This window comes from Rhodococcus sp. PvR044, assembly GCF_040548995.1.
Lineage (GTDB): Bacteria > Actinomycetota > Actinomycetes > Mycobacteriales > Mycobacteriaceae > Rhodococcus_G > Rhodococcus_G oryzae.
The window spans coordinates 1-57,671 of record NZ_JBEPSX010000012.1; the positions used below are offsets into that span (position 1 = coordinate 1).

46 protein-coding genes, 2 tRNA genes and 3 pseudogenes (1 of these 51 running past the window's edge) are annotated in these 57,671 nt (G+C 68.4%); 31 read left to right on the forward strand and 20 right to left on the reverse strand.

Features of this window, described 5'->3' with window-relative positions; genetic code table 11:
* Positions 1-186 precede the first annotated feature (186 nt).
* Entirely contained in the window at positions 187-1,230 is a 1,044-nt protein-coding gene (locus ABIC28_RS22750) for an alpha/beta fold hydrolase (RefSeq protein WP_354581005.1), read from the forward strand.
* A gap of 81 nt (positions 1,231-1,311) precedes the next feature.
* Positions 1,312-2,004 carry a class I SAM-dependent methyltransferase gene (locus ABIC28_RS22755; RefSeq protein WP_269589219.1) on the forward strand — a complete coding sequence of 231 codons (693 nt, stop codon included), beginning with the start codon at positions 1,312-1,314 and terminating at the stop codon, positions 2,002-2,004.
* Between the two features lie 62 nt (positions 2,005-2,066).
* Here the strand turns inward: ABIC28_RS22755 and ABIC28_RS22760 are convergent, their stop codons facing one another.
* Together ABIC28_RS22760 and ABIC28_RS22765 are read right to left on the reverse strand one after the other, a co-directional pair.
* Entirely contained in the window at positions 2,067-2,627 is a 561-nt protein-coding gene (locus ABIC28_RS22760; RefSeq protein WP_209926751.1) for a TetR/AcrR family transcriptional regulator, read from the reverse strand.
* Positions 2,628-2,630: 3 nt separating this feature from the next.
* The gene (locus tag ABIC28_RS22765) at positions 2,631-4,034 is read right to left on the reverse strand and encodes an amidase (protein ID WP_097211366.1); all 1,404 of its coding nucleotides are present in this window, start codon (positions 4,032-4,034) and stop codon (positions 2,631-2,633) included.
* 140 nt (positions 4,035-4,174) lie between these two features.
* Between ABIC28_RS22765 and ABIC28_RS22770 the strand changes: the two genes are divergently transcribed.
* From ABIC28_RS22770 to ABIC28_RS22785, 4 genes are read left to right on the forward strand one after another with little or no spacing between them, the layout of a single operon-like run.
* Entirely contained in the window at positions 4,175-5,041 is an 867-nt protein-coding gene (locus ABIC28_RS22770) for an alpha/beta fold hydrolase (RefSeq protein WP_354581008.1), read from the forward strand.
* A 54-nt stretch (positions 5,042-5,095) separates the two neighbouring features.
* The gene (recO, locus tag ABIC28_RS22775; protein WP_354581010.1) at positions 5,096-5,944 is read left to right on the forward strand and encodes a DNA repair protein RecO; all 849 of its coding nucleotides are present in this window, start codon (positions 5,096-5,098) and stop codon (positions 5,942-5,944) included.
* The gene (locus ABIC28_RS22780; protein WP_097211363.1) at positions 5,901-6,707 is read left to right on the forward strand and encodes an isoprenyl transferase; all 807 of its coding nucleotides are present in this window, start codon (positions 5,901-5,903) and stop codon (positions 6,705-6,707) included. The genes recO and ABIC28_RS22780 overlap by 44 nt, the downstream gene beginning before the upstream one ends.
* Positions 6,704-7,108, forward strand: a complete 405-nt coding sequence (locus tag ABIC28_RS22785) for a hypothetical protein (RefSeq protein WP_354581012.1) — start codon at positions 6,704-6,706, stop codon at positions 7,106-7,108. The genes ABIC28_RS22780 and ABIC28_RS22785 overlap by 4 nt, the downstream gene beginning before the upstream one ends.
* 35 nt (positions 7,109-7,143) lie before the next feature.
* On the opposite strand, the gene ABIC28_RS22790 is transcribed toward ABIC28_RS22785, so the two are convergent.
* Entirely contained in the window at positions 7,144-9,756 is a 2,613-nt protein-coding gene (locus ABIC28_RS22790; RefSeq protein WP_354581014.1) for a hypothetical protein, read from the reverse strand.
* A 126-nt stretch (positions 9,757-9,882) separates the two neighbouring features.
* Between ABIC28_RS22790 and ABIC28_RS22795 the strand changes: the two genes are divergently transcribed.
* Positions 9,883-10,302: an ArsR/SmtB family transcription factor gene (locus ABIC28_RS22795; protein ID WP_097211360.1), complete on the forward strand. Its 420-nt coding sequence runs from the start codon at positions 9,883-9,885 to the stop codon at positions 10,300-10,302.
* Positions 10,299-11,324 (forward strand): cation diffusion facilitator family transporter, encoded by a 1,026-nt coding sequence (locus ABIC28_RS22800; RefSeq protein ID WP_269589222.1) that lies wholly within the window; start codon positions 10,299-10,301, stop codon positions 11,322-11,324. Before ABIC28_RS22795 ends, ABIC28_RS22800 begins: the two co-directional genes overlap by 4 nt.
* Here ABIC28_RS22800 and ABIC28_RS22805 read toward each other — a convergent pair.
* Both ABIC28_RS22805 and ABIC28_RS22810 read right to left on the reverse strand, forming a co-directional pair.
* Positions 11,321-11,740, reverse strand: a complete 420-nt coding sequence (locus tag ABIC28_RS22805) for a Fur family transcriptional regulator (protein WP_072753901.1) — start codon at positions 11,738-11,740, stop codon at positions 11,321-11,323. The two genes, ABIC28_RS22800 and ABIC28_RS22805, sit on opposite strands and share 4 nt — an antisense overlap.
* A complete protein-coding gene (locus ABIC28_RS22810; protein ID WP_257017393.1) occupies positions 11,737-12,105 on the reverse strand; it encodes an ArsR/SmtB family transcription factor in 369 nt (122 codons plus the stop codon). Before ABIC28_RS22810 ends, ABIC28_RS22805 begins: the two co-directional genes overlap by 4 nt.
* A gap of 191 nt (positions 12,106-12,296) precedes the next feature.
* Here ABIC28_RS22810 and ABIC28_RS22815 point away from each other — a divergent pair, with 191 nt between their 5' ends.
* Both ABIC28_RS22815 and ABIC28_RS22820 read left to right on the forward strand, forming a co-directional pair.
* Positions 12,297-13,688 (forward strand): glycine--tRNA ligase, encoded by a 1,392-nt coding sequence (locus tag ABIC28_RS22815; RefSeq protein ID WP_097211357.1) that lies wholly within the window; start codon positions 12,297-12,299, stop codon positions 13,686-13,688.
* A 151-nt stretch (positions 13,689-13,839) separates the two neighbouring features.
* Entirely contained in the window at positions 13,840-16,194 is a 2,355-nt protein-coding gene (locus tag ABIC28_RS22820) for an ATP-binding protein (protein WP_209926745.1), read from the forward strand.
* Positions 16,195-16,357: 163 nt separating this feature from the next.
* Here ABIC28_RS22820 and ABIC28_RS22825 read toward each other — a convergent pair whose 3' ends face one another.
* The 3 genes from ABIC28_RS22825 to ABIC28_RS22835 all read right to left on the reverse strand — a co-directional run bounded on the left by ABIC28_RS22825 (position 16,358) and on the right by ABIC28_RS22835 (position 19,196).
* The gene (locus ABIC28_RS22825) at positions 16,358-17,032 is read right to left on the reverse strand and encodes an MspA family porin (protein WP_354581019.1); all 675 of its coding nucleotides are present in this window, start codon (positions 17,030-17,032) and stop codon (positions 16,358-16,360) included.
* Between the two features lie 47 nt (positions 17,033-17,079).
* Positions 17,080-17,745, reverse strand: a complete 666-nt coding sequence (locus ABIC28_RS22830; RefSeq protein ID WP_354581021.1) for an MspA family porin — start codon at positions 17,743-17,745, stop codon at positions 17,080-17,082.
* A 98-nt stretch (positions 17,746-17,843) separates the two neighbouring features.
* The gene (locus ABIC28_RS22835) at positions 17,844-19,196 is read right to left on the reverse strand and encodes an MFS transporter (RefSeq protein ID WP_245221503.1); all 1,353 of its coding nucleotides are present in this window, start codon (positions 19,194-19,196) and stop codon (positions 17,844-17,846) included.
* Positions 19,197-19,548: 352 nt separating this feature from the next.
* Between ABIC28_RS22835 and ABIC28_RS22840 the strand changes: the two are divergent.
* Positions 19,549-20,264, forward strand: a pseudogene (locus ABIC28_RS22840) (AraC family transcriptional regulator).
* Positions 20,240-20,299, forward strand: a pseudogene (locus ABIC28_RS22845) (hypothetical protein); the annotation flags it as partial. The pseudogenes ABIC28_RS22840 and ABIC28_RS22845, both read left to right, overlap by 25 nt.
* Before the next feature lie 138 nt (positions 20,300-20,437).
* On the opposite strand, the gene ABIC28_RS22850 reads toward ABIC28_RS22845, so the two are convergent.
* The 7 genes from ABIC28_RS22850 to ABIC28_RS22880 form a co-directional block, all read right to left on the reverse strand.
* Positions 20,438-22,390: a carbohydrate-binding protein gene (locus ABIC28_RS22850; protein ID WP_354581023.1), complete on the reverse strand. Its 1,953-nt coding sequence runs from the start codon at positions 22,388-22,390 to the stop codon at positions 20,438-20,440.
* Positions 22,391-22,413: 23 nt separating this feature from the next.
* Positions 22,414-23,907 carry a glycoside hydrolase family 5 protein gene (locus tag ABIC28_RS22855; protein WP_502945066.1) on the reverse strand — a complete coding sequence of 498 codons (1,494 nt, stop codon included), beginning with the start codon at positions 23,905-23,907 and terminating at the stop codon, positions 22,414-22,416.
* A 163-nt stretch (positions 23,908-24,070) separates the two neighbouring features.
* The gene (locus ABIC28_RS22860) at positions 24,071-25,795 is read right to left on the reverse strand and encodes an Ig-like domain repeat protein (RefSeq protein WP_354581025.1); all 1,725 of its coding nucleotides are present in this window, start codon (positions 25,793-25,795) and stop codon (positions 24,071-24,073) included.
* Between the two features lie 151 nt (positions 25,796-25,946).
* Positions 25,947-26,846: an Ig-like domain-containing protein gene (locus ABIC28_RS22865; protein WP_354581027.1), complete on the reverse strand. Its 900-nt coding sequence runs from the start codon at positions 26,844-26,846 to the stop codon at positions 25,947-25,949.
* Positions 26,847-26,965: 119 nt separating this feature from the next.
* Positions 26,966-28,429 carry an Ig-like domain-containing protein gene (locus tag ABIC28_RS22870; RefSeq protein WP_354581029.1) on the reverse strand — a complete coding sequence of 488 codons (1,464 nt, stop codon included), beginning with the start codon at positions 28,427-28,429 and terminating at the stop codon, positions 26,966-26,968.
* A 149-nt stretch (positions 28,430-28,578) separates the two neighbouring features.
* Positions 28,579-29,298 (reverse strand): hypothetical protein, encoded by a 720-nt coding sequence (locus ABIC28_RS22875; RefSeq protein WP_209926734.1) that lies wholly within the window; start codon positions 29,296-29,298, stop codon positions 28,579-28,581.
* 827 nt (positions 29,299-30,125) lie between these two features.
* The gene (locus ABIC28_RS22880) at positions 30,126-30,533 is read right to left on the reverse strand and encodes a Zn-ribbon domain-containing OB-fold protein (RefSeq protein WP_209926732.1); all 408 of its coding nucleotides are present in this window, start codon (positions 30,531-30,533) and stop codon (positions 30,126-30,128) included.
* 263 nt (positions 30,534-30,796) lie between these two features.
* Between ABIC28_RS22880 and ABIC28_RS22885 the strand changes: the two genes are divergently transcribed.
* Together ABIC28_RS22885 and ABIC28_RS22890 are read left to right on the forward strand one after the other, a co-directional pair.
* Positions 30,797-33,133 carry an ATP-binding protein gene (locus ABIC28_RS22885; RefSeq protein ID WP_354581032.1) on the forward strand — a complete coding sequence of 779 codons (2,337 nt, stop codon included), beginning with the start codon at positions 30,797-30,799 and terminating at the stop codon, positions 33,131-33,133.
* 124 nt (positions 33,134-33,257) lie between these two features.
* Positions 33,258-35,615 carry an ATP-binding protein gene (locus tag ABIC28_RS22890; protein WP_209926730.1) on the forward strand — a complete coding sequence of 786 codons (2,358 nt, stop codon included), beginning with the start codon at positions 33,258-33,260 and terminating at the stop codon, positions 35,613-35,615.
* 60 nt (positions 35,616-35,675) lie between these two features.
* Here ABIC28_RS22890 and ABIC28_RS22895 read toward each other — a convergent pair whose 3' ends face one another.
* Positions 35,676-36,251, reverse strand: a complete 576-nt coding sequence (locus tag ABIC28_RS22895; protein WP_209926729.1) for a CAP domain-containing protein — start codon at positions 36,249-36,251, stop codon at positions 35,676-35,678.
* Positions 36,252-36,690: 439 nt separating this feature from the next.
* Positions 36,691-37,251, reverse strand: a complete 561-nt coding sequence (locus ABIC28_RS22900; protein ID WP_354581035.1) for a hypothetical protein — start codon at positions 37,249-37,251, stop codon at positions 36,691-36,693.
* 583 nt (positions 37,252-37,834) lie between these two features.
* On the opposite strand from ABIC28_RS22900, the gene ABIC28_RS22905 reads away from it, so the two are divergent.
* The 7 genes from ABIC28_RS22905 to ABIC28_RS22935 all read left to right on the forward strand — a co-directional run bounded on the left by ABIC28_RS22905 (position 37,835) and on the right by ABIC28_RS22935 (position 44,980).
* A complete protein-coding gene (locus ABIC28_RS22905) occupies positions 37,835-38,350 on the forward strand; it encodes a ClbS/DfsB family four-helix bundle protein (RefSeq protein ID WP_209926728.1) in 516 nt (171 codons plus the stop codon).
* A 264-nt stretch (positions 38,351-38,614) separates the two neighbouring features.
* Positions 38,615-39,238, forward strand: coding sequence for an RNA polymerase sigma factor (locus tag ABIC28_RS22910; protein ID WP_209927816.1), 624 nt, complete (start codon positions 38,615-38,617; stop codon positions 39,236-39,238).
* Positions 39,231-40,169, forward strand: coding sequence for a hypothetical protein (locus ABIC28_RS22915; protein ID WP_354581038.1), 939 nt, complete (start codon positions 39,231-39,233; stop codon positions 40,167-40,169). The genes ABIC28_RS22910 and ABIC28_RS22915 overlap by 8 nt, the downstream gene beginning before the upstream one ends.
* 165 nt (positions 40,170-40,334) lie before the next feature.
* Entirely contained in the window at positions 40,335-41,156 is an 822-nt protein-coding gene (locus ABIC28_RS22920) for a polysaccharide deacetylase family protein (protein WP_209926722.1), read from the forward strand.
* A gap of 753 nt (positions 41,157-41,909) precedes the next feature.
* On the forward strand, positions 41,910-43,334 hold the full coding sequence (locus ABIC28_RS22925; RefSeq protein ID WP_354581040.1) for an Ig-like domain-containing protein: 1,425 nt from the start codon (positions 41,910-41,912) through the stop codon (positions 43,332-43,334).
* Positions 43,335-43,428: 94 nt separating this feature from the next.
* Positions 43,429-44,565: an alpha/beta hydrolase gene (locus ABIC28_RS22930; protein WP_354581042.1), complete on the forward strand. Its 1,137-nt coding sequence runs from the start codon at positions 43,429-43,431 to the stop codon at positions 44,563-44,565.
* 25 nt (positions 44,566-44,590) lie between these two features.
* Positions 44,591-44,980 (forward strand): acyl-CoA-like ligand-binding transcription factor, encoded by a 390-nt coding sequence (locus ABIC28_RS22935; protein WP_097212010.1) that lies wholly within the window; start codon positions 44,591-44,593, stop codon positions 44,978-44,980.
* Here the strand turns inward: ABIC28_RS22935 and ABIC28_RS22940 are convergent.
* On the reverse strand, positions 44,970-45,710 hold the full coding sequence (locus tag ABIC28_RS22940; RefSeq protein ID WP_097212011.1) for an ABC transporter permease: 741 nt from the start codon (positions 45,708-45,710) through the stop codon (positions 44,970-44,972). The genes ABIC28_RS22935 and ABIC28_RS22940 overlap by 11 nt on opposite strands.
* A gap of 39 nt (positions 45,711-45,749) precedes the next feature.
* On the reverse strand, positions 45,750-47,780 hold the full coding sequence (locus ABIC28_RS22945; protein WP_097212012.1) for a TPM domain-containing protein: 2,031 nt from the start codon (positions 47,778-47,780) through the stop codon (positions 45,750-45,752).
* A 489-nt stretch (positions 47,781-48,269) separates the two neighbouring features.
* Here ABIC28_RS22945 and ABIC28_RS22950 point away from each other — a divergent pair, with 489 nt between their 5' ends.
* From ABIC28_RS22950 to dnaG, 7 genes are read left to right on the forward strand one after another with little or no spacing between them, the layout of a single operon-like run.
* On the forward strand, positions 48,270-49,211 hold the full coding sequence (locus tag ABIC28_RS22950) for an ABC transporter ATP-binding protein (protein ID WP_097212201.1): 942 nt from the start codon (positions 48,270-48,272) through the stop codon (positions 49,209-49,211).
* A 2-nt stretch (positions 49,212-49,213) separates the two neighbouring features.
* Positions 49,214-49,999: an ABC transporter permease gene (locus tag ABIC28_RS22955; protein WP_097212013.1), complete on the forward strand. Its 786-nt coding sequence runs from the start codon at positions 49,214-49,216 to the stop codon at positions 49,997-49,999.
* Positions 50,000-50,056: 57 nt separating this feature from the next.
* Complete coding sequence (locus ABIC28_RS22960) at positions 50,057-51,217, forward strand: sensor histidine kinase (protein WP_354581046.1); 1,161 nt, start codon at positions 50,057-50,059, stop codon at positions 51,215-51,217.
* Positions 51,214-51,828, forward strand: coding sequence for a response regulator transcription factor (locus ABIC28_RS22965; protein ID WP_209926714.1), 615 nt, complete (start codon positions 51,214-51,216; stop codon positions 51,826-51,828). The genes ABIC28_RS22960 and ABIC28_RS22965 overlap by 4 nt, the downstream gene beginning before the upstream one ends.
* A gap of 51 nt (positions 51,829-51,879) precedes the next feature.
* Positions 51,880-52,557: a YdcF family protein gene (locus ABIC28_RS22970; RefSeq protein ID WP_097212016.1), complete on the forward strand. Its 678-nt coding sequence runs from the start codon at positions 51,880-51,882 to the stop codon at positions 52,555-52,557.
* Positions 52,557-53,837, forward strand: coding sequence for a deoxyguanosinetriphosphate triphosphohydrolase (locus ABIC28_RS22975; RefSeq protein ID WP_354581048.1), 1,281 nt, complete (start codon positions 52,557-52,559; stop codon positions 53,835-53,837). Before ABIC28_RS22970 ends, ABIC28_RS22975 begins: the two co-directional genes overlap by 1 nt.
* A 16-nt stretch (positions 53,838-53,853) precedes the next feature.
* The gene (gene dnaG / locus ABIC28_RS22980; RefSeq protein ID WP_097212018.1) at positions 53,854-55,764 is read left to right on the forward strand and encodes a DNA primase; all 1,911 of its coding nucleotides are present in this window, start codon (positions 53,854-53,856) and stop codon (positions 55,762-55,764) included.
* 11 nt (positions 55,765-55,775) lie between these two features.
* Here the strand turns inward: dnaG and ABIC28_RS22985 are convergent, their stop codons facing one another.
* Entirely contained in the window at positions 55,776-56,015 is a 240-nt protein-coding gene (locus ABIC28_RS22985; protein ID WP_097212019.1) for a hypothetical protein, read from the reverse strand.
* Between the two features lie 134 nt (positions 56,016-56,149).
* Here ABIC28_RS22985 and ABIC28_RS22990 point away from each other — a divergent pair.
* From ABIC28_RS22990 to ABIC28_RS23000, 3 genes and pseudogenes are all read left to right on the forward strand, one after another.
* Positions 56,150-56,222 (forward strand) — tRNA-Asn (locus ABIC28_RS22990).
* Positions 56,223-56,381: 159 nt separating this feature from the next.
* Positions 56,382-56,455, forward strand: a tRNA-Ile gene (locus ABIC28_RS22995).
* A 144-nt stretch (positions 56,456-56,599) separates the two neighbouring features.
* Positions 56,600-57,671 (forward strand): annotated as a pseudogene (locus ABIC28_RS23000) (low temperature requirement protein A) (it continues 159 nt past the right edge of the window).

The window sequence follows — 57,671 nt, forward strand, 5'->3', positions numbered from 1 at the left end:
CTTCACGACAGGAGACCTTCCCTGTTCAACGACCAGTCACAGCGTGTCGTCGCAATCCCTCAACCAACCTGCCTGGGCAGTACATCTAGGCGGCTGCGCCGGCCAGTCCCACCAGGCGAGGGCGAGCAGTTGCCGGGTGACAACGGATCCCGTGGAGATGATCGCCCCGGGTCGTAGGCTCGTGCCATGCTGGAGAAGTCCGAGATCCGGTTCCTCCCCCTCGGCGCCCGCCGCGTTGCGTACGAGATTCGCGGGGATGGTCCACCACTCGTGGCTCCGGCGTGGTGGGTGAGTCACCTCGAGCTCGACTGGCAGGGTGTGGGTTTTCGGCGATTCTGGGAGGGAGTCGCAGCTGGCTACACGCTGATCCGCTACGACCGGCTCGGCGTCGGCTTGTCGGACCGCACCTTGCACGATTCGGACCTGAGCCTCGATGGGGAAGTTGCGACGTTGTGCGCGCTTCTGGATGAGCTCGAGCTCGAGCGTGTGTCGCTCATCGGCGGCTCATCTGGGAGCTGCACCGCCATCGCGTTTGCCGCAGCGTTTCCGGAGCGCGTCGAGCACCTGGTGCTGTACGGGTCGTACCCCAACGGTGCGGCGCTGACAGCACCGGGCGTGGGGGATGCGATCTTGGCGACGGTGCGCGCGCACTGGGGCCTCGGCTCGCGTCTGCTCGGTGACATCTTCCTCGGTGGCGCCGACCCTGCGGAGCACGAACTCTTTGCGCGGTTGCAGCGGGAGGCGGCGACCGCCGAAACCGCTGCCGCATTGTTGGATCTGGCCTATCACCTCGACGTACGCGCACACCTCCCTCTCGTCCGCCAGCCGGCGTTGGTTGTGCATCGTCGTGGCGACCGCGCGGTACCGTTCCGGCTCGGGCGCGAGGTCGCGGCCGCCATTCCGGGCGCGACCTTCGTCCCGCTGCCGGGAAGCGCGCACTTCCCCTGGCACGATGACACCGATTCCGTGGTCCGCGCGTGCCACCAGACGCTGGCACCGGTGCAGCCGTCGTCGCACCGTGCGAGCGAGCCGGAATCGGTCCTGCTGTCCAGCCGTGAGCGTGAGATCCTCGCCTGCGTCGCTCGCGGTCTCGGCGACCGTGAGATCGCAGAGCAGCTCGTGCTGAGCCCGCATACCGTTCACCGCCACGTTGCGAATATCCGCCGCAAGCTGGGCCGCACCTCACGGACGGCCGCCGTCGCGGAGGCCGCGCGTCTCGGACTCCTGTGAGATGGCCGGAATGGGCCATCTGCAGGAGATGGCCGAACTGAGCGATGTGCGCAACAAGCGGTCGCTCGTACGTTTGACCGCATGACCGAGAACGTAAGCATCGAATCAAGCAACGAACTCCAGGCGAGCCCCCCATCAGCGGCGTGGCTGCGGATCTTCGCGCTGGCGTACGACCCGTTTCTCTGGCTGGGCGAGATCGCAGGCATGCGCCGCCGGCGGAGCTCGCTCCTGGGCGGCGCCCACGGTCGCGTCGTCGAGATCGGCGCCGGGACCGGGCTGAACATCGCGCACTATCCCGACGGGATCGCCGAGCTCGTGCTCGCCGAGCCCGAACCGGGGATGCGCCGAAGACTTGCGCGTCGCCTGCAGCGGCATGCGCCCATCGCGCGGATCGTCGACGCGCCTGCCGAGCGTCTACCGCTCGCCGATGCGTCGGTGGACACCGTCGTCTCGACGCTCGTCCTCTGCACCGTCGACGACCCCGAACTCGCGCTCCGCGAGATCGCGCGCGTGCTCCGCCCGGATGGGCAGTTGTTGTTCATCGAACATGTGCGTGCGAGCTCGCGGTTCCTCGCGGCGTGCCAGGATCTTCTGCTCGATCCGTGGCGACACTTTGCGGGCGGCTGCCGCTGCAACCGCGCGACCGCGGACCTGATGCGCGACAGCGGCTTCACGATCGCAGCCGACGATGCTGTGTGGCGCGGCATGCCGCCGATCGTCCGTCCGCTCGTGTTGGGACGCGCCACCAGGCTCGGCAAGCTGGCGATGGAGTAACACGGTCGATCGGACCGGCCAGTCGACTGCTCCATCTCGGGCGGCCGGTAGCCGGGCCCCGTTCATGGCTGAGCCCCGCCGACCAGCAGCAGGATCGCGGTCGAGACGTCGGTGCCCGCGCCGCCGGTCGCCAGCCGGCGCAGCTGCAGGCCGGTGATGGTCGCGACCAGGGTCGGCGCGATCGCCGCGGCGTCGGGCACGCCAAGCGCCTCGAGGATGGTCACGGTGAGCGTGTCGTACGCCGCGAAGCACTCGTCGGCTGCCGCTTGCAGCTCCGGGTCGCGGCCGGCCTGGATGTACAGCTCGAACGGCGCCATCCGCTCCGCGTCGAACGCCAGGTCCCGCACCACCTGCTCGGTGAGCGAGGCGGCGTCCTGCACGCTCAAGCCGGTGTCCCGGTACTGCTCGGCCAGGTCGGTCAGCCGGGCGGTCTCGGCGGTGACGAAGCCGAGCAGGGCGTCGCGCAAAAGGTCAGTCTGGCTGGGGAAGTGGTAGGTGATCGAGCCGAGCGAGACCTCGGCCTGCGCCGCGATCCTGCGGTTGGTGACGGCGGCGATGCCGTCGGTGCCGATGATGTGCAGGACCGCGGCGAGGATCCGCTCACGAACCGGGGTCTCGCTCACCGGTCACCACCACTGTTCGGGACGTTCACGGTCCCAACGTAGTTCACGTTCGAGCTGGGCCGCGAGCGAGACCAGCAGCGGTTCGGTGTTGTCGTGACCCATCAGCTGCACGCCGAGCGGCAGGCCGTCCGGGGTGAAGCCGGCGGGCACGTTCACGCTCGGCCAGCCCAGGATGTTCCACGGCCAGGTGTACGGGCAGGCGGCGGTGATCACCTTGTCCGTCTCGAAGTGCCCGATGCCGTCGATCGCGTCCACCGGCGGCGGCGGGGTGGCGGTGGTCGGGGCCAGGATGACGTCGAAGTCGTTGAAGATGGTGCCGATCCGCCTGCGCATGCGCGGCTCGGCGGCGCGCGACGCACGCAACGGCAGGCCCCCCAGTAGCCTGCCGGTGCGCGCGTTGGACAGGGTGCGCGGGTCGAGCAGCGTCGGGTCCGGCACCCGCGAGCGCCACTGCTCCAGCCCTGCCATCGACCGCGGCAGGAAATTCGTGCCCAGCAGCAGCCCGTAGGCGGGGTCCGCGACGGTCACCTCGTGGCCGAGGCGGCGCAGCGCGTGCGCGGTGGCACCGATCGCCTCCTTGACCTCGGGGTGCAGGGTCCTTGGCGTGGCCGTGTAGGGAATCTTCAGCGACAGCGCGATCCGCAGCCGGCCGGGCTCGCGGTCAACGGCATCGCGCACGGTCACCGGCGGGGGCTGGTGCATGTCGCCCTCGTGGCTGCCGGAGACCAGGTCGAGCAGGAGCGCCGCGTCCGCCACCGTGCGGGCGAGCGGCCCCATGACGGTGATGCCGTAGAAGGCCTCGGGCTCGGGCCAGGTGGAGATCCGTCCACGCTGCGGCTTGATGCCGACCAGGTTGGTCCACGACGCCGGGATCCTGACCGAACCCGCGCCGTCCGAGCCGAGCGCGGCCGGTACCAGCCCGGCGGCGACCGCGGCCGCGCTGCCGCCGGAGGACCCGCCGGGGGTCCGCTCGCGCGCCCACGGGTTCCTGGTGTGCCCGAAGCTGCCCCCGGTGAACGGCCACTGGCCGAGCTCGGGGCTGTTGGTCTTGCCGACGATGACGGCGCCCGCGGCGCGCAGTCGCCGCACGACCTCGGAGTCCGCGGTCTTGGCGGGGAACTCGCCCGGGCAGCCGAAGGCCGTCGGTTCGCCGGTGATATCGACGTCGTCCTTGACCGCGATCGGCACGCCGAGCAGCGGCAGGCGCTCGCCCGCGGCCAGCCGACGGTCGGCCTCGGCCGCCTCCGCGAGCGCGGCCTCGCGGCGAACCACCCGGAAGGCGTTGAGGCCCGGCTGGCTGGCGTCGATGGCGTCCAGGCTGCGGCGAACCCGGTCGACGGAGGTGGAGGCGCCGGTCGCCAGGGACTGTGCGGTCTCCTCGAGTCCGAGTTCCCTGGTCTCTTCCATGTGCGTGCTCACTCCGTGCCTCCCGATGACTGTTCGTTCGAACGAACAGTACCTCCGGCCGGTGTCGGCCGCCAGGTTTTCGCGTCCGGATTCGGTGCCGGGTGAGTAGCTTTGGGCCCAGCGCGAACATCGGAGGAGTCATGAGCGGTGACTTGAGGGCCTGGGAACGGCGTGGGCGCCACCTCGAGGTCGACGGGAACCGGATCTTCGTCGTCGAGATAGGGGAGGGCACCGGCGCTCCGCTCGTGATGGTGCACGGGTTTCCCGGCTCGTCGCACGACTTCGCCGAGGTGGCGGAGCGGCTCGGATCCGGTCGGCGGGTGGTGCTGCTCGACCTGCTGGGGTTCGGGCTGTCCGACAAGCCGACCTCGGCCCGCTACTCGCTGTTCGAGCAGGCGGACCTGGTGGAGGCCGTGCTCGGCCGGTTGGGTATCGGCCGCTGCGTGCTGATCGCCCACGACATGGGGGACACCGTGGTGGCCGAGCTGATGTACCGCCACAATCTCGGTGTCCTCGGGTTCGTTCCCGAGCAGGTCATCCTGACCAACGGCTCGATCTTCATCGACCTCGCGCAGCTGACGTCCGGCCAGCGCGCGATGCTGCGCCTGCCCGCGCGGGCGCTGCCCTTCTCACCCCCGCATTGGCTGCTGGCCCGCGCGATCGACCGCAGCTTCTCGCCGCGCGCGCCCGCTCCGGCCGGCGCCATCGACGCCCTGATCGAGGCCATCGAGCGCAACGGCGGCGGGCGGCTGCTGCCCCGCCAGAACCGCTACATTCTCGAGCGCCGGGCGCATCAGGATCGGTGGACGGCGGGGCTGGTGGAGTACCCGGAGCCGTTGGCGCTGATCTGGGGCGAGTGCGACCCCATCGCCGTCCCGGAGATGACCGCGCGGTTGCTCGAGCTGCGCCCCGACACCGCGGTGACCGTGCTACCCGGCATCGGGCACTGGCCGCAGCTCGAGGCGCCGGACCGGCTCGCCGAGCTGATCGGGCAACGCCTGGGCTGACCGGGTGAGCGCGGGCGGTCCGGGATTGTCCCCGCATCGTGGGACACTTTCCTGGTGAGGTTGTACCGGGACCACGCGGTGGTGTTGCGCCAGCACAAGCTGGGCGAGGCCGACCGCATCGTCACCCTGCTGACCCGCCAGCACGGGCTGGTGCGGGCGGTGGCCAAGGGTGTGCGCCGCACCAAGTCCAAGTTCGGTGCCCGGCTGGAGCCGTTCGCGCACATCGACGTGCAGCTCTACCCCGGCCGCAACCTCGACATCGTCACCCAGGTGCAGACCCTGGATGCCTTCGCCGGGGACATCGTCGACGACTACGGCCGGTACACCACCGCCTGCGCGGTGCTCGAGACCGCGGAACGGCTCGCGGGCGAGGAGCGGGCCCCGGCCCTGCGGCTGCACCAGCTCACCGTCGGCGCATTGCGCGCGGTGGGGGAGCAGGCCAGGCCACCCGAGCTGATCCTCGACGCGTTCCTGTTGCGGGCCATGGGTTTCGCCGGCTGGGCGCCCGCGCTGGAGGAGTGCGCGCGGTGCGCAGCACCCGGCCCGCATCGGGCCTTCCACGTGGCCGCGGGCGGGGCGGTCTGCGTGCACTGCCGACCGCCTGGCTCGGCGACACCCTCCCCTGGCGTGCTCGACCTGATGGACGCGCTCGCGCGCGGCGAGTGGGCGAACACCGAGACCGTCACGGCCGCGGTCCGCGCGCAGGCCAGCGGGCTGGTCGCCGCGCACCTGCAGTGGCACCTCGAGCGTCAGCTGCGCACCCTGCCGTTGATCGAGCGCTCACGCCCGCACACCGCGGCCGAGGTGGATACCGCGGATCCGCGGGCGGTGGCGGGGCCACCCCGTCCGGTCGGGCAGGATGGTGACCGTGATTCGACGACGCGAACCGCAAGCTCCGCCTAACCGCGTGATCCGGCCCCCGGCCCCCCACCCCTCCGGCGCCAGGGCGCCGATCCTGCAGCCCGAGCTGATCCCGCGGCACGTCGCGTTGGTGATGGACGGCAACGGCCGCTGGGCCCAGGAGCGGGGCCTGCCGCGCACCGCGGGTCACGAGCGCGGCGAGGCGGTGCTGATGGACACCCTCGAGGGCTGCATCGAGATCGGCGTGAAGTGGCTCTCGGCGTACGCGTTCTCCACCGAGAACTGGAAGCGCAGTCCCGAGGAGGTGAAGTTCCTGATGGGCTTCAACCGGGACGTGATCCGGCGTCGGCGCGACGAGATGCACGAGATGGGTGTGCGGGTGCGCTGGGCGGGGCGCAGGCCGAGGCTGTGGGCCAGCGTCATCAAGGAGCTCGAGGTCGCCGAGGAGCTGACCAAGCACAACACCACGATGACCCTGACGATGTGCGTGAACTACGGCGGCCGCGCCGAGATCGCCGACGCGGCACGGGAGATCGCGCGTCGGGTGGCGGCGGGCGAGCTGAACCCGGAGAAGGTGACCGAGGCGACCGTCGCGAAGTATCTCGACGAGCCCGACATGCCGGACGTGGACCTGTTCCTGCGACCTTCGGGTGAGCTGCGCACGTCGAACTTCCTGATCTGGCAGTCCGCCTATGCGGAGATGGTGTTCCAGGAGAAGCTGTTTCCGGACTTCGACCGCCGCGACCTGTGGGCCGCGTGCGTCGAGTATGCGTCGCGCGACCGAAGGTTCGGAGGAGTGAAGTGACGGACGCCGGGACCGCCGAGCAGCTGCAGGTCCGCGCCCGTGACGCGCTCGCGCATTTCGTGGAGGTGCGCGAATCCGACGACGGGTCATTGGGTTTCGAGTACGCGGGGGCGCTGTGCTCGCTGCGGGCGGTGAACCTCGCGCCCGGGCTCGACGTGCTGTCGGTGACCGCCGTGTTGGCCTGGGACCGTCCGGTCAAGCCCGCGCTGCACAAGAAGGTCGCCGAGAAGAACTCGATGATGCAGTTCGGGTCGATCACGGTGATCACCCGCGACAAGCTGGCCGACGTGATCCTGCGCTACACCTTCCCGGCCGCCGGGCTCGAGGACGAGGCACTCACCACGATGCTGCTGCTGGTGCTCTCGGGCGCGGATCAGGGTAGGCAGGGGTTGCTGCCCTAGCCGCCGCGCTCAGGTGCGCGATCGGGATCCACACGTCACCGATGTGCGCGCTTGGATTCACGGGCCGCGTTCTTGGCGGAGCGTGCGATGCTCTTGAGTTCGTCACGGGTGAAACCGAGATGGCGGACGGAGCGCATCCAGGTGTAGAGGTCCGAAGCCGCCCGATGCTGGCCGAGCCGCGAGTAGCAGGCCGCCAGGTCGAAGGCGGACTTGCGGGCTCGCTCGGCGACCTCGGGATCGGGGAAGGCACCCGCGATGTCCAGGATCATCCGGTGGGCGTTGCTCGTCTCGTGCAGGCGGCCGAGACCGGTCAGGAGCAGCGCCTTGTTGCGCAGTGTCTTGACACGGCGGAGCCGGCGTTCCGCGGAGTCGACGGACAGGTCGTGGACTGCGAGGACGTGGTCGTAGGCGGTGATCGCGGCGACCGGGTCGCCCAGATCGTCGATCAGAACGGCGCGGTTGTAGGCGGCCACTTCGCGGGCGCTCACGATGTCGCCGTCGGTCGATCCGTCGGCGAGCCGTCCGAGCGCCTCGTAGGCCTCGATCGCGGCACGCTCCTCGCCGAGTCGGGCGAGCGCGATGCCGAGCCTCAGGTGGCCACGCGCGTGTACCCGCCGTGCGCGGGTGTCGAGGCCGGGGCGGCGCAGGGCGGCACCGCGTGCGACGGCGACGAGTTCCTCCCACCGCCCGGCGTCGACCAACAGACCTCCGAGCACGTCCAGCGCCGCGAGCCCGAGCATGACGATGTTCTCGTCGGGGTCCGCACCGGTGTCGGCCGCAACCGCCGCGAGCAGCGTTTCGGCGTCCGCGCGTCGCCCCTCGTCGACCAGTCTGTCGGCCTCGTACAGCCGTTCGCGAAGATCGCGGTAGCGGGCCTCTCCCGCCGAGGCGGGGGCCGCATCGGTGGGGGAGGAGATCGCGAGGATCCGTTGATTCTCGGTCGCGAGGTCGACGGTGTCGCGGGTGTCCGGGTCGCCGCTGTCCGCGTGGTTCGTGACCAGGCCCCGCAGCAGGGTCGCCGCCAACTCGCGTTCGCCTCGTTCTGCCGCGCGTGTCGACTGAGTGAGGCGGCGCCGGGCGTCCAGGCGGCGGATGCGCACGTCTGGATCGGCGGCAAACAGATCCGCAAAGCGGTGCAGCGCATCATCGATCTCGGTCGGATCGAGCCCGGGTGACTGCCACACGGAGAAGAGTGAGTTGGCCGCCCACAGGCGGACGTCGGCGTCGGCGTCGTGGGCCGAGCGATTCACGGTGTCGCGGATGACACCGCGAGATTCGGCCAGTTCGCCTGCTTCCCGCAGGAGGCGTCCCCGCCAGTACATCGATTGGGCGATCGCGGCCGCGACGCCGGGCACGCCGGCGGCCCTGGCGTACCGGTGCGGCACCTGCTTCAGCACCTCGAGGGCATCGCCACGGCGGCCGATGTCGGCGAGTCGAAGCGCTCGGTCGACCATCGCCAGGGCGAGCGGCACAACAAGACGCTCGTCGGTCTCGTGCCCGGGGAATCGCGCTTCGAGCCGTTCGTAGAGCTGCACGGCCATCTCGGGGTCGCCGAGATGCGCGGTCACCTCGGCGAGTCGTGATGCCACGCGCGCCCGTGCCCCCGCCGTGACCGGGCTGGTATCGGTGCCGAACGCGCGGTCGGCGTGGGCGAGGATCTGTCGATCCACCGTCGTCACCGCGCCTGCGTCCTCGGGAACACCCCCGAGCACCCACCACAGGACCGCCTCACGCGCGTCCTCGGCGGCACAGGCGGCATAGCGGTCCACCAGTGCGGTCGAGTGTTCCACGGCGGCAAGGTCGCGCTCGGTGTCGGGAAGCCGCTCCAGCACCTGGTCGAGATGCCGGGCCTGTTCGGCGGCCGCCTCGAAGCCGGGATCGGCGACGGGCACATCGAGAGCACGCAGGCCGTGGGTAATCGCCACCGCCGCAGGCAATCCCCGGCTGATCTCGTCGTCGACCAGGCAGAGCGATGCGGCGTGCAGGAGCGCCCGCGCCGAGGGGAGTGGCTCGGCCTCGGCGATCACGCGGTGCATCAGCGCGATCGCGGACTCCGGGTCATCTCCGATGTCGTAGCGGATCTGTGCCGCCCGATAGAGCGCATTGATGCGCAGATGACGCAACCGCTCGTCGGATTCCGCGGTGAGCGTGAGCGCCAGCGTCTCGAGGCCGACCGCCACCCGATGGCGATCTCGTCCCAGGTGCCGCCGCAGGATCTCGGCGGTGAGCATTGCCTCCGCTCGGGCCTGCCGCACACCGAGCGGTTGATCGTCCCCGATGTGACGTGCTGCGAACGACTCCGCCGCTCGCAGCACATCGACCAGCACGATCGCGTCATCGAGCTCGTGCCGGTGGATCCACTCGATCGCCTCGAGCTCGGCGAGCGCGCGGGCCTCCCGGACGGTGTCGGCATCGAAGCCGTCCGTGAGCTCGGTCATCCTCGCGATGCGTCGCTCGAGGGCATCGCGTGGTTCGGACGGGGCTTCCAATCGGAGGAGCATCCCCGTCGCCTCGGCCACGGCTACTGCGTCCAGGTCCTCGGCGGCACGTCCCTGCGCATCCAGCGCCAGAGCCAGGATCGCGTGCGCCTGCTCCTGATCACCTACCTCGAGCAGCTCGCGCGCACGGCGCACGACATCACGAACCATTCTTCGATCCTTCCCGGGATGTCCCCAAAATCTATATGCCCCAGGAGCGCAGCGGAGTTGTGCGTCGCGAATGTCCGCTGACGCCGGGGCGCCGCTTTCGGGGATCGACGGGCGTAATATCTACGTATGAATGCAGATAATGCATATTGCCGGCGGCGGCTGCAGGACGACCAGGTCGACCTCGTCGTGGAGGTGTTCCGGATGCTGGCTGACGCCACCCGTGTGCACGTGTTGTGGGCCCTGGTCGATCGGGAATGCTCGGTCAACGAGCTGGCGGCGCACGTCGGCAAGCCGGCGCCGTCGGTGTCGCAGCACCTGGCGAAGCTGCGGATGGCGCGGCTGGTGCGGACGCGCCGCGAGGGCACGACGGTGTTCTATCGGCTCGAGAACGACCACGTGCGCCAGCTGGTGACCGACGCGGTGTTCAACGCCGAGCACGCCGGTCCTGGCATACCCGGACATCACCGCACCGACAGCGGGTTGCGGGTCCTGCACGCCGATGCCGCGGGGGAGGCGGCGGTCGGCGAGATCGGCGGCCCAGCATGACGCACGAACACCAGGAGGGTCACGTGCACGCGCACCGTGGCGGCTTTCGCTCCGCCGTGCGGGAGGTGTTCGTCCCGCACCGCCACGACGCGGCCGGCAACGTGGACGACGCGCTCGAATCGAGCGCGATAGGCATCCGGGCGGTCAAGGTCAGCCTGGTCGTGCTGGGTGTCACCGCACTCGTCCAGCTGTCGATCGTCGCGGTCTCGGGGTCGGTGGCGCTGTTGGCCGACACCATCCACAACTTCTCTGACGCGCTGACCGCCGTCCCGCTGTGGATCGCGTTCGCGCTGGGCAGGCGTGCCGCGACCCGCCGCTACACGTACGGGTTCGGCCGCGCCGAGGACCTGGCAGGCCTGTTCGTGCTCGCCATGATCGCGCTGTCCGCGCTGATCGCGGGGTACGAGGCCGTGCGTCGGCTGCTCGATCCGGTGCCGATCGAGCACCTCGCATGGGTGGCTGCGGCCGGGCTGGTCGGATTCATCGGCAACGAGCTCGTCGCGCTCTACCGGATCCGGGTCGGCAGGCAGATCGGATCCGCCGCCCTGGTCGCGGACGGCCTGCATGCACGCACGGACGGATTCACCTCGCTCGCAGTGCTGTTCGGCGCGGGAGGCGTCGCCCTCGGATTCCCGTTGGCCGACCCCATCGTGGGCCTGCTCATCACAGCCGCGATCCTGATCGTGCTCATCAGCGCCGCGCGCGAGGTGTTCCGTCGGTTGATGGACGGGGTCGATCCGGATCTGGTCGATGCCTGCGAGCGTGCGCTCGCCGCCGAGCCGGGGGTGGCGGGGGTCCGGAGCCTGAAGATGCGGTGGATCGGTCACCGGCTACACGCCGACGCCGAACTCGACATCGACGCCGGTACCAGTCTCGAGGACGCGCACCGGATCGCCCATCGAGCCGAACACGCACTCACCCAAGCGGTCCCGAAGGTCTCGACCGCCCTGGTGCACGCCTATCCCGCGCACCCGCTGACGCGGGTGTCCCGAGCGACAGGCGCGGAATCGAGCGGGCGCTAGGCGGAGCAGTTGCGGCAGGTACCGAAGATCTCGACGGTGTGGCTGACGTCGGTGAAGCCGTTCTCGTCGGCGATGGACTGCGACCACTGCTCGACAGTCGGGCCCTCGACCTCGACGGTGAACCCGCACGACCGGCACACCAGGTGGTGGTGATGGCCGGAGGAGCAGCGGCGGTACACCGACTCGCCGGTGTCGGTGCGCAGGACGTCGACGGTGCCGGCGTCGGCGAGGGTCTGCAGCGTCCGGTAGACCGTTGTCAGGCCGATGCCCTCGCCGCGCTTGCGCAGCTCGTCGTGCAGGTCCTGCGCGGAGCGGAACTCGTCGATCTCGTCGAGGAGTGCGGAGATCGCGCTGCGCTGCTTGGTGGCCCGCACGCCGACCACGACGGGGTTACGCCTGTCGTTCTTCTCGGTCACGGTCTCGGTCCTTCCTCGGCGTGGGCGACGGCGTCGATCACGATGTGGGCCAGGTGGTCGTCGACGAGGCGGTAGAACACCTCGCGGCCGTTGCGTTCGCCGCGCACGACGCCCGCCGACTTGAGCACCCGCAGGTGTTGGCTTATCAACGGCTGGGTGACGCCGAGCGCCTCGACGAGTTCGTGCACGCAGCGCTCCGCGTCGCGCAGCTGCAGCACGATCGCGATCCGCACTGGGGCGGCCAGGGCGCGCAGGATGTCGCCCGCCGCGCTCAGCGTGTCCTTGCTCGGCAGGGCGGCCGGCGGCCTGGAGCCGGACGGAACGTGTTCGACGGCGTGGAGATCGTCGGCATCGCTGATGCTCACCCCGCACCCACCTCCTCGTCGGATCCCGCGGCGGGCCCCGCTCGCCTTATTGCAAATCGATTCCATTTTGATATGCATGGATGCGCATGTCAAATGGGGAGATTTCGGTCGGCCCGACGGGGCAGATAGGCTGGGGCGCAGAAAACCGCACGTGACCGCAGCATCTATTACCCAGATGGAGAGCTCCCCAAGTGGCACCCAAGTCCATGATCGAGACCGTCGCCAACCTCGCGAAGCGCAGGGGGCTCGTCTACCCCTGCGGTGAGATCTACGGCGGTACCAAGTCTGCCTGGGACTACGGGCCGCTCGGCGTCGAGCTGAAGGAGAACATCAAGAGGCAGTGGTGGCGCAACATTGTCACCAGCCGCGACGACGTCGTCGGCCTCGACTCCTCGGTGATCCTCCCGCGCGAGGTGTGGGTCGCATCCGGCCACGTCGGGGTCTTCAACGACCCGCTCGTCGAGTGCCTGAACTGTCACAAGCGGCACCGCCAAGACCACCTGCAGGAGGCCTTCGCGGAGAAGAAGGGCCTCGACAATCCGGACGACGTGTCCATGGACCTCATCGTGTGCCCGGACTGCGGCACCGTCGGCCAGTGGACCGAGCCGCGCGACTTCAACATGATGCTCAAGACGCACCTCGGCCCCATCGAGACCGAGGAGGGGCTGCACTACCTGCGGCCCGAGACCGCGCAGGGCATCTTCGTCAACTTCGCCAATGTGCTCACCACCTCGCGCAAAAAGCCGCCGTTCGGTATCGCCCAGATCGGCAAGAGCTTCCGCAACGAGATCACGCCCGGCAACTTCATCTTCCGCACCCGCGAGTTCGAGCAGATGGAGATGGAGTTCTTCGTCAAGCCGGGCGAGGATGCGGAGTGGCACCAGTACTGGATCGACACCCGGCTCGCCTGGTACACCGACCTCGGCATCGACCCGGAGAACCTGCGTCTGTACGAGCACCCGGCCGACAAGCTCTCGCATTACTCGACCCGCACCGTCGACATCGAGTACCGCTTCCGGTTCCAGGGCAGCGAGTGGGGCGAGCTCGAGGGCGTCGCCAACCGCACCGACTTCGATCTCAAGACCCACTCGGAGCACTCGGGCACCGACCTGAACTACTTCGACCAGGCCAGCGGCGAGCGGTACACCCCGTACGTCATCGAGCCGGCAGCAGGCCTGACCCGCTCGCTGATGGCCTTCCTGGTCGACGCCTACTCCGAGGACGAGGCGCCCAACGCCAAGGGCGGCGTCGACAAGCGCACCGTACTGCGCCTTGACCGTCGCCTGGCCCCGGTCAAGGCCGCCGTGCTGCCGCTCAGCCGCAACGCCGACCTCACCCCCAAGGCCAAGGATCTCGCGGCGCTGCTGCGCAAGAACTGGAACGTCGAGTTCGACGATGCAGGCGCCATCGGCCGCCGTTACCGTCGCCAGGACGAGATCGGCACCCCGTTCTGCATCACGGTCGACTTCGACACCCTCGACGACCATGCGGTGACGATCCGCGAGCGCGACACCATGGAGCAGGAGCGGGTCTCGCTCGACAAGGTCGAGGGCTACCTGGCCCAGCGACTGATCGGCGCCTAGTCTTCTTCGGTGACCTAGTTTTCTGATGAAGGGGCTGTCCCCGGCCGAGCGGCCGGGGACAGCCCCTTCGCCGTTCTCGCTGGTCCACGATCGGCCTGCCATAATTTGCCAGGGGTAGTTTCGATCACACGAGACCACGACGGGACGTTCCATGACGACCTCCGTGAAGGGCAGGCTCGGGAACCTGCCGCTGGAATTGACCAGTTTCGTCGGTCGGCGCCGGGAGATCGCCGAGGCGAGGCGGTTGCTGGGTACCTCACGGTTGGTGACGTTGGCCGGCATCGGCGGGGTCGGCAAGACCAGGCTGGCGGTGCGGGTCGCCGCGGACTCGCGGCGGTCGTTCACCGACGGGGTCTGGTTTGTCGCGCTCGGCGACCTGCACGATCCTGCGTTGCTGCCTGAGGCGGTCGCCGCGGCGCTCGGGCTACCGGATCGGCCGGGAAGTTCGGAGTCCCGTCTGCTGGTCCATCATCTGTCCACCCGGCAGACCTTGTTGGTCCTGGACAACTGCGAGCATCTGCTCGGGGCAGTCGCGGATTTCGCGCAGGCACTGCTGCGATCGTGTCCGGAGCTGCGCATCCTGACCACGAGCCGAGAGCTCCTCGGGGTGCACGGAGAGCGGGTGCTGCGGGTGCCGCCGCTGACCGTTCCGGACGCGCAGCGGACCCCGCCGCTCGAGGCCATGCCCCAGTACGAGGCGGTGGCGCTGTTCGTCACGCGGGCCGCCGCCGCCCTGCCCGAGTTCGCGCTCACCGAGACCAATTGCGCTGCGGTGGCCGGGATCTGCAGCAGGGTGGACGGACTTCCGTTGGCCATCGAGCTGGCGGCGGTGCGGCTGCGGATGATGTCTGCCGAGCAGATCCTGCAACGCCTGACCGACCAGTACCAGCTGCTCACCGTTGGTTCCCGATCCGCGCCGACCCGTCTGCAGACGTTGCGGTCGTGTGTGGACTGGAGTTTCGAGTTGTGCACGGCGCGGGAGCAGGAGCTGTGGTCGTGGTTGTCGGTCTTCGTCGGTGGTTTCGAACTCGATGCGGCCGAGGGTATCTGCCCCGAGGAACAATCGTCCGGGGACCTGCTGGACGCGGTGGCGTCGCTGGTGGACAAGTCGATCCTGGTCCGTGAGGAGTGTGGGGACGTCGTGCGCTTCGGCATGGCCGAGACCATCCGCGACTACGGCCGAGAGAAGCTGAGTGAATCCGGCGACTTGTCCCGGGCGCAGCGGCAGCACCTCGGGTGGTACGAACGGCTGGTAGCGCAGGCGGCTACCGAGTGGATCGGCCCCCACCAGACCGATTGGATCGCTCGACTCGACCGGGAACAGTCGAACCTGCGGGAAGCACTGGCATTCAGCATGACCGAGCCGGTGATCGGCACCGATCCAGATGTCAATGTGCGCATCGTCAATGCCCTGTTTCTGTTCTGGACGTGCCGGGGCCTGTTGGCGGAAGCCCGGCATTGGATGGACATTTCCCTGTCGACCTCCGATACCGCGCAGGCGGCGGAACGACTGTCGACCTTGTTCGACGACGGGGTGTTGGCGGGGATGCAGGGTCAACTCGGCGACGCGACGACACGGGCGCAGCAGTGCTGCGCGCTCGCGGAGCAGCTGGGGGACGCGGAGTCGCTCGAGACAGCGAACTACGCCAGGGGTTACCTGGCAATGTTCAGGGGCGACCTCGCCGCGGCATACGAACCATTCCAGGCCGCCCTCGCCAGCGCGGGTGCGCACTTCGCGGCCGGGTCCGGCCCGGGTCGAACCGGGCTCCGAATCGCTCGACAGCTGGGCGCCCTCCTGGGCCTGGCACTCGCGAGCGGGCTTCTGGGGGACGAGGAGACGGCCGTCGCCTGTTACGAGCAGACGCTGGCGATCACCACCCCGCGCGGTGAGTCCTACTTCCGTGCGTACTCGTCATGGGCCCTCGGATTGACGGCGCTACGGACCGGCGACATCGACCGGGCAACAACCATGATGGAACAGGCAATGCGACTGAACCGGCAGGTCAACGACCCGCTCATGACGGGCTGGTGCCTGGAGTCGATGGCCTGGATCGCGATACGCGAAGACAAGCCGACTCGAGCGGCCGTCCTGATGGGCGCCGCCGAGACGCTCTCGCAGAGGGTGGGCACCGCCGCGGTGCCCCTTCCGTACATGCTCGGGAACCACGACGAATGCGTGCAACAGGCCCGTGATGCGCTCGGAAAGCGCTCCTACACTGAGGCATTCCGCACCGGTGCCGCCATGAGCCTCGAAGAATCCGTCGCGTACGCACTCGGGGACCGCCCCGCCGACCAGCCCCGGACGACACCGGTCGCCCCCGTGTTGACCCCGCGAGAAACCGAGGTGGCACAACTGGTCGCGGCAGGCCATCCGAACAAGGTGATCGCCTCGATGCTGGTCCTCTCACCCCGCACCGTCCAGGGCCATGTAGAACACATCCTGGCCAAGCTCGGGTTCACCTCCCGAACTCAGATCGTGGCCTGGGTCGCCGAGAATCACCGGTAGCCCAGGCCCTCGTCACCCGAATGTGGATCAGTTCCGTCGGAGACCACGCAGGCGTGCGGTCCGGGAGGGGGCGTTCCGGACCGCACGCCTGCGGTTCTTCAGCGTCCGGGTTCGGTCGCGTGAGGGGCGCGGCCGAGTGGTCCGGGTGCGTTCTTGGGTGGGGTCAGCCGATGCTGAAGGGCTGGCCCCAGAGGGTGACGTTGCTGGTGACGTTGGCGGTGTTGACGGTGACCTTGACGTAGGAGCGGGCCTGGGCGTAGCCGGCGCAGCCGCTGACGCCGAGGGTGGAGTCGGCCCAGGTGACGCTGCCCTTGCCTTTGTAGGGGTTTGCGGCGCGGTGTTGTTCGGCGCCGAAGGCGTCGGCGAGTTCGAGATCGAGGATCTTGTAGTCCACGGCCTGGCCGGGTCCGATGGAGACGTTGCCCGCGCCCTTGGCGGTCTGCTTGGCGGCGCCGTCGGGGTCGGCCCAGGTGGTGCTCATGCCTCCGTCGGTGCCGGTTTTGCCGCCGAGGGTGAGCTGGCAGGCGACGATGTAGCCGGGCTGGATGGTGCCTGCGCCGCCGCCGGAGACCTCGACCTTGGCGCTGCCGGAGACCCAGACGTTGCGGTGCAGCGGGGTCGCGCCCATGGACGGGGAGATGGTGGCGGATTCGCCGGTGCGGGTGATGGTGACGACGGTGCCGTCGACGAGGGTCTCGGTGATCGTGCCGTCGGGCAGCGGGACGAGGGTATCGGCGTTGGCCGCGCCCGCGGACAGGAAGCCGAGGGCGATCGCGGCGGTGGCACCGACAGCGGCGGTCTGCAGCCTGCGACGCAGGCCGTTCTTGCTGGTGTTCATGAATTCCCCTTTGAGGGTTCAGGTTTCAGGTTCGGGGGTGGGCTGGGTCAGCCGATGCTGAAGGGCTGGCCGTACAGGGTGGTCTTGGAGTAGTCGTTTCCGACGATCTCGACCACGGTGTAGGAGCGGGCCTGTGCGAAGCCGCCGCAGTTCTGGATCTCGAGCTGGGTGTCCTGGTATTGGACGGCGTACTTGCCGTTCTTCTTGATGTCCTTGCCCGCGACGCTGACGAACTTGACCTGGCCTGCGGAGACCGGGACGGTCAGCGACCCCGAGATGGAGGGGCCGGAGAGGTCGATGCCTGCGCCGATGGAGCCGCCGAGGCCGGTGATGTCGACCTGGCAGCCGACGATGTAGCCGGTGTTGATGCGTGAGATCCCGTGTGTGGAGGAGTTGTTGGTGCCGGGGGTGTTCGCGGCTGCGTTGAAGGGTCCGGCTTCGCCTTCCTTGGTGATGCCGGTGACGTCCGCGGTGACGGTGCCCGAGACCCAGGCGGTGCGGCCGGCACCGTTCGCTGCGAGTGATGGGGAGATCAGGGCGCTTTCGCCGGTGCGGGAGACGACCGCTCCCGGTCCGGCCTTCTGTCCGTCGGGCAGCGGCACGAAGGTGTCGGCGTGGGCCGCACCCGTCGACATCAGGCCGATCGCCAGTGCCGCGGCGCCGATGCCTGCGATGCGGGCGCCACGGCGCCGATTCTTGTTGAGAGTATTCATGGATTTCCTTTACAGATCTGGATTTTGTGTGGGTTCTGGATGGTTCCAACGAGCCGGCTCGACGCTCCGGACAACGGCGGGCTCCGAGAGCGTGGGATTTATGCCGGGGACGCGAGCGTGTCGGTCGGGGCCGCCGGGACCTCGTCGGGATTCCTCAACTCCGATGAGGCAAGCTTGCGGAGACCGGCGGGATAGAGCCTCATGCCGAGGCCCATGACGAGGATCGACACGACAGACGCCAGTGGAACCCACTGAAGCGCACCGAGTAGACCCAGCCGGTCCGATAGCAACCCGACGACGAACGGGCCCAGCGCCAGTCCGAAGACGTTGTTCGCGAGCGTGCCCACTCCGAAGGCCGAGGCCCGGATGGACGGGTGGGACAGGCTGGCGACGACCGCCGTTGTGGCACCGGAGAATCCGGAGCAGAAGAAGGCTCCGAGGCCGAGGAACATCAGCTGGATCGGGCCGCTGGCGAGTTGGAAACCGATCATCAGGGACACCATCGCGATGAGGCCGTACGCGATCGCGGCGCTCCACCTTTGTTCGGGCCGTCGGCGTCCGATGCGGTCGGCAGCGATGCCGCAGAGCACAGTTCCTGCGCCGATCAAGAGCACGAAGACCGCTGCCGCCAGGCCGGCGTCGGTGGCCGACATGTCGTGGTAGCGATTGAAGTAGCTGGGGAGCCAGGCAAGGAGCACGCCCGCGACGAAAAACTGCAGTCCTGCACCGACATAGGCGCACGTCAGGGAGGCGTTCGTGAACAGGCTTGAGATGGGTGCGCGTCCACTCACGGAAGCGTGGGTGCCGGAGGCCGGCTGCTCGGTGGCGTGGCGCGCCAGTTGATGCTCGGTGACGAGGATCCGGAACAGAACGATCAGACACAGACCGAAGGCCGCCATGATCAGGAACGCCCCTCGCCACCCGAGTCGATCCGCGAGGACGCCGCCGAGTGCGACACCGACGACCGAGCCGAAGAACGCTGCGCCGAGGATGGAGCCGCTGAGGGAGGCGTGCAGGCGTGGGGCGAAGACGCCCAGCATGACGGCCATTCCTACGCTCGCGTAGGCGGCCTCGCCGAACCCGAGCAGGAATCGTGCGCCGAGTAGCTGCGTGTAATTGACTGCCGCGGCGCACAGGACGGTCGCGACACTCCACATGACGGCCATCAGGACCACGCTGCGGACCCGACCCCAACGGTCGGCCAGAAGCGACATCGGCAGTGCCAGCACACCGACCATCAGGGCGACGACGCTGGTCAGAGCTGCGAGCTGCGAGTCCGACAGGTGCCACTCGGATTTCAGTACAGGGAAGACCGAGCTGAGAACCTGGCGGGACATGTAGTCCGACATCATCAGACCGAAGATCAGGGCGAAGACCACCCACGGAAAGACGTTCGAGTGGGCGGCCGCGCCGACGGGTTCTCGGGATGGCGTGGGCGCTCGGGACTCCATTGTCATGCGTGCTCCTGTTCTTCGAGGCGCGTTGGGGCGACGCGTCTCTGATTGGCCTGGTCGCAGACGTGCGTCAGGACCTGCCGGGCTTTGCGAACTAGGGATTGCCCACCGAAAGTGACCGTGCGGACTGATTCGGCAACTGCGGTGACTCGGGTCACACTATGCGAGTTGGGTCAAGATCATTTGACCTATTGGGACGCATTCCTTGGCAGTTTGGGACAGGGGATCGATGACGGTGCTGAAGGTGCGGAGTTCGGCTCTGACCGGCTACATCGGGCTGACCCAATCCTTCGGCTCGGACCCCGATCCGCTCATGCGTGCCGTGGGCATCGACCCGCCCGCCCTGGCCATGCCGAACACATGGCTTCCGGCAAAGGCAGTCGATGAGCTGTTGGAGCGCACTGCTCGGGAAACGTCATGCGCGGACTTCGCGGTCAAGATGGCGGACGGACGGAGCGTGTCGATTCTCGGAGCCGTGGGTTTGGCCGCCAGGGAAGAGCCCGACGTCCGGAGCGCGATCGCGCTCATCTGCGCCACATGCGGGTACACAACGAGGCGATTCGCATTCGGCTCGTCGAATTGAACGGACTTGCCTCCCTGCACATCGAGCCCGCGCCAGGGATGACACTCGGTCGCCAGTCCATCGAACTGGTCATCGCATCGTTGGCCCGGATCCTCAGCGCCTTCCTCCCGGAGGACTGGCGACCACTGTCCACGTGCTTCGTCCACGACGCACCGCCAACACTCGAAGTCCACCACCGCGCGTTCGGGACGGACATCGCGTTCGAACAAGACTTCAACGGCCTCGTGCTCTACTCGAGCGATCTGGACTCAATCAACCCGCTGTCGGACCCGATGTTCAAGCCCTACGCACGGCAGTACCTGGATCTGCTCGCGCCACCGGAGGATGCCTCCGTCGTCGGACGAGTCCGCGGCATCATCGAAGCCCTCCTCCCCGGCGGAAGCTGCACCGCGGCCCGTATCGCGCGCGCAACTCGTCCGTTCTCGATTCGGTGCGCGCAGACCTCGCGCGCCGGTACATCACGCGCGGTGATAGGAACCTGACCGACATCGCAGGCGAACTCGGATTCTCAGATCTGAGCGCATTCTCGCGCTGGTTCCGTCAACATTTCGGCCTGAGTCCGACGAAATGGGCTGCGCGACAACTCGAAGCCTTCCCAACGGGGAGGGAAGCGCTCAACAGTGCGAATCAGGCGCACGGCGCTCGGCCGCGCGTTTCAGGCGGACACCTCGACGGTGGTCGTGGCGTCGGGGGCGACCGTGACGGTGGCGTAGCTGACGGTGCTGCCGTCGACGACCTCGGTCTCGGCCTTCTGGGTTGCGCCGTTCACCGTGAGCGCGGAGTGCGCGCCGGGGAACTGTGCGGTCCAGCTGAGGGGGGTGGCCCCGGTGTTGGTCAAGGCCGATTTGGTCAAGGCGTCGTGGCGGAGGGTGAAGGTCGACTTGCCGAGTGGGATCGAGGCGACCTCCAGCCAGCCGATGTCGGCCGGGAGGTGGGAGGTGGTGGTCACGGCACTGTTCGGGGCGTCGGGCCGGACGCCGAGCAGACCGTTGACGGTTTGACTGACCAGGGTGAAGGCGACTTCGGGGTAGTCGCCGTTGACCAGCTTGCCGGTGGAGTGGACATCGCCGATCTTGTTGTAGACGTTCTGCATCCATTTCCAGGCGGTGGCGTCGGCGCTGTTGGCGAAGAAGGTTTCCGGCAGGTACGTCTCGGCCTCGACATTGGCGGGCGCGCCGCTGCCGGAGGCCTGGGAGTCGATGAAGGAGAGGTAAGAGTCGCGGCGCTGACCGGGTTCCATGATGCCCTTGAGCGGCATGAACCAGCTGTTCTCCTTGCCCCAACCGGTGATCGGGCCGCCGTAGGTCTGATAGGCGCGCACCACCTCGCCGGGTTTGGCGGGGTCGATGCTCCAGGTGGTGTTGTAGTAGTTCTTCAGCGCCTGCGCGGCGTCGGTGAAGATCTGGGCGCCTGCGGTGTCGCCCTTGGCGGAAGCCAGCCCGGCCGCCGCCAGGTAGGCCTGGTACTGCGAACCGATGGAGTCCCCGGCCTCGGCGAAATGGTCCCAGCCGCCCTCGTTGTAGCTCGCGGTACCGGCGAAGATGTCGCTGCTCGTCGCCTGGGCGATCTTCACGTCGCCGTGGCCCCGCGGGCCGGGGTGCTGCTCGACGAATTCGGTGACGGTGTTCCCGGCGTAGTCGCTCAGCGTCGGGTCGGTCAGGTAGTCGGTATCGCCGGTCTGGCGGTAGGCCTCATAGAGTTTTTGGGCCAGTTCGAAGGGGGCGGGCAGCTCCCGCACGTAGGAACCGGGGTCGCGGTAATCGGCGCTCAGGTAGGTCTTGGCGTCGAAGTTGATCGACCAGACAGGATCGTATTTGTTCGCAGCGGTGGCCGAGGCGGCGAAGGCCTTCAGCATCGTCTTGTTGGCGGCGTCCAGACCGAGCAGGTGGGCGCCGGCCAACTGGTGGACGAAGTCGCGGGAGTAGAAGCCCGACCGGTACGGGTAGCCGGCCCAGTAGGTGTTCGCGTAGGGCGCGGCGGAGGTGCCGAAGCTGTTGTTCTCGTCGGCGTTGATCGCGCCGATCTGGCCCGGCTGCTGGACCCAGCTGTTGGCCTTGGCCTTGGCCCAGTTGAACATCTCGGTGAGCCTGGCGTCGGACGAGTCGATCCGCGGATCGTTCGGGGCGGACGGGGCCACCGTGATGTCGTCGATGTTGACCCAGCCGTTCGGTGACGAGCCGAAGGCGATCTCGACCCGGTCGCCGGCGCGCAGAGACAGCCTGGAAAGGGTGTAGCGAGCGAAGATCTGCTGAGTAGCGAAGGTCACCGAGGCGGCCGGCACCCCGTTGACCGTCGCGGAGAAGGTGCCTTCGGGCGCCCCGGTGGCGATCCAGGCCGACAGGTCGAACATCCCGTCGGCGGGAACCGTGACGGTCTGGCTGATCCTGAATCCGGTGCCCTCGTCCAAGTACGCGTTCTTGGCCCCGCTGTGCTTCAGGTTGGTTCCGTTGCCCGTGCCGCCGGTGAACGTCCAGCCGGTCATGTCCTGCTCAAAGCCCGGATTGACGAAGGCGAGCGGCGGCGGCTCGGAAGCGGAAGCGGAAGCGGGGCTCGGCACGGCCAACGCTCCGGCCAAGAGTGCCAGATTCACGATCGGCTGAATCTTCACTGTCAGCCCCCTTTCGTTTCGTCTCAACGCTGGGCCACCCCATAGGTACCGGTGGTTGTTCCGGTCAGCCGCCACCCGCCGTCGATCTGGGTCAGGTCGAGATCGGAGACTCCGGAGGTGTCGAGGTCGGGGCGTTCGGTGCCGGGGTACCAGGCCTCGAGGCGTCCGGTGCCGGTGCCGGCGAACCCGGTCGCGGTCACCTCCGTGAGGGTGCCGGGAGCGGCCCGCGGGTAGGCGCGCGCGAGCGGGCGGGCGAATCTCTCCTCCATGCCTGCGGATCGGCCCGAGGGGCAGTCGATCAGGTTGAGGTTGCCCATCGTCTTGTGGGTGGCGGCGGTGTTGCCGTCGTGGATGAAGTGCGGGTCTCCGCAGGCCTGGGTCCAGGACCACCAGGCGCCGCCGATCCGGTGTGCGTTCATCGCATCGACGAATCGATCGACCTTCGCGACGTCGGCGTCGGGGTCGCCGAACCAGGCCCACTCACCGGCCCACACCGGTGCCCGATACCTGGCGGCGGCGTCGAGCGCCAGCCGGAAGCCGTCCTCGATCGAGGGGACGTCGTTGTCGACGTTGATCGAGCCGCTGTAGAGGTGGGGCGCGAACACCACGAGGGGATCATTGAGATAGTGCGGCGGCGGCAGCGCGTCGACCCCCAGCGCGGACCAGACCGCGCTCGGCTCGAAGAACACCAGGTGCGCGAACCCACCCTGCTCGGCCTGCCGGATCGCCGCGATCGCGCGCTGGTAGAACCGGCCGATCTGGTCGGCGGCGGTGATTGGGTCCCGCAGTCCGGGGTTGGGCTCGTTGAGCAGGTCGTAGCCGACGACCGCCGGTTCGTCCTTGAATTCGGCGGCCAAGCGAGCCCAGGTGTTGACGAGGTGACCCTGGATGCCCTGGGCGTCGTCGTAGAAGTTCTGGAACGAGCGGGCAACGGCGGGGGAGCTCTCCCGCATCCCGCCGAGGGTGCAGGTGCTCCAGCCGTCGGTCAGGGTGGCCCAGGCCGGGGCACCGTCCCACCCGATGCCGTCCTCGAGCGGCGACGGGCAGGACTCGCCCGGAGGCGTGCCCACGGCCTTGCCCCAGGCGTCCTGGTGCATGTCCAGCACGGTGTAGATGCCCTGCGCCTTGGCATCTTTCACGGCTTCGCGGATCCGGGCCACATAGTCCGTGTCGAAGGCGCCGGGGGTGGGTTCGAGGGCCGACCACGCGATGGTCAGCCGCGAGACGTTGAAGCCGTGGGCTGCCATCCGGGCGAACTCGTCGGGTTCGAGGCGGGCGGTGGCCGGGAGCGCGGGGTCGTTCTTGGCGTAGTCGTTGAGCTGGGTGACGTTCGCCCCGCGCAGCAGGACGGTCCGCCCGGTGACATCGGTGATGGCACCGTCCGTCACGGTCAATCGGGGCAGCGTCCAGTCGCCGGTGTCCGCCGGTCTGGCATTCGCTGACACCTGCTGTGCCGCGGTGGCGGCAACGAGGAGGATCAGCGTGACGATACGGGTAGGGACTCGGCTGGACCGCACGTTGTCACCCTCCTTCTGGACGAACGTCCATGTAAGCACGCATGGGTCGGCATCGTAGGTTCATTCGAGGTACTTGTGGTCGGGTTGAGCGAAGGGTCTGTCCCCGGCCGAGATGGCCGGGGACAGACCCTTCAGTCAGTTGTCAGTTGTCAGTTGTCAGTTGTCAGTTGCTGGAGCCGAAGCCGCCGAGGCTGCCGGTGCCGCCCGTTCCGCCGCCGGCCGCGACGGTAACCGGCAGCTGGCCGGACGACGCGTTCACGGTGCCGTGACCCGAGTACTCGGCGGTGATGGTGCGCTGGCCTGCGGTGGCGGGAGTCCAGGTGACAGTGGCACTTCCGTCGGGTCCGACCTGGCCGGTGCCGATGACGGTGCTGCCCTCCTTGAACGTGACGGTGCCGCCTGCGTTGGCGGGGTTGACCTTCGCCGTGACCGTGGTGGCCTTGCCGACTGTGGCGCCGCTGACCGGTTTGAGCGTGGTGGTCGAGTCGGTGTTGGAGGCGGGTGCCTCAGCAACGGTGACCTGTGCGGTGGTGGTGGAGCCGGTGACGTTGTCGCGGCCGGAGTAGGTGGCGGTGAGGGTGTGCGCGCCACCGGTGGCGGGGGTCCATTCGTGATGGATGGTGCCGTCGTTGCCGACGGGCAGGGTGGCGAGTGAGGTGTCGCCGTCCCGGAGTTCGACGGTGCCGCCCGCTGTGGCCGGGGTGACGGTGGCGGTGATGGTGCTCGCCTTGCCGACCTGTGCGTCGGTGATCGGTGCGAGCACGACGGTGGACGGCACGGGTGCCTCGGCCACGTTCACCTGTGCGGTGGTGTTGGAGCCGGTCACGTTGTCACGGCCGGAGAAGGTGGCGGTGATGGAGTGTGCGCCTGCCGCGGCGGGCACCCACTGGTAGGTGACCCTGCCGTCGGCACCGACCGGCAACGTCGCGAGCGATGCTGCGCCGTCACGGAGTTCGACGGTTCCGCCCGCTGCGGCCGGGTTGACGGTGGCGGTGATGGTGGTGGCGCGGCCGACCTGTCCATCGGTGATCGGTGCGATCGCGATGGTGGAGGGCACGGGTGCCTCGGCGACCTGCACGGTGATCGGCGACGACTCGGAGGCCGTGGCGAAAGCCGTGTCGGGGAAGCGGGCCGTGAGGTTGTGTGCACCGGCGGTGGTCGGGGTCCAGGCGAGGGTCGCGGTGCCCGCGCCGTCGAGGGTGGCGGTGCCGATCGGGGTTGAGCCGTCACGGAATTCGATGGTGTCGCCCGCCGCGCCGCCGGTGACGTTCGCGGTCAGGGTGCTCGGCACGCCGACGCGAGCGCCGGTGACGGCGGCGAGGGTGGTGGTGGAGCTGCTCTTGCCGATGGTGATCGATGGACCCTGGGTGCCGAAGTTGCCGCTGCCGAGGGATCCGCCGTAGTCCATGCCGGTGGTCAGGGCGGTGCCGCGGGGGCAGTTCGCGCCGACCGTGTAGGCGACGCTGAAGGTGGGGGCGTCCCAGAAGCCGGGGCGGCTGCGGACGACCCAGTCGGTGGAGCCCCAGGAGGCGCGGACGTAGGCCTCGTCGGCGTTGACCTCGGGGTTGGCGACGGGGTAGTCGTTGCTGCCGGACATTTTGGCGGAGCCGGGGACGTAGGTCAGGCAGGAGTGGTGCCGGTCTTTGACGTTGTAGATGTACTCGTCGACCCAGCTGGTGCGCTCGAATCTCGTTTTGACGGTGATGGTGTCGCCGACGGCGGGGGTGGTGTTGCTGATGTCGCGGATGTAGCGGGAGCTTCCGCTATTCCAGGTGATCGACCCGGGGGCAGCGCTGGCAACGCCTGCGCCGAGGAGGGCGAATGCGCTCATGGCCACTGTTGCTGCCGCGCCTGCGGCCACGGCGCGTGTGATCTCTCGCGATGTCATGGGTGTTCCTTCGGTCGCTGGAAGTGCGACCGTCGTCATCGACATCAAGGTCGCAGCGTTGGGGTGTGGGGTTTGGGGCCGTGTGTTCGGCTCTTGTGGTACTGCCGGGTCTTTCCCCGGCCGTCGAGGCCGGGGAAAGACCCGGTGGTGGTTACTTGCTGGAGCCGAAGCCGCCGAGGAGCGAGCCGAGACTGCCGGTTCCGCCGGTGCTGCCGGCGGGTGCGACGGTCACCGCCTTCTGGTCGGACGACGCGTCGACCGTGTCCTTGCCCGAGTAGTAGGCGGTGACGGTCCGCTCGCCTGCGGTCGCCGGGGTCCATGCAGCAGTGGCGGTCCCGTCGGATCCGACCTGGGCGGCGCCGATGAAGGTGCCGCCGTCCTTGAAGGTGACGGTGCCGCCTGCGTTGGCGGGGTTGACCTTCGCCGTCAGGGTGGTGGCCTTGCCGACGGTGGCCCCGGTGACCGGGTTGAGCGTGGTGGTCGAGTCGGTGGTGCCCGGGTTCGTCCCGATGGTGATGGACGGGCCCTTGTCGCCGAAGTTGCCGCTGCCGAGGGATCCGCCGTAGTCCATGCCGGTGGTCAGGGCGGTGCCGCGGGGGCAGTTCGCGCCGACTTTGTAGCTGACGCTGAAGGTGGGGGCGTCCCAGAAGCCGGGGCGGCTGCGGACGACCCAGTCGGTGGAGCCCCAGGAGGCGCGGACGTAGGCCTCGTCGGCGTTGACCTCGGGGTTGGCGACGGGGTAGTCGTTGCTGCCGGACATTTTGGCGGAGCCGGGGACGTAGGTCAGGCAGGAGTGGTGCCGGTCTTTGACGTTGTAGATGTACTCGTCGACCCAGCTGGTGCGCTCGAATCTCGTTTTGACGGTGATGGTGTCGCCGACGGCGGGGGTGGTGTTGCTGATGTCGCGGATGTAGCGGGAGCTTCCGCTGTCCCAGGTGATCGTGGCGGGGGCGGCGTCGGCGACGCCTGCGCCGAGGAGGGCGAATGCGCTCATGGCCACTGTTGCTGCCGCGCCTGCGGCGATGGCGCGGGTGGTCTCTCGTGATGTCATGGTGTTCCTTCGGTCGAGGGGAGTGCGACCGTCGACAGCGAGGCCGCAGCGTTCAGTTAGGGCCGCAGGGTCTGTCCCCGGCCGCCCAGGCCGGGGACAGACCCTTCACGGTGTGGGTGTCAGGAGCCGAAGATCGAGCCGAGGCTGCCGGTGCCGCCGCCGGTTCCGGGGGTTCCGCCGGTGCCGTCGCCGGGTCCCACGATCACCGATTCCTGGTCGGAGGACGCGTTGACGGTGTCCTTGCCGGAGTATTCGGCGGTGATGGTGCGCTGACCTGCGGTGGCCGGGGTCCACGCGGCGGTGGCGGTGCCGTCGGCGCCGACCGTGCCGGTGCCGATGACGGTGCCGCCGTCCTTGAAGGTGACGGTGCCGCCGGCGTTGGCTGGGGTGACCTTCGCCGTCAGGGTGGTGGCCTTGCCGACGGCGGCGCCGCCGACCGGGTTGAGGGTGGTGGTCGAGTTGGTGTTGGTGGCAGGTGCCTCGGCCACGTTCACCTGTGCGGTGGTGTTGGAGCCGGTCACGTTGTCACGGCCGGAGAAGGTGGCGGTGATGGAGTGTGCGCCTGCCGCGGCGGGCACCCACTGGTAGGTGACCCTGCCGTCGGCACCGACCGGCAACGTCGCGAGCGATGCTGCGCCGTCACGGAGTTCGACGGTGCCGCCGGCCCCGGTCGGAGTGACCGTGGCGGTGATGGTGGAGGCACGGCCGACCTGCGCGCCGGTCACCGGTGCGATCGCGACGCTCGAGGTCGCGTTCTGCTCGGCGACCTGCACGGTGATCGGTGCGGACTGGGAGGCAGTGGCGAACGCGGTGTCGGGGAAGCTGGCGGTGAGGGTGTGGCTGCCGCGGACGGTGGGGGTCCAGGCGAGGGTCGCGGTGCCCGCGCCGTCGAGGGTGGCGGTGCCGATCGGGGTTGAGCCGTCACGGAATTCGATGGTGTCGCCCGCTGCGCCGCCGGTGACGTTCGCGGTCAGGGTGCTCGGCACGCCGACGCGAGCGCCGGTGACGGCGGCGAGGGTGGTGGTGGAGCTGCTCTTGCCGATGGTGATCGATGGACCCTGGGTGCCGAAGTTGCCGCTGCCGAGGGATCCGCCGTAGTCCATGCCGGTGGTCAGGGCGGTGCCGCGGGGGCAGTTCGCGCCGACTTTGTAGCTGACGCTGAAGGTGGGGGCGTCCCAGAAGCCGGGGCGGCTGCGGACGACCCAGTCGGTGGAGCCCCAGGAGGCGCGGACGTAGGCCTCGTCGGCGTTGACCTCGGGGTTGGCGACCGGGTAGTCGCTGCTGCCGGACATTTTGGCGGAGCCGGGGACGTAGGTCAGGCAGGAGTGGTGCCGGTCTTTGACGTTGTAGATGTACTCGTCGACCCAGCTGGTGCGCTCGAATCTCGTTTTGACGGTGATGGTGTCGCCGACGGCGGGGGTGGTGTTGCTGATGTCGCGGATGTAGCGGGAGCTTCCGCTGTCCCAGGTGATCGTGGCGGGGGCGGCGTCGGCGAGGCCTGCGCCGAGGATGGCGAATGCGCTCATGGCCACTGTTGCTGCCGCGCCTGCGGCGATGGCGCGGGTGGTCTCTCGTGATGTCATGGTGTTCCTTCGGTCGCTGCTGTGCGACCGTCGACATCGACATCAAGGTCGCAGCGTTGGGGTGTGGGGGCCGTGTGCTCGGCGCGCGGCGGTCGCGGCGCCGAGCACACGGGGTCTAGCGGCGGGTGCCCAGCACCCGGGTGCTGGATCTAGCTGCCGTTGTTGATGACGCGGGTGATGGTGTCGCCGAGGACGTCGCTGATCGAGCCGGTGGAGCTCATCTGGCCTTGGGAGGAGCCGAGACCGGCACCGTCCGCGCTGCCGAGGACCGCCTCGCCCGGGTTCTTGGCCCGCACGTTGAAGCAGGAGGTGAGGCCAGGCTTGCCGGTTCCGACGCCGACGGTGCCGCCGACGCCGATGCCGCCGCTGGTGACCTTCGTGCCTGCCGCAGTGTTGTCGGGGACCTTGTAGGTGATCTCGGCGGTGACCGGGTTGCCGGAGTTGACGAACCAGCCGGTGCTGTTCATGCTCCAGCCGCCGTCACCGCTGGTCTGCGGGGTGATGTCCTCGGTGGTCTGGCCCTGGGCGAAGTGGTAAGCGGTGACCTTCGCCGAGACGGGGGCGCCGAAGCCGGCAGGCGGGTAGTCGGTGATGGAGTTGACGTACGGGTTACCGATGCTGGTGGTGCCGACGACGATCTTGTAGGTGACGTTGGTGCCTGCGGCGACCTCGGCGGCTGAGACGGTCTTGTCATACGTGTGGGTGATCCACACGGTGCTCCAGTCGTTTTTGGTGTCGTGGCTGGACTGGGCGCAGGCCGGGTCGGCGGCGCTCGCGACGCCTGCTCCTGCTCCGGCCATGAGCAGGCCGGCGGGAAGGGCGGCGGCCGCCGCGAGAGCGGCGATGCGGCGGACTGTGTTCGAAGACATGTATTCCCTACTTTTCGCTGGTGCGGTCAGGTTCGCGTGGCGACCGCGTACTTTCCCGACGCAGGGCTGTCCCGGCGTCGCATTCTCGTCGCCCGCCCCGCGTGTGCCGGGGGAGGCGACCCACTCTCGACCGCCGGTGTGGCGGTCACTGGGGGCCGGTGCACCTCGGGCGTGCACCGGCCCCCAGCCGAGCCGTCAGCTCAGCGAGTGCAGCAGGTTGCCGACCGCGGCGGCATTGCCGAGCGCGGTGAGGACGGAGAGGAAGGTTCCCATTGTTTTCTCCTTGACTCGATTCCTGAATTGGTGCGGCCGCAACCAGGGGGCAGTTGCGGCCGCGACAATTTCTACCACGCCGACACAGGGCTATGTGAGCGAAAAGGAAAAGAAGTATGGCGTGTGTCCAGTTCGCTCGGGAAGGCAAGGGGGAGGGGAGGTTCAATTCACTGTGAGTTCACGGAGTGTTCGCGTCGTGGGCATGCGATCGGCGTGCGCCCGCCCTGCGATATGTGGAGTATAAGTGCTGGTAAATACGTATTTTCATCCACAGCAGAGCTGGGTAGGTGGGATGGGGCCGACTGGGTCTCGGAGCCCTCTGTGTCCGTCGAATGACAACGATAAATTGTTGATCGGAGCAAAAAGTCGGTTAATCAAACCCGGGCCAATGCAGAATTGCCGCCCGGGCCGACATTGTCGGGGGCGGAGTTAATGCATCAGGAATGCGCTATTTGAATGTTCTAATATGAATACTTCTGCATTGTCGGCGTTGGTTCGTTATCGGCCCTTCGGGCTGATCGTTGAAATCTGCACCGGTCTTGGGCGGTTGTGGGTTATGCGGCGGGGAACTCCTGGTCGCGTTCGGCCCCACAGGCGCAGAACACCGGATACTGGTCCCCGGCGGCGGTGTGATCGAACTGAACGCGGACGTGTTGGTCCGAGCGAACCGCGATCTCGCCCTCGAGCCAGGTGCAGATCCAGGGGCCGTCGTCGAGCGCGACGACCGCGAGAAGGCACGGCATCGGATCGCCGCACCTGTCAGGTGACTCGCGATCGACGACCGTCCACGTGCGGATCTCTCCGAGTCCCGTCGACGGGACCTTCGGCAGGTCCTTTCCGCCGCAGGCATCGCACGAGGAGCTTCCTGGACTCAGCAGTGTCGCGCAGCGCGCGCAGTTCCGGATCATCAACACCTCCGGCGACGGATGGGTCGACTGCGGCGGTCGTGTGAGCAAGAGCATCAGGAACCTCGACTTCACGCTGGGCAGAACTGGTGAATCTCATACTTCGCGGGGGCTGTGTCGAGCACCACGGCAGGATGACGGGGGGAGGTACCTGTTTTTGGGCCCCGCCGTCCGCGACCACATCTCGCATCCGCGCGACAGCAAGCGCCCCCATGGCGTTACAGTTCACTCTAAAGTGTCAAGTCGGAGCTTCGCCGCACGAGGCGGATTCCGGTCGATATCGTTCGCGGCCCTGAGCCGGGGGAGAGATGGGAGTGACGATGCCGCCCATCACCCGTGGCAAGGCGGCTGGCAACCTTCCCCTCGAACTGAACAGCTTCGTCGGGCGCCGCAACGAGACGGCCGAGTCGAGGCGACTGTTGTCGTCGTCGCGGCTGTTGACGTTGACCGGTATCGGTGGTGTCGGCAAGACGCGGCTGGCGCTGCGGGTCGGCGCGGACTCGAGACGAGACTTCGAGGACGGTGTGTGGCTGGTCGAGCTCGGCGACCTGCGCGATCCGGCCCTCGTTGCGGGCATGGTGGCCGCCACGATCGCGCCGCGGAACATCTCGAGCGAGCCGCCGCTCGAGATGTTGGCTGGTCATCTGCGTGACCGACGACTGCTCCTGGTGATCGACAACTGTGAACACGTGGTGGATGCGGTTGCGACCCTGGCAATGACCCTGTTGCGACGCTGTCCGGGGCTGCGGATCCTGGCCACCAGCCGCGAGGCCCTCGCGGTCGGCGGCGAAGCCGTGTTGCGAGTCCCGTCGCTCGCGGTACCGGACCCGGACGAGCCGCCGTCGCTGCAGGACCTTGCTCGCTACGAGGCCGCGGCTCTTTTCCTTGAACGCGCTGCCGTCGCGGTGCCCGGTTTCGCCCTCAGTGAGGACAATCGAGTGGCCGTGGCGCAGATCTGTCACCGGCTCGACGGGCTCCCGCTTGCCATCGAGCTGGCGGCGGTCCGGTTGCGGACACTGTCGGCCGAGCAGATTCTCGACCGGCTGTCCGATCGGTATCAGCTGCTCACGGGCGGCCGCAGGGGAGCGCCGAGCCGGCAGCAGACCCTCAGGCTGTCCATCGACTGGAGCCGCGAACTGTGCACCGAAGCGGAACGCGAGCTGTGGGGTCGGTTGACGATCTTCTCCGGCGGGTTCGAACTGGATGCGGCGGAAGGGATCTGCGCCGGTGATCAGCCGGTGGACGAGGTGCTCGACGTGCTGGCCTCGCTCGTCGACAAGTCGATCCTGATCTGCGAGGGCGCGGGGGCGGTGGCGCGCTACCGGATGCTCGAGACACTGCGCGAATACGGCCGCGAGGAGTTGCTCGGCCCGGACGACATCGCGGTCCTCCGTCGACGGCACCTGAGCTGGCACCGGGATCTGGTCTCGACGACGAGATTCGAGTGGATCGGCCCCCGCCAAGTCGAGCTCATGGCCCGACTGGGACGCGAGCAGACGAACCTGCGTGAGGCGCTGCACTTCTGCATGAGCGAGCCGGACGAGGCCGACACGGGCCTGCAGATCTCAGTGGCCCTCTTCCCGTTCTGGCTCTCCCGTGGCCTCCTCCGCGAGGGCAGATACTGGCTCGACTGCGCGCTCGAGCTGCACGGGGACGAACCGTCCGTCGACAGGGTGAAAGCGTTGTGCGCCAACAGTTTGCTCGCCGGCTATCAGGGCGACTTCGCGTCGGCCGCCGCGTTGGCGGCGGCGGGACACGACCTCGCGGAGCACCTGGACGACGACACGATGCGCGTAGCGGTCATCCACGCGAGCGCGTATCTCGCCGCCTTCGCCGGGGATCTGCCGGGCGCGCTCGCCGGCTGGGAGAAGGCTCTCGCGGCGTTCGCGGACCAGGGGAACAACCTCAGGCAGATCTCGACATTGCTCGGACTCACCTTGGCGTCCGGACTGCTCGGCGACGCGGCCAGGGCCATGAGTTACCAAGAAGACGCCCTTGCCATCAGCGAACGAACCGGCGAGTTCGTTTACCGGGCATATGCGGCCTGCGCCCTCGGGCTCGCGCTGTGGGAGGCCGATCCACCGCGCGCCGCCGGCCTTCTCGAACAAGGGCTGCGGCTGTCCCGATCGGCGGACGACATGCTCGCCGCCGCGATGTGTGTGGAGACGCTGGCGTGGATCGCCTGTGCGGAGAATCGTCCCCGACGTGCCGCGCTGCTGCTGGGCGCGGTGGAGACGATGTGGCGGGGGGTGGGCAGCGCAGGAGTGGTTGCCCGCACACTGCAGGTGCACCACGCGGAATGCGAGCAGCAGACCCGTCGGGTCCTCGGTGAGCGGGCGTTCGAGGGCGCCGTTCGAGAAGGGGCGCGGTGGAGCCCGGAGGAGGCGATCGCGTTCGCGCTCGACGAACTCTCCGAGGCGGAGGATCGGCAGCCTGCGGGGTCGGCATCGGCGCTGACCCAGCGCGAGCGCCAGGTCGCCGAGCTCGTGGCTCAGGGCCTGACCAACAAGGCGATCGCCGCGCAGCTCCTGATCTCCCAGCGCACCGTGCAGGGGCACGTCGAGCAGATCCTCGCGAAGCTCGGATTCGCCTCCCGTATCCAGGTCGCGGCGTGGATGGTCGAGCAGGGATTGAGCAGCAGGCCCGGGAACACCTGACGCCGGAGAACGGCCGGGCGTGTGTCACCGCGGATGAACGCAACAACATGGGCACAACGCCCCTGTTCTTGCCCACCAGGGGTAGTTTCTGTCACACGAACCCGGCGAAACGACAGGACGTTCGATGACGACCTCCGTGAAGGACAAGCCAGGAAACGTGCCGGCCGAGTTGACCAGCTTCGTCGGTCGGCGTCACGAGATAGCCGAGGCGAGGCGGTTGCTGGCGACGTCGCGGCTGGTCACGTTGACCGGCATCGGCGGTGTCGGCAAGACCAGGCTGGCGGTGCGGGTCGCCGCGGAGTCGCGGCGGTCGTTCACCGACGGGGTCTGGTTTGTCGTGCTCGGCGAACTGCACGACTCTGCCCTGTTGGCGGAGACCGTTGCCGCATCCCTTGGGCTGCCGGATCAGCCGGGACGTTCGGTCTCTGACCGGCTGATCGATCATCTCGCCACCCGGCAGACCCTGTTGGTGCTTGACAACTGCGAGCACTTGCTCGGTGCAGTAGCGGAAATGGCACAGAGACTGTTGCGATCGTGTCCGGAGCTGCGGATCCTGGCGACAAGCCGCGAGCTTCTCGGGGTGGACGGGGAGCTGGTGTTGCGGGTGCCGCCGTTGACCGTTCCTGACGCCGTGCAGACCCCGCCACTCGAGGCGATGCCCCAATACGAGGCGGTGGCGCTGTTCGTCGCACGCGCCACTGCGGCTATGGCCGATTTCGCGCTCACCGAGGCCAATTGTGCTGCAGTGGCAGGAATTTGCGGCAGGGTGGATGGACTTCCGTTGGCGATCGAGCTGGCGGCGGTGCGGATCCGGGCGATGTCGGTCGCGCAGATCATGGAACGCCTGACCGACCGGTACCGGCTGCTGACGGTCGGTTCTCGGGTGGCACCGACCCGGCTACAGACGTTGCGGTCGTGTGTGGACTGGAGCTACGAGCTGTGCACCGCGCGAGAGCAGCAGGTGTGGGCGTGGCTGTCGGTGTTCGTGGGCGGTTTCGAGCTCGATGCGGCCGAGGGGGTGTGTCCCGAGGGTCTGGTCGCCGACGATTTTCTCGACGCGGTCGGCTCGCTCGTGGACAAGTCGATCCTGGTCCGTGAGCAGGTCGGGGAGGTCGTGCGTTTCGGCATGGTCGAGACGATCCGCGCGTACGGCCGGGAGAGGTTGCGCGAGTCCGGCGACTACCTCCGGGCTCAGCGGGGGCACCTCGCCTGGTACGAACGGCTGGTGCTGCAGGCGCAGTCCGAGTGGATCAGCGCCCGCCAGATCGACTGGATCGACCGACTCGATCGGGAGCGGCCGAACCTACGGGAGGCGCTGACCTTCAGTCTCACCGAGTCGGTGGTCGAGACCGATCCGGACGCGAACGCGCACATCGTCAATGCCCTGTGGCTGTTCTGGTCGTACCGGGGCCTGCTGGCGGAGGCCAGGCATTGGATGGGCCGCGCTCTGGCGAGCTCCGACGATGCGCAGACCGTGGAACGGCCGTTGACGTTGTATGGCGACTGCGTGTTCGCGGGAATGCAAGGGCAACTCGACGACGCCGCGGAGAGGGCGGCGCGGTGTCGCGCGCTTGCGGAACAGCGCGGAGACGCGGAGTCGCTCGAGATGGCGAACTATGCGAGCGGGTATCTGGCCGTGTTCAGCGGAGACCTAGTCGCGGCGGTCGAACCGTTCCAGGCCGCACTCGACAGTGCATATGCGGCCGAGTCTCACTTGGCGGGAACCGGGCTCCGCATCGCCCTGGTGACAGGCGGACTTCTCGGCCTGGCAATCGCGACTGGACTGTCGGGGGACCAGGAGGCGGCCGCCAAGTGTCACGAGCAGATCCTCGCGATCACCGCCCCGCGAGGTGAGTTCTCCTTCCGCGCGTACTCGTCGTGGGCTCTCGCGGTGACCACGCTGCAGGCCGGCGAGACCGATCGGGCCGCAACTCTGCTGGAACAGGCGTTGCGGCTGCTCCGGCAGCTCAAGGATCCGGTCATGACGGGATGGTGCCTGGAGTCGTTGGCCTGGATCGAGATCCGCGGAGGCGAGCCGATGCGTGCCGCGGTCCTGATGGGTGCCGCGGAGACGCTCGCACAGACGGTGGGACGATTCTCCGTGACCCTCCCGTACATGCTCGGGAACCACGACGAGTGCGTGCAACTGACCCGTGACGCGCTCGGGGACCGCGCCTACGGTGAAGCATCTCGAACCGGTGCCGCCATGAGCCTTGACGAATCCATCGCGTACGCCCTCGGGGACGCCCACACCGACAAGCCCCGGACGGCACCGGTCGCATCCGTGTTGACCCCGCGCGAATCCGAGGTGGCAGGCCTGGTCGCGGCCGGCCACACGAACAAGGTGATCGCCTCGATGCTGGTGATCTCACCCCGCACCGCCCAGGGCCACGTCGAACACATCCTGGCCAAGCTCGGGTTCACTTCCCGGACCCAGATCGTGGCCTGGATCGCCGAGAATCAGTTGGATCGGCAGGCCTGATCCGGGTGGCCCCGGGCCGGTGACGACTCCTCGTCGGTTGATGAGACCGCCCGTCCTCGCTCAGTACCGGGCGAAGTTCTGGGTGGCCCAGGCCCGGCCGTCCGGTCCGACGTAGTAGCCGACTCCGATGTCGGTGATGTCGGGGTTCAGCATGTTCGCGTTGTGGCCCGGTGAGTTGATCCACTGCTTGACGAGCTGGTCGGCCGAGGCCTGCTTCCAGTTCTGGAGCACGTTCTCCGACGCAACTCGCCAGCCCTGCGGGATCTCCTTGCTGTAGGCCGGGTTGTGCGACAGCGTCCCGGCCTTCGCGAGCCGGCCGCTCCACGACTGGGCGACCTCTGACATGTCCGCGTTGAACTTCAACGGGGGCAGGCCGTTCCGCTTGCGGTGTTCGTTGGTCAGCCTGGCGATGTCCGCCGCCATCTGATCGGCAGCGCGATCCGCCGTCTGATCGGCGGCGCGATCCGGCGTCGACGGGCGAGGGGAGGCCTCGCAGTCCGAGGATCCGAACAGCGAACCGATTTGCTCGATGAAGCTGCACGAGGACGAGCTCGAACCGAATGCCTCGGAGGACTCCTGGGCCGCCGCTGTGGTGGGCCCCGCCAACGCCGCCCCGGCGACGATCGCCGAGATCAATGCGGTATGTAGGACCCTGTGTGATGAACGAATAGTTCTGCGCTCCTGCGGTATTGGGCTTGCGTCACGACGTTGCGCGCAAATGACGGCCCAACCTTAGATGATCTGCGCGACAGCGCTGGACGACTGACCGGTTTGCGTATCGACGGTGTCACGCGGGCATGTCGCCACACCGAAGAATGGGTCGCAAATGTCGCATATGTACCGAATTTCGGCCTGATTCACATACGAAATCATGAGTATGCCGGGCGAAACTTGTGTCAATCAGTTCATGTGGGTTGGTGTCTCGTGACCGGGGCAAAGAGCCACGTGGAATCCGGACGCATTGGCGTGCGACGAGGACCTCGCGGTGGTCGGTGTGTACGCGAACCGATACCGGAGGTCCTCGCCAACTTCGTCATGCCACGCTGGTCGGAACCTGCCTGGGAACTACCTGGTTTCAGGACCCGAACAGATTCCCCAACGAACCACTTGCGCTTGCGCTCTTGGCCACCGAGATGGTTGGGCCCTTGTCCGGGTAGTTGCCCGCGCCGAGCGATCCCGAGTATTTCATGGAGGTGTTCAACGCGACATCGCGGTCACAGTTGGCGCCGACCTTGTACGAGTACACCATGGTGCGCGGCGAGGTCGAGTTCACAAGCCAGCTGCCGACGACCTTCGCAGATGTCGGATCCGAGTTGGTGAGTGCCGTTTGGACCCCGTCGATCTTCAGGTCTACGAAGGTCAGGCATGCCGGGTGGACGTCCGTCATCTCTTGGATGGTCTCGTCGTCGGTCTCGGCGTTGGGGACGCGGCTGAACGTGGTCGACACCGAGATGGTCTCGCCCACGGCGGGCGTCACGTTGCTGATCGTGCGGGTGAATGTGCTGCCGCCGTCCCACCAGTTGACCGAACCCGGCGCAGCACTTGCCATTCCAACGCCAGCGGTGAGCGCCAACCCGGCCGCCACCGCGAACGCGCTCACACCACCGATCACGCGACGGGAGTTGCTCTGAATCATTGTTTTCCTTTCATGGAAGGATCTGGAAGGCCCCCCGACTTGATTCCGGGCATCAAGAGGGTCATTGCAGAATCCGTGTCCTCTTTGAGTAGGGATAGAGCCTGGCTGCGGAACCCGTGCACCGCAGGCCGTAAGGGATTCGCTCAACGTTCCAACCAGCTCGGCACCGGAGGACGAGAACCTACGGTCGCCAACCAGCGGACCTGCAGCCGTCAGAAGCGACCTGAGCAACTGAACGAGTTTGGTCCGGCAACTGAGCGAAGTAATGCACTCACGAGATCGTGCCAATCGATCCCGGTTCTCCCTCCGTTCATGTGAATCGAATGGGGGTGTGACCTATGCCACGGCTTCGTAAGCTAGCGCCGGACCGGCGCCGGGCATATCCGCCATGCTGCAGGTGAGGGATGCGGCGACCATTTCCGACACCGGTCGCGAACTCCAGCCTGGAGCACGGCAGCCGATGACGAATGGTCGGCGACGATGGCTCGCGGTCGCGCTGATGCTTGCATGCCAACCGTGGCATGCGGTTTCGCCTCGATTGGGCCGATATGGTGGGCGCAGGTGCAGGGTGAAGGGAGTTTCGATGGCAGTGCCGCAGTCCAAGGTCGAGTTGCTCGATGCCATCGGCGACAGCTACTGCAAGCTCACCCGTGATCTCGAGCGCGTCCCGCCGGAACTGGCGCGAGAGTCGACGCTGCCGGGGCATGCGGCGGGAACGATGATGAGTCCGGCCGACCTGGTTGCTTACCTGATCGGATGGAACGAGCTGGTGCTGTTGTGGTTCGAGATCCGCGGCCGGGGTGACGAACCGAGCTTTCCCGCCCCGGGCTTCACATGGAATCAGCTCGGCGAGCTGGCTCAGAAGTTCTACAGCGACCACGCCGCCGAATCGTGGACAGGTCTGCTGGCACGCTTCGCGGCGGCCGAAGAGCAGGTGATCGCACTGGTCGAGTCCATGAGCGACGATGAGTTGTACGGTGCGTCATTCCACCGCAGCTACACCGCCGGCCGGATGATCCAGTTCAACACCTCGTCGCCCTACACAAACGCTCGTCGACGTATCCGCGCCTGGCTGCGCGAGCGAATTTCCATGCCCTGATCAGGTTGCCGAACATACAGCCGACATGATCGAGGGGGGTCCCCACCACCGCGCAGTTCCCGCAATGGCTGTGACCGAAAACACTCACCGTGAGCGATTCATCGACCGCCACCAGGCGCAGCGCCCTTCGCAGGTGAGTGTTCACGGGCACCGCGCCACGATGGGCGCCCCATCGACCTCAAGACTGAGGATGAGTTGTCCAGTGTCGGGGTCGCCGGCTGCGCACGCCGTGAACCGGGAGAGGCGTCGGTGACAAGTAGGCATGTGGACACTGATGCACTCCGCGAGGTCCCAGCCCCGCGAGACAATGAGCTGATCGCCCGGTCGCTGACGGATCCGGACGCCTTCGCGGGCATCTTCGATCGTCATTTCGCCACGATTCACCGCTACCTCGCTCGTAGGGCAGGGGCGGATGCTGCGGATGATCTCGCCTCGGACGTGTTCACGATCGCGTTCGGTAGACGGGTCGGTTTCGATCTCGAGTACGAGCAGGCGTTGCCCTGGCTGTACGGCATCGCAGGCAATCTCCTGCACGGGAACCGTCGCCGCCTCAACCGGGACGTCGCCCTACTCGCCCGTCACCCGAGGCCCGAGGCCCCGGTGGCCTTCGAGGAGCGGGTCGACAGTTCGCTCGATGCCCGGCGTGAGTTCCTGGCGCTCGAGCGCCGACTCCGGCGATTGCCGCAGGCCGATCTCGACACGCTGCTTCTCCATGCGTGGGAGGACCTCAGCTATGCCGAGATCGCCGAGGCGCTGCAGATCCCGATCGGAACCGTTCGGTCTCGCTTGAACCGACTCCGACGCAAGCTCCGTGAACCGGACGGCGTCGATCCCGCAAGAACAGGACGACAACAGACCGAGTCGAGGCAAGGAGAAGGGCATGCGTGATTTCACGGAGATCCGCGATCGGCGACCCGAGCCGCAACCTCCCCGCGACGAGGTCGTCCTCCGAGCGAGAGAGAACCTGATGCGCACCATCGAGACCGAGACCGCCCCGCAGCCACCCGCCGTCGAGGCCACTGATTCCCCCGCCCCGGTCGTTCGACTCGACCAGCGCCGACGGCGGATCTGGCGGGTCGTGGCCGGCGTGGGTGCCGCCGCCTGCGTTGCTGTCGCCGCGTCGATATTCGTCGTCGGAGACGACGGACTCGGCCAGTCCGGGCAGGTGCAGGTCCTTGCGGCCGGCCCGCATTTCACCCTGCAGAAGGCGGCGACCCGGGTGGCGGAGACGTCTTATTTGGTCGGGGCCGGACCGATCCGGCAACAGCAGTTCGTCAACCTCACCGACGAGGGCCAACCGACATACGACAGATACGTGCGCCCGGACGGAACCGCCCTCGTCGGCAAGGCCGGGGGCGACCTTCAAGAAACGTCCGGGTACCTGACGAACGCGCAGTTGGCCGAGCTCCCCGCCGACCCCTACGAGCTGCGGACACGAATGTTGAGCCTGTCGAGCGAGCTGGGGCTGGGGTACCCCGGGGAGGCTCCGGATCGGGCGCTGTACCGGTTGGCGACCGAACTGCTGCCTGACCCGGGGGTCACCTCCGAGGTCAAGGCGGGGATATATCGGGTGCTGGCCGACCTCGACCTCGAGGCGATCAGCGCGCGTGACCTGGGCGTCGGCGCGGACCGGGCAGGGCGGCCCGGCGACGTCCTCGAGTTCACCTTCGAGGAGGGCTACGTAGACCGGCTGGTGATCGACCCCCAGACCGGAGCGTTGCTCAGCACCGAAACGGCGGACCGCGAAGGGCAGCCTGCCGGCGGTCAGGTCTACGTATCGGCCGAGATGGTCGACACGATGCCACTGGCGCCCGCCTGAGAGTTCATCGACGGAACTGCCTCGGCGGTCCCCCGGGACGCGCCGAGGCAGTCGTTCGCACGGCGGGCTCGGGCGGATCCGACGCCACGTCGGCTTGACGTCGACGTGAGTCATCGATCCCGAGTTGGCCCGCACGCCACAACATCGAAGGTCCATAACCACAACATGTTTCAACCACAATTCGACAGACGGTCCTTCCTGGCCATGTTCGCCGCGGCAAGCGCAGTCAGCTCCGGTTGCGCGCCGACCTCCTCCGCCCAACTGGGGACGGCGACACCAGCAGAGCCAGCCGCCCCGGCACCAGCAACGTCGCCGAGCAGCACCCAGCCAGCTCCGCTACAAGGTCCGCCACCCCGGTCCGCGCGGGTGCCCGTCCCCGGCGGAGCGGTCACCGCCATTCCTGGCCAGGGCAACAATCTGGCACTGACCGTCGATGACGGGGCGAGCTCCGAGGTCGTCGGCGCCTACATCCGATTCGCACGCGACAGCGGCGCCCGTTTCACCTTCTTCGTCACCGGCGTCTACGACTCGTGGACCGATCACAAGGCGGAACTCCGCCCGCTGGTCGAGTCCGGCCAGATCCAGCTGGCCAACCACACCTGGGACCACCCCGACTTGACGTCATTGTCCGCCACTGCGATCTCGTCGCAGTTCGCTCGCACCAAGGCGTTCCTGCGCAACACCTTTGGCGTCGACGGCACCCCCTACTACCGACCCCCGTTCGGATACCGCAACAGCACCGTCGACGACATCGCCGCGGACCACGGATACACCGTCCCCACCCTCTGGTACGGCTCATTGTCCGACTCCGGTCTGATCACAGAGCAATACCTGCTCGAATGCGCGCACAGGTACTTCAACCCCCAGACGATCATCATCGGACACGCGAACCATCCGCCGGTCACCCACGTCTACGGCGAACTCCTCGACATCATCCGTGACCGGAACCTGGCGATGGTCACCCTCAACGACATCTTCACTAGCTGACATCACCACCTACCGACCTACCAACCCACACTGCACGGATACGGATCACTCTCACCCACAACAGGATCAAGGAAAACTAGGCCCTCGCTGCTGCCACAGCTGCGACCGTAGTTCTACGTCGGCGTCTGCGACGTGACCCCAGAGATGAGCGCGCGCTACGAATACGAGATCGATACCGCGCGCGAACGACGTGTGGCAGGCCGAGGTGGCGCGAAACCTGGCCGCTCAGAACGCAGGATAGGGCGCCGGCCAGCCCTCACGGCGTGCGGGTTCGCACCGGTCCGCACCGTCTGCCTGACGCGACAACGCCCGGACGGGCCCGCGGCGACGACTCCTCGCTCACGTCTGCTCGTCAGTCGTCAAGCGCGCGCCTCCCTACCGGTCGCGACCCGGACACGGATCCGGGCCCGCGAACCCGCCGCCGACCGAACAAATACCAACTTCAATGACCACGATCGGGCTCTGCTGTCACCACAGCTAGTTGTCACGCCACCGGTCAGGGATCCGGGAGTTGCCAGCACCGATGACGATTCACGCCCTCCCTGGGAGCGCGGGCGAAGACAGGTACTTCCCCCCGTCATATAGCCGGTATCCCCGGTGTTCGCCCGGCGTTACCTTTCCATGGTGTGGCGCAGGACACAGTTGCTCCTACATCCGTTTCCGAGTTGCTTTGAACGCGAGCGGAACTGATCAACCTGCGTTGCGCAGTGCCGCCCCAGTCGCGGGCTCGCAACTACTCGGAGAGGACTTCACATGGCTGTACCTGTTTTCCGGATCACCTCGTTAGCCGTGGGGCTGTTGTTGATCGGCGGCACCGCGTCCGCGGCACCCACGTCCACCTCGTTCAAGAACGCCTGCCAGGCCAGCGCGATGCTCACCGTGCACAAGGTGGCCGACACGTCGATGACCGTCGACGCGCCGGCATCGGTGACGGCGGGTGAGACGTTCACCTACCGCATCCAGCCGGGTGGAAGTTCATATCCGGATGGCGATTCCGGTGCCACGACCACCAACGTCTCCCGGTTGAAGGTGGACTACGAGATCCCTGCGAACGCCACATTTGTCAGTGCGAATGTGGTCGCCGGTACCGGGATCAACCTCGACAACGTGGCGCCGAGCGTACTGCGGGTGAACACCGCGGGCAGCCCCGACGCTGCTGGTCCGATCCTGCGACTCTCGGGTAACAACGAGTTGATCGGCAACAGTCCGTCGTCGAGTACCAACAGCGAGGGCGGCATCCGGGCGCCGAAGCTCAAGAAGAACCTCGACGGCAGCGACAACGCCAACGGGGAAAGCTGGTTCCGGCTCCCCGCTGTTGACGTCACCGTCGTTGCCGGTACCTCCGGTGTCATCACCCCGAAGGTTCGCACCGCCGGTGGCGCGGGTAGCTACAACAACGACGAGAACTACTACACCTTCCTGCCCCTCGCGACTTTCTTCTGGAGCAACCAGTGGGCGCCGACCCGTTGCACGCCTCGTGACGCGCAGGGTTCGGCATTGAATGCGGGTGCGGGCGCGCTGGCCACGATCACCGTCGGCTCGGCGGTCTCCGATACCACCACCACGCTGAAGGCCCCGGCCACCGCCAAAACCGGCACCGCCGTCGACCTGACCGCCACCGTCGCGCCCGTGGGCGCCACCGGCACCGTCCAGTTCAAGGACGGCACCAACAACATCGGCAACGCCGTCCCGGTGAACAACGGCACCGCCACCCTCAGCCACACCTTCACTGCGGACGGAAACCACTCCATTACCGCCGTCTACAGCGGTGACGCCGCGAACAAGCCGTCCACCTCGGCCGCGGCGACCGTGACCGTCAGCACCGACCCGGTGATCGTCGACACCACCACCACGCTGAAGGCCCCGGCCACCGCCAAGACCGGCACCGCCGTCGACCTGACCGCCACCGTCGCGCCCGTGGGCGCCACCGGCACCGTCCAGTTCAAGGACGGCGCCAACAACATCGGCAACGCCGTCCCGGTGAACAACGGCACCGCCACGCTCAAGCACACCTTCACCGCGGATGGCGCGCACGCCGTCACCGCTGTCTACAGCGGAGACGCCGCCAACAAGCCGTCCACCTCGGCCGCGGCCAGCGTGAACGTCTCCGGCGGTGGTAACCCGGGTGGTAACCCCGGCGGCACCGGATCACTCGGTACCGGATCACTCGGCTCCTGACAGCACACCGACGAACGCCCTCACCCGCCGGATGGGGGCGTTCGTCGATCCGTGAACGCGCCGTCATGGCGCCTCGATTGCCAGGGGAATTGCCATGTTCATCGGCTCGATTCGCGCTGCTAGTGGTGTCGTCGCCATCTCGCTGGCTGCGCTCGTCGCCCTGCCGGTCGCCCCATCCGCGCTGGCCGCACCGGACACCGCAAGCTCGGGCAGCGCGAGCGGCAGCCTGGACGGTAGTAGTGGCGGGGCCAGTTCCGGCGGGGGCAGCGTCAGTTCGGGGTCGACGATCCCCGGTCCGCTCCAGAACGAGCACCCGCCGTTGCCCGCACTTCGCGACGACATCGCCACCGCGGGAATCGTCGGTGAGGAGCGCAAGTCCGAGCAGCTCGTCCGCTTCACGGTGGCCTCGCCCGCGTTGCGCCGCACCGTCGGCGTGGAGGTTGCGCTGCCGCGAGACAACTCGGTGCCCAGGCCCTCGATCTACGCGCTCGAAGGGGTCGACGCGGGGGAGGACACCAGCGGTTGGGTGACCATGGGCGGAGTGCCGAAGTTCTTCGCGGACAAGAACGTCAACGTCGTGATGGTCAACGGCGGTGTCTCCGGCATGTACACCGACTGGGACCGGGCCGACCCGGGCGTCGGCCTGCACAAGTGGGAAACGTTCGTCACCGGGGAACTGTCGCCCCTGATGGACGCGCGGCTGAAGACCAACGGTGTCAAGTCGCTGATGGGCGCCTCCATGGGAGCGCAGGGGGCGATGATGCTCGCCACCCGGCACCCCGAGATGTACCGCGGCATCGCGGTGTTCAGCGGCTGTTACTCGACGACCGATGGCCTGGGGCGTCTGAGCGTGCTGGCGACGGTGTCGTCGAGGGGCGGCGACCCGGCGAATGTCTGGGGCGAGTTCGCCGGGCCGGAATGGGCTGCGCATGATTCACTGCGCAATGCGGAAGCCCTGCGCGGCAAGGACATCTACGTCTCGGTGGCATCCGGGTTGCCAGGCCGGTACGAGACGCCCGACCTGGCGGACTACAGCCGCAGGGTGGTCATCGGTGGATCCATCGAGGCGGCGGCGAATGCCTGTACCCACAGGCTCCAGTCCCGGCTACGGGACCTGAACATCCCCGCGACGTTCGACTTCGAACCGAGGGGAACCCACGCCTGGATCTACTGGGAGAACCAGCTATCCAAGGCGTGGCCGACCCTCGCGCGCTCGCTCGGGCTCGCCTAGCCATCTTCCTGCGAAGGAGAATCTCGTGCTCGACGATCGGTACGACCCCGTGTTGACGGCGGCGATCGCGGAGCAGCCACGCGACCTGCCCCCGTTCACCCGGGCTGCTCGCGGCATCCGTGCGGCCTGGAGGACGCTGCCCGAACCCGATGCGCCGATGATCCGGCGGCGGATTCGTATCGCGGCGAGCACGCCCTCTCTCCGCGGGGACGTGTGGCGATCGACGGGAAACACCGAGCGCGCCATCATCGAGCAGCTCGTCGCCGACGGCGCGACCGGCGACGTGGCACGCGTGGCCGCGTCATCCGTGCTGGCCGCGCTGGTCGCCGGGCTGTTCATGTGGGCCGATGACGAGCGCAGCACCCTCGCCGACGCGATCGAGCGGGCGCTCGACGTGATCGAGGTCAGCGCCTGACCGCGGCACGGGCCACCAGCTCCATCGTCACGGCCACCGCGCAGGTCTGCGCCAACAGGAGCCCGACGAGCACCAGGATCTGCACGGCCCCGGCCTGAATCGCCGATCCACTGGCGAGCAGCACGCCGACAAAGGCGCCGGGAAGGGTCACCAGACCTACCGTGCGGGTCTGGTCGAGACCGGGCAGCAGCGCGTCGGACGCAGCCGTGTGGATCACCTCCATCCGCGCGTCCCGCACGCTCAGGCCGAGGCTCAACGCGGCCTCGACCTCCCCGCGCCGCTGATCGATGGCGTCGAGCGCGCGCTTGGCCGCGAGCGACGTGGCGGTCATCGCGCCACCGAGCACGATGCCCCCGATCGGGATCAGGGCCACCCCCTCCAGCGGAACCACCCCGCTGATCAGCATCAACGGCAGTACGGCCGTGATGCCGGCCGCGAGGGCCAGAGCCAGCCATCCGCCCGATCGGCCGGAGCCCGATCGGCGCGCGGCGGTGGCCGAGGCCGCGACATACATCAGGACCAGGACGGCCACCGCCGACCACAGGTGCCGCAGCGCGGCCGCCAGTACGACGGAGACGACAGCCAACTGCAGAGCGCCCCGGAGCGCCGCCCGCGGCACCGTGAGCGGAGGGTCAAGTGCCGCAACCCGGTACACCACAGCGGCGATCGCGGCCATCGCCACACAGACGACCGCCAGCGCCGGGCCGGGCTGCGCAAGCGCGGAGCTCACGGCCGATCTCCGGTCGTCGGCGCCCGCATCGGCCGGGCCCTAGAACCGCCCGCTGCGACTGATCCGTCCGGAGCTGCTCGGACCGCCGAACGAGCCGGGGCCGCGGCCGCCTCCGCCGCCTCCGCCGCCGCGATTGCCCCAGCCGCCGCTCATCCCGCCGCGCATCATCGAATCGATCAGGATGCCGCCGAGGATCGCGCCAGTGTTGCTCCCGGAGTTCCGTGGCTGCCTGCTCGCCTCCCATGTCTGCACGTCGCCCTGCGCGAGTCGCAGTGCCCGGGCGCCGAGGTCGCCCGCGGCCTTCGCATGCTGCAGCGCCTTCGCCGGGTCGGACTGGCTGAGCTGACGGGCGGCGTCGAAGTGGCGTTCCGCCTCAGAGAGCCGGGTGCGGGCCTCCGCACCGACGGCGCCGCGGCGGGTGTTGACGTAGTCCTTGGCCGCGGTGATCTGCGACTGGGCGACCGTGAGGTCCTGGGCGAGGCGCTGCGCGGCCCGCTCGGTCTGCTCCTTGGCGTCCATCGCGGCGGCCAGCACGGTGTCGAGCTCGTTGTCCGCCTTGACGATCGCGTTGAACGCCCCGAGCGGGTCGCTCTCCTTGAGGGCGTCGGCCTGTGCCAGCGCCGCCTCCGTCGCGGCCTTTGCCGACGCGAGGGGCGGGCCGCCGTGCTGGGCCAACGCGGACGCGGCCGCGATGTCCTTGCGGGCGTCGTCGAGGACCGCGTGCAGAGTGGCGATGGCGGTACGGATGTTGTCCGCGGCGTGGTCGACGCCGTCGAGCAGCTCCCGGACCTGTGCGATCGCACCCTCCGCGGCCCGGATCGCGACGACGGCGGGACCCTGCTTACCCGCGGGCAGGGCGGCCGCTTCACGGCCTGCGGTGATGTTCTGGTCGGCGAACGTCAGCTGTTGCTGCGCCATCGCGACATTCCCCGACACCGACGCGAGTGCGGGCGCGGGGAACTCGTTCTGCAGTCCGGCGAGCGTGGTCTCCGACTGCGGGACCCGGACGGTCAGCTCCACGACGTCCTGGGTGAGGGCGTCGAGACGGGCGGGCGCGTCGAGGAGCAGGTCGCGCATCCCGTCGAACTCCGTCACCCGCGAATTGAGCTCCTTGTCGGCCCGGCTGCACGTCGAGATCAGCTGGATCAGCATGTCCCGCTTCTGATCCGGTGTTTCGGGGATGTCGTCGTCCAGGCGCTGGCGGAGGGTGAACGCCGAGGCGAGGGTGGTCTTCGCGGTGTCGTAGGCGGCGGTGAACGGCGCGGTCGCCTGGTCGCCGAACTCGCCGCGAGCCAGGTTCAGCTCCTCCTCGCTGGTACGGATCGCGTTGTCCGTCTCGACCAGCACCTCCTTGGCCCTGGCATCGAGGGTCTCGATCGGCAGGGCCGCGATGGCGGTCGGGTTCGTCCAGTCGACGTCCTTGGCCGCCTCGATGCCCTGTCGGATCCGCTCACCCTTCTTGCGGCGGGAGTACAGCACCACGCCGCCGGCCCCGACGAGCACGACGCCGCCACCGATGAGCAGGTATTTGGCGGTGGATCCGGACCCCGACGAGCTCATCGCGTCGTCGATTCCGCCCGCGGCCGCGATCGCGGCGCCGGCCCAATCATCTTGTCGCAGAGCGGGAACGATGGCGTCCTGCTCGATGCTGTCGATCTCGGCGGAGCTGACGTTGCTCAGGTTCGGCGGCAGGTCGAGGGCGTAGGCGCGGTCTTCGGTCGCCACCGCCAGCAGCGCGCTGGTGTCGCCGAGCCCGCTCTGCTGCGCCGTCTTGCTCGCCCATTGCCCGGCATCCATGCCGTCGAAGCTCGCGACATAGGTCACCCAGAGCTGCACGTGCTGCTCGTCGAAGAGCGCGTCGAGCGCGGCCCGCACGTCGGCGCGCTCGACGTCGTCGAGGGCGCCGACCCGATCCGAGATCTGGCCAGGCATCCGGAACGGCGCCTCGGCACCCGCCACGCCCGGCAGGCAGATCAGGCCGAGCAGCGCCAGCACGGAGGCCGTTGCCGCGGCGATCGAGATGCGGTGGGAGACGTGTCGACCGCGAGCGTGCGACTGTGCGAGTGCCATGGCACTGAATCTATCGGCATCGGCGGAATTCGCGCTGTGATCCGACGGCCGCGCCGCCGTCGCCGCGGAACGGGACGGAGTTCGGGGCTTCCCGGGAGAAACAGGTACCCGCCCCGGTCATGTGGCGGGTATGCGCGGCAACGGCCTGGCGCTATCTTTCGATGCCGTGGCGCAGGTCACATCCCATGGGAAACGCACAAACGGAGGATGAAGTGGAAATCATCGGAACGATCCTGGCGCAGTTCAAGATGGCTTCGTTGCTCGGATCCAACTTCCTTCAGCTGCTCACGTCGTTCAGCTGACGACAGCACCCTGACGAACGCCCCCACGATCGGGTGGGGGCGTTCGTCGTCGCGGCACCCGGATCAGGCGGTCCGGGTGGATGTTCCGGCGGTCCTGCCGATCGCCGGGCGGGGATGACAGATGTCATGGGTGGATCGTGACGTCCGACAGGTCCGTCACGGTCGGTTTCGCAGCAAGGTCGATGGCATGACCACACCAGCGATCCAACTCAGAGATCTGCGTAAGAGGTTCGCCGTCAGGGGCGGCCGTCCCGTGCAGGCCGTCGACGGACTCGATCTCACTGTCCAGCCCGGTGAGATCGTCGCCTTTCTCGGGCCCAACGGTGCGGGTAAGACGACCACCATCGACATGATGCTCGGCCTGGCGGTTCCCGATTCCGGCGACGTCTCTTTGTTCGGCGGTGCACCGGCCGAGGCGATCGCCACTGGCCGGGTGTCCGCAGTCCTGCAGAGCGGCGGGCTGCTCAAGGACCTCACCGTCGAGGAGACCGTCCGTCTCGTCGGCGCGTTGTTCGCCACCACTCGGCCGGTCGAGGAGGTGCTGGCCAGGGCAGGAATCGCCGAGATCGCGGGCCGGCTGGTGGGCAAGTGCTCCGGCGGCCAGCAGCAGCGACTGCGGTTCGCGCTCGCACTGCTGCCGAATCCGGATCTGATCGTTCTCGACGAGCCCACCACCGGCATGGATGTCGAGGGCCGCCGCGAATTCTGGAACGCCATGCGCGAGGACTCCAGTCGCGGACGCACCGTCCTGTTCGCCACCCACTATCTCGACGAGGCCGATGCGTATGCGGATCGGATCGTGCTGGTCCGGCAGGGCCGCGTGGTGGCCGATGGCAGCGCGGCGGAGATCAAGAACCTCGCGTCCGGCCGGGTGATCAGCGCGACCCTGCCCGGCGCCGACCAGGGTCGGCTGCTCGCCATCGACGGTGTCGACGAGGTGGAGCTGCGCGGCGAGCGGCTCGTCGTGCATGCGAAGGACTCCGATGCGGTGGCCCGATACCTGCTGACGCACACCGACGCCCGGGACCTGGAGATCGCCTCGAAGGGACTCGAGGACGCGTTCCTCGCGCTCACCACCGAAACCGCACCGCACGCGTCCGCCTCCGACTACGTCACCCAGGGAGTCTGATCATGACAACCACGACCGTTGCCCCGCCGGCCCGAAGGATCCCGGTCGCGGGCGGGTTCAGCCTCGGCTTCCTGCTGCTCGAGCTGCGCCGGATGCTCCGGAACAAGCGCACGCTGATCTTCACCCTCGTCATGCCCCCCGCCTTCTTCGCGATCTTCGGGGTGCAGTCCGACTACACGACGCAGTCCTACGGATCGGGCAATGTCACCGCCTACGTGATGATCTCGATGGCCGTCTACGGCGCGATGCTCGCCACCACCAGTGGCGGGGCGATGGTCTCGATCGAACGCGCGCTCGGCTGGAGCCGTCAGCTGCGGCTGACCCCGCTGAGGCCCAGCGCGTATGTGGCCACCAAGATCGCGGTTGCGATGGCCCTCGGCCTGGTGTCGGTGAGCGTGGTGTTCCTGGTCGGCGGCGTGCTGGGGGCGCACATGCCGGCGGCCGCCTGGCTCGGCTGTTTCCTGCTGGCCTGGCTCGGTTCGGTGGTGTTCGCCGCGTTCGGGCTGTTCATGGGGTATCTGCTTCCGTCGGAGAACGTCATGCAGATCCTTGGTCCCGGGCTCGCGATTCTCGCCTTCGCCGGCGGGCTGTTCGTCCCGCCGAGCGGCTGGTTCGAGACGGTGTCTCGGTTCTTCCCGACCTATGGCGTTGCGGCCCTCGCCCGTTCACCGCTCGGCGAGATCGGGGTGGGCACCGCGGCGGTCGCGGTGGTGAACCTGCTCGTGTGGGCGGCGATCTTCGTCGTCGGGGCGACTGTGCTCTTCCGTCGCGACACCGCGCGGGTCTGATGGTCACGCCCGACCATCGGCCGACCCCGTCGCCTCGGCGGGGTTAGCGTGATGGACGTGATCGACCAGCGTGCACTCGAGCCGCGGGCCCCGGGGCGGATGGGTTTCCTGTTCGCCGCCATCTGGCTCGTCTACCTCGCCTACCCGGTGTCCTCGGCCCTGCACCTGACCGACCCGCCGGCGCGGGTGTTCGCGCTGGTGCTGATCGGGCTGTTCGGCGTCGCGTACGTCGGCAGCTTCGTCGTCTTCCGGGTGATCGACGGGATCCGCCAGCAGTGGCCACGGCCGGAGCCGCGGGTCGTCTACGCCGGGCTGGCCGTGCTCACCGCGCTGATGGCCGCGGCGATGATCCCGCTCGGCTCGGATGCGTTCTCGCTCGCCATCTACATCGCGGCGATGGCGGCGATCACGCTGCCGACGGCCAGGGCGGCGACGGTGGTTGGACTGCTCGCGGCGGCGGTGTTCGCGCTGCCGAGGCTGATCAAATCGCTGCAACCGCAGGATTTTCTGGCCTTCCAGATGATCGTGGCGGCCGTCGCGTCCTGGGGTATCGGGCAGGTCATCTATCGGAACATGCAGCTCGCCGCCGCAAGGGAACAGCTGGCCGCGATGGCGGTGGCCGAGGAGCGCCTGCGGGTCGGGCGCGACGTGCACGACATCCTGGGACACTCGCTCACCGTGATCACCGTCAAGTCCGAACTGGCGCGCAGGCTCCTCGATCTGGACCTCGACCGTGCCCGTGCGGAACTCGACGACATCGAGTCGCTGGCGCGGGAGGCGCTCGCGGGCGTCCGCGACACTGTCGGACGGCTGCGGGAGGTCAGCCTCGAGGGCGAGCTGGCCAACGCCCGTTCGGCGCTGACCGCGGCGGGCATCGAGGCCGTGCTGCCGGATTCGGTGGAGGAGGTGCCGCGTTCGCGTCGGGAGATCTTCGGCTGGACGCTGCGCGAGGCGGTGACCAACGTGGTCCGGCACAGCGGGGCTTCCCGGTGCGAGGTGCGCCTGTCGCCGTCCACCATCGAGATCTCCGACAACGGGCGCGGACCGGGCACCGACGGCGGCGAGGGCAACGGGCTGGCCGGGTTGCGCGAACGCATCGGCCGGGCAGGCGGGGTCCTGCGTCTGGTGCGGCCCCCGGCCGGCGGGTTCCTCGTCTGTGCGGAGTTTCCGGCGACCAAGGACGTCGGCCGCGCCGAGTCGAGGTGGGGCGGGCAATGACCGCGACGATCACCCTGCTGATCGCGGACGATCAGGCCCTGGTGCGCGGCGCGCTGGCGGCGCTGCTGAATCTAGAGCCGGACCTGGCCGTGGTGGCGGAGGTCGGCAGGGGAGACGAGGTGCTCGCCGCGGTGCGCGAGCACCGGCCGCAGGTGGCCCTGCTGGACGTGGAGATGCCCGGCATGGACGGCATCGCGGTGGCCGAGCAGCTGCGCCGGGAGTGCCCCGACTGCCGGATCCTGATGGTCACGACATTCGGCAGGCCCGGATACCTGAGGCGCGCGATGGACGCGGGCGCGAGCGGGTTCGTGGTGAAGGACACCCCGGCCCGCGAGCTGGCGGATGCCGTGCGCCGCGTGCACATGGGCCTACGGGCGGTGGACCCCACGCTGGCCACCGAGACCCTCGCGACGGGCTCGTCCCCGCTGACGGCCCGTGAGCGCGAGGTACTCAGGGCCGCATCGGGCGGGGCGGCCACCGGCGTCATCGCGAGGACCCTGCACCTGTCGGAGGGCACGGTGCGCAACCACCTGTCGTCGGCGATCGGGAAGACCGGCACGACGACGAGGGCCGAGGCGGTGAAGGCCGCCGAACGGCTCGGATGGTTGTAGCTCGGGCGCGCCGTGACGCCCACCGCGGCGTGCGGCTGGCAGACTTGCGGAGTGAGTTCACCAGTTGTGCGCGTGCGCGAAGCCGATCGGCTCGGTTTCGGGGGCACCCTTGCCCGCTGGACGCGCCGCACCATCGCCGGTGCCGTGCTGATGGGCCTGCTGTTGGTCGGCGGCACCGCGGCGCGCGTGTGGCAGGTCGCCAGGATCGACGACCCGACCAAGGCCGACGCCATCGTCGTGCTCGGCGCGGCCCAGTACTCGGGGACGCCGTCCTCGGTGTTCGAGGCGCGCCTGGAGCAGGCCGTGAAGCTGTTCAACAGGGGCGTCGCGCCAACGGTGGTCACCGTCGGCGGCAAGCAGGAGGGCGACGTCTACACCGAGGCCGCCTCGGGGCGGAACTATCTGATCGGTCGCGGCGTGCCGGGCGACCGGATCATCGCCGTCGAGGAGGGTTCGGACACCCTGCGGAGCGTCGAGGGCGTGAGCCGGGAGATGGGCGAGCGCGGCATGAACTCGGCCGTCCTGGTCAGCGATCCGTGGCATTCGCTGCGGACCAGGACCATGGCCCGCGACGCCGGGCTCGAGGCCTGGACGGCGCCGACCAGGCAGGGGCCCGCCGTCTTCACCCGGGAGTCGCAGGCGCACGGAATCGCAAGGGAGACAGGTGCGTTGATCTGGTATCAGCTCACCCACTTCTCCGCTGACTTCCCCTACACCGCGGGACAGTGATGGCGCAGGATCCGGTGGCGGACTACACCGAGCACGACCTGGAGCGGCGGGTGGCGGAGGCGCCGAAGAGCGGCGGGCTGCCCGGCACCTCGGCCCGGCGCACCGACTTCTCGCGGGACCGGGCCCGGGTGCTGCACTGCGCGGCGCTGCGTCGGCTCGCCGACAAGACCCAGGTGGTCGGCCCGCGGGACGGCGACACCCCGCGGACCCGGCTCACCCACTCGATCGAGGTCGCGCAGATCGGCCGCAGCATCGCGGATGGCCTCGGCTGCGACCCGGACCTGGTCGACCTCGCCGGGCTCGCCCACGACATCGGCCACCCGCCGTACGGGCACAACGGCGAGAAGGCCCTCGACGAGGTCGCCGCGGAGTGCGGCGGGTTCGAGGGCAACGCCCAGAACCTGCGGATCCTCACCAGCCTGGAGCCGAAGGTGCTCGATGGCGACGGGCGCAGCGTCGGGCTCAACCTCACCCGCGCGGCACTCGACGCGTCGATCAAGTACCCGTGGGCGCGTCCGTCGCCCGGCGCCAAGTTCGGCGCCTACGACGACGACGCCCAGATCCTGGCCTGGGTGCGCGAGGGCGCGCCCGGGCGACGGCGCTGCCTGGAGTCGCAGGTGATGGACTGGGCGGACGATGTCGCCTACTCGGTGCACGACGTCGAGGACGGGGTGATCGCCGGTCGCATCGACCTGCGCGCGCTCGCGGACCCCGCCGAGCAGCGGGCCCTGGCGGAGATGGGCGCCTCGGAGTTCCGCGGGCTGATCGTCGAGGACCTGGTCGAGGCCGCGCGGCGGCTGTCCGTGCTGCCGGTGGTGGTCGGCGCGAGCGGCAGCTTCGACGGCACGCTGGCCAGCTCGGTGGCCCTGAAGAACCTCACCAGCGAGCTGGTCGGGCGGTTCGCCACCGCGGCGGTGACCGAGACGCGCCGGGTGGCCGGTGATCGCCCGCTCTCGCGGTACTCCGCCGACCTGGAGATCCCGCCGGTGGTCGGCGCGGAGGTGGCGCTGCTCAAGACCGTCGCGCTGCGGTACGTGATGTCCGACGCCGGGCACCGCACCAAGCAGGACCGGCAGCGCGACCGCATCCATCGGGTCTCGGAATGGCTGCACCGCACGGCGCCGTCCGGGCTGGACCCGCTGCTGCTCTCCGCCTGGGGGCGCGCGGCGGACGACGCGGCCAGGACCAGGGTGATCGTCGACCAGATCGCCTCGTACACCGAGAGTCGGCTCGAACGCGTCGACAAGCAGAGCCTCGGCGCTCAGGCGAGCTGGGGATAGCGCCTACACTGCTCGAGTGGCCGGCCGAATTCCTGAACGAGACATCGCGGCCATCCGCGACCGGACTCATATCGAAGACATCGTGGGGGAGTACGTCGCGCTCAAGCGCAGCGGCGGCGACTCCATGAAGGGCCTGTGCCCGTTCCACGACGAGAAGTCGCCCTCCTTCCATGCCCGCCCCAACCACGGGACCTACCACTGCTTCGGCTGTGGCGAGGGCGGCGACGTGTACTCGTTCATGCAGAAGATCGAGCACATCTCCTTCGTCGAGGCCGTCGAGCAGCTCGCCGACCGGCTCAACTACACGATCTCCTACGAGGGCGGCGGCCCCTCCGTGCAGCGCGACCGCGGCACAAGGGCGCGACTGGTGGCGGCCAACGCGGCCGCCCAGGAGTTCTACGCGGCACGGTTGCGGGAACCGGACGCCCAGACCGCCCGCGACTACCTCACCGAGCGCAACTTCGACGGCCAGGCCGCGATCACCTTCGGCTGCGGCTACGCGCCGGACGGCTGGGACACCCTGACCAAGCACCTGATGGTCAAGGGCTTCGAGGCGAACGAGATCATCGACGCCGGCCTGGCCACGCCCGGTAAGCGCGGCACCCCGATCGACCGGTTCCGGCGTCGCCTGGTCTGGCCGATCCGCAACCTCGGCGGCGACGTCATCGGCTTCGGCGCCCGCAAGTTGTTCGACGACGACACGATGCCGGGCAAGTACATCAACACGCCGGAGACCATGCTGTACAAGAAGTCTCAGGTGCTGTTCGGTCTGGACCTGGCCAAGCGGGACATCGCGAAGGGTCACCAGGCGGTGGTCGTCGAGGGATACACCGACGTGATGGCCATGCACCTGGCCGGGGTCAAGACCGCGGTCGCCGCCTGCGGCACCGCGTTCGGCGAGGACCACCTGGCGATGCTGCGCCGACTCCTGATGGACGACAGCTACTTCCGCGGCGAGGTGATCTACACCTTCGACGGCGACGCCGCGGGCCAGGCGGCGGCCCTCAAGGCGTTCGAGGGCGATCAGAAGGTGGCGGGGCAGACCTACGTCGCGGTGGCGCCGGACGGGATGGACCCGTGCGAACTGCGCCAGTCGGCGGGGGACGCGGCGGTGCGCGACCTGGTCGCCCGGCGCATCCCGATGTTCAAGTTCGTGATCCGATCCCTGCTCGCCGAGCACGACCTCGACACCGGCGAGGGCCGGGTCGAGGCGCTGCGCCGGACAGTGCCGGTGGTCGCCCGGATCAAGGACGAGGCGCTGCGCGAGGACTACGCCCGTCAGCTCGCCGGCTGGATCGGCTGGGACGACATCCCGACGGTGATCAAGCGGGTCCGCGAGGAGGCCCGCAGGAACTCGCCGAGGTCTGGTCGCGGGCCGCAGCGGCAGGAGCGGAGCCGGGTTCCGGAGCAGGGCGCCGGGGAGGCGCCCGCTGGTCCGGCCCGGCCGAACCCCACGGACCCGACGCTGTGGCCGCAGCGGGAGGCGCTCAAGTCGGCCCTGCAGTACCCGTCGATCGCCGGCTCGGTGTTCGACTCGCTGCCGTCCGAATCGTTCACCCATCCCGCGTACGCGCTGGTGCGCGACGCGATCGCGGCGGCGGGCGGGACCGGCGCCGGTCTCGGCGGGGCCGAGTGGATGGATGCGGTCGGCAAGCGGGCCGAGCCGCTGCAATCGCTGGTCACCGAGCTGGCCGTGGACCCGATGCGGGCCTCGGACGTGCCCGCGTACATCCCGCGGGTGCTGGCCCGGCTGCAAGAGGTGTGGGTGGGCAATCAGGTGGCCGACCTCAAGTCGAAGCTGCAGCGGATGTCGCAGGCCGACCAGCCCGACGAGTACATGTCCCTGTTCGGCGACCTGGTCGCGCTCGAGCAGTACCGGCGCAGCCTGCTCGAGCAGGCCGTCGGGGACAGCTCCGACGACCTGTAGCGGGTCCGCCCCTACTTGCGGTCGCGCGGGACGTAGATCGTGGTGTCCGCGTCGATGGCCTCGAGCGGCTCGAGGCGGGGCTGCGTGTTCAGGCTGTCGGAGAGCTTCTGCCTGCCCACGTCGATGACCTTCTTGGTGGCGGGGCTTGCCGCCACGGCCTTGGCGGCCTTACTGATCTGTTCGTAGCGCGACCTGCCCGCCTTGGTCCCCAGCACGTACCCGACGCCGACAGCGATCAACAAGCGCATCATCCCTGCTTTCCTCCTCCGACCAGCCTCTCAACAGTCTGCCTGATGGGCCTCCGGGCAGGCGATTTGGTACCTGGGTGGGGGGATGGGTTAAAGTCTGTCCGCAGCCAAACGGAAACGAACGGCTGACGGAATAATCCCCTGTAGCTCAATTGGCAGAGCTTCCGACTGTTAATCGGACGGTTGCTGGTTCGAGTCCAGCCGGGGGAGCATCCGGGAGGACCCCGTCACACATCGTGTGGCGGGGTCCTCTTGCGTTCGGCGGTGCATGCAGCTGCGGGCGCCTCGGTTCGACACCCTCGGCGGACAATGGGGGGAGTGGGGCCGGTAGCATTTCGGCGGGCCGCTGATGTTCTTGATGTGGCCCATGGGGCGGTAGCTCAGTCGGTTAGAGCCGTGGACTCATAATCCATTGGTCGCGGGTTCGAGCCCCGCCCGCCCCACTCGAGATGCCACCCCTCGCGCCAGCGGTGCCGGTAGGTTTCACCGCATCGATCGTTCGCGGACCCTGGCAGGGGAGCCCGACCATGAGCGCAGCCAAAGAGCCGGCGGGGACCGCCCGCTACTACGCCCACCGCGTGCAGCGGATGGTCGGTCGCGACCCAGACGAGGCGCACCGGTCCGCGACCCCGTTGGGAACTGCTCTTCGACCTGACGTTCGTCGTCGCGTTCGGCGTCGCAGGGGAGGAGTTCGCGCACCTCGTCGCGGAGGGTCACCTCGGGAGTGGCCTCGCCGGGTTCGGGTTCGCGATGTTCGCGATCATCTGGGCCTGGATCAACTTCTCGTGGTTCGCGTCCGCCTACGACACCGATGACTGGATCTACCGGGTCACCACGATGGTGCAGATGGTCGGGGTGGTGATCCTCGCGCTCGGTCTGCCGCAGATGTTCGCCTCGATCGACCGCGGGGTCGAGCTCGACAACTCCGTGATGGTCTCCGGGTACATCGTGATGCGCGTGGCCATGGTCTTCCAGTGGCTGCGGGCCGCGAAGCACGATCCGACGCACCGCCCCGCGGCGCTGACCTACGCCGTGACGCTCGTCATCGCCCAGGTCGGCTGGGTGGCGGTGGTCATCGCCCCGCTCACCGTCGAGGAGGTGTTCGCGGTCGCCGCGGTGCTCATGCTGCTCGAGCTCAGCGGACCCGTCATCGCCGAGCGGAACAAGGGCGGGACGCCGTGGCACGTGCATCACATCGTCGAGCGCCACGGGCTCTTGGTCATCATCACGCTGGGAGAAGGCGTGATCGGCACGGTGGCGTCGCTCTCGGCCGTCGTGGGGAGGCAGGGGTGGACGCTCGATGCGGTTCTGGTCGCGATGGCCGGGATCGGGCTCACCTTCGGGCTGTGGTGGGTCTACTACATGCTCCCGTCGGCCGAGGTACTCGAGGTGTACCGAAACCGTTGCTTCGTCTGGGGTTACGGCCACATCGTGATCTTCGCGTCGCTCGCGGCGGTTGGGGCGGGGCTGCATGTCGCGGCCTACTACATCGAGCATCTCGCGCACGTCGGTGCGGTGGCCGCGGTGCTCGCCGTGGCGATACCCGTCGCCGTGTTCATCGGCGCCATTTATCTGCTCTACGCCTACCTCGTGCGGGTGCCCGATCCGTTCCACCTGATCCTCCTCGTTGGCACCGGCGCGACCCTGCTTCTCGCGGTC

Excerpts from the sequence above, each read along its gene's own strand:
- ABIC28_RS22860 (WP_354581025.1), bottom strand. The coding sequence starts at position 25,795 with ATGACATCGCGAGAGATCACACGCGCCGTGGCCGCAGGCGCGGCAGCA.
- ABIC28_RS22875 (WP_209926734.1), bottom strand. The coding sequence starts at position 29,298 with ATGTCTTCGAACACAGTCCGCCGCATCGCCGCTCTCGCGGCGGCCGCC.
- ABIC28_RS22835 (WP_245221503.1), bottom strand. The coding sequence starts at position 19,196 with ATGGAGTCCCGAGCGCCCACGCCATCCCGAGAACCCGTCGGCGCGGCC.
- ABIC28_RS22965 (WP_209926714.1), top strand. The coding sequence starts at position 51,214 with ATGACCGCGACGATCACCCTGCTGATCGCGGACGATCAGGCCCTGGTG.
- ABIC28_RS22880 (WP_209926732.1), bottom strand. The coding sequence starts at position 30,533 with ATGCTCTTGCTCACACGACCGCCGCAGTCGACCCATCCGTCGCCGGAG.
- ABIC28_RS22765 (WP_097211366.1), bottom strand. The coding sequence starts at position 4,034 with ATGGAAGAGACCAGGGAACTCGGACTCGAGGAGACCGCACAGTCCCTG.
- ABIC28_RS22890 (WP_209926730.1), top strand. The coding sequence starts at position 33,258 with ATGACGACCTCCGTGAAGGACAAGCCAGGAAACGTGCCGGCCGAGTTG.
- ABIC28_RS22900 (WP_354581035.1), bottom strand. The coding sequence starts at position 37,251 with ATGATTCAGAGCAACTCCCGTCGCGTGATCGGTGGTGTGAGCGCGTTC.
- ABIC28_RS22915 (WP_354581038.1), top strand. The coding sequence starts at position 39,231 with ATGCGTGATTTCACGGAGATCCGCGATCGGCGACCCGAGCCGCAACCT.
- ABIC28_RS22950 (WP_097212201.1), top strand. The coding sequence starts at position 48,270 with ATGACCACACCAGCGATCCAACTCAGAGATCTGCGTAAGAGGTTCGCC.
- ABIC28_RS22755 (WP_269589219.1), top strand. The coding sequence starts at position 1,312 with ATGACCGAGAACGTAAGCATCGAATCAAGCAACGAACTCCAGGCGAGC.
- ABIC28_RS22790 (WP_354581014.1), bottom strand. The coding sequence starts at position 9,756 with ATGGTTCGTGATGTCGTGCGCCGTGCGCGCGAGCTGCTCGAGGTAGGT.
- ABIC28_RS22920 (WP_209926722.1), top strand. The coding sequence starts at position 40,335 with ATGTTTCAACCACAATTCGACAGACGGTCCTTCCTGGCCATGTTCGCC.
- ABIC28_RS22770 (WP_354581008.1), top strand. The coding sequence starts at position 4,175 with ATGAGCGGTGACTTGAGGGCCTGGGAACGGCGTGGGCGCCACCTCGAG.
- ABIC28_RS22825 (WP_354581019.1), bottom strand. The coding sequence starts at position 17,032 with ATGAACACCAGCAAGAACGGCCTGCGTCGCAGGCTGCAGACCGCCGCT.
- ABIC28_RS22955 (WP_097212013.1), top strand. The coding sequence starts at position 49,214 with ATGACAACCACGACCGTTGCCCCGCCGGCCCGAAGGATCCCGGTCGCG.
- ABIC28_RS22830 (WP_354581021.1), bottom strand. The coding sequence starts at position 17,745 with ATGAATACTCTCAACAAGAATCGGCGCCGTGGCGCCCGCATCGCAGGC.
- ABIC28_RS22945 (WP_097212012.1), bottom strand. The coding sequence starts at position 47,780 with ATGGCACTCGCACAGTCGCACGCTCGCGGTCGACACGTCTCCCACCGC.
- ABIC28_RS22930 (WP_354581042.1), top strand. The coding sequence starts at position 43,429 with ATGTTCATCGGCTCGATTCGCGCTGCTAGTGGTGTCGTCGCCATCTCG.
- ABIC28_RS22750 (WP_354581005.1), top strand. The coding sequence starts at position 187 with ATGCTGGAGAAGTCCGAGATCCGGTTCCTCCCCCTCGGCGCCCGCCGC.
- ABIC28_RS22985 (WP_097212019.1), bottom strand. The coding sequence starts at position 56,015 with ATGATGCGCTTGTTGATCGCTGTCGGCGTCGGGTACGTGCTGGGGACC.
- ABIC28_RS22795 (WP_097211360.1), top strand. The coding sequence starts at position 9,883 with ATGAATGCAGATAATGCATATTGCCGGCGGCGGCTGCAGGACGACCAG.
- ABIC28_RS22885 (WP_354581032.1), top strand. The coding sequence starts at position 30,797 with ATGCCGCCCATCACCCGTGGCAAGGCGGCTGGCAACCTTCCCCTCGAA.
- ABIC28_RS22925 (WP_354581040.1), top strand. The coding sequence starts at position 41,910 with ATGGCTGTACCTGTTTTCCGGATCACCTCGTTAGCCGTGGGGCTGTTG.
- ABIC28_RS22870 (WP_354581029.1), bottom strand. The coding sequence starts at position 28,429 with ATGACATCACGAGAGACCACCCGCGCCATCGCCGCAGGCGCGGCAGCA.
- ABIC28_RS22905 (WP_209926728.1), top strand. The coding sequence starts at position 37,835 with ATGGCAGTGCCGCAGTCCAAGGTCGAGTTGCTCGATGCCATCGGCGAC.
- ABIC28_RS22865 (WP_354581027.1), bottom strand. The coding sequence starts at position 26,846 with ATGACATCACGAGAGACCACCCGCGCCATCGCCGCAGGCGCGGCAGCA.
- ABIC28_RS22800 (WP_269589222.1), top strand. The coding sequence starts at position 10,299 with ATGACGCACGAACACCAGGAGGGTCACGTGCACGCGCACCGTGGCGGC.
- ABIC28_RS22820 (WP_209926745.1), top strand. The coding sequence starts at position 13,840 with ATGACGACCTCCGTGAAGGGCAGGCTCGGGAACCTGCCGCTGGAATTG.
- ABIC28_RS22975 (WP_354581048.1), top strand. The coding sequence starts at position 52,557 with ATGGCGCAGGATCCGGTGGCGGACTACACCGAGCACGACCTGGAGCGG.
- ABIC28_RS22780 (WP_097211363.1), top strand. The coding sequence starts at position 5,901 with ATGGTGACCGTGATTCGACGACGCGAACCGCAAGCTCCGCCTAACCGC.